Source organism: Microbispora sp. H10949 (assembly GCF_014161435.1).
Lineage (GTDB): Bacteria > Actinomycetota > Actinomycetes > Streptosporangiales > Streptosporangiaceae > Microbispora > Microbispora triticiradicis.
In genome coordinates, this window is the sequence record NZ_JABBWZ010000017.1 from 57,672 (window position 1) to 112,644 (window position 54,973).

Here is a 54,973-nt window from a genome sequence, read left to right on the forward strand (position 1 = left end):
AGGCGTTCCTCCAGCGCCACGGCTTCCTGAGCGCCGACTTCGACCTCGACTCCTGGATCGACCCCGACCCGCTGCGGCTCGCGTACGAGCGCGTCTCCCGGCGGGACTGACCCGAAAGGCCATGCAGTGATCAGCACACCCACGCCCGGCGGCCCCGGCTCCGCGGCCCGCCCCGCCGGACGTGCATCCGTCCGCCGCCTCCTGTTCCCGGTGGCGGTCGCCGCCCTCGGCGCGCTGCTGGCCGCCTGCGGCGGTCCCGCGGCGTCGTCCGAGACCGGGCAGGGCTCCGGACAGGGAGTCGACACCGTCCGCGTCGGCGTCATCGCCGGATCGCCCCCCGGCGTGTACTCCGCGATCGAGAACGGGTTCTTCGCCAAGGAGCGCATCAAGGTCGAGCTCGTGACCCTCAGCGGCGGTCCCGCTCTGGTGGCGGCCACCGAGGGCGGGTCCATCGACATCGCCTGGGCCGACATCTTCGCCTGGACCTCCGCCATCCAGCAGGGGTTCAAGCTGACGATCATTAATCCGGCCAACGCACTGAAGCCCGGTCAGCCGGTCAACGTCATCGTGGCCAAGCCGGGCAGCGGCATCACCTCCGCGAAGGACCTGGCCGGCCGGAAGCTCGGCGTCCCGGCGCAGGCGCTGACCACCGTACAGATCAAGAAGTGGCTGGAGGACCAGGGGCTCGACCCGAACGGGCCGAAGTACACGACGGTGCAGGACCGCACCACCTCCGGCGGGCTGGTCGCCCAGGGCACGCTCGACGCGGCGGCCACCAGCGGGGCGTACGTCACCGCCTGGCAGGCGCAGTACGGCCTGACGGTGGCCGGCGCGTTCGACTCCGGCGTCCCGGACGGCGCGGCGACCTCCGGCTACGGCGCCAAGCGCGCGTACGCCGAGGCCCACCCCGACCTGATCAAGCGTTTCGTGCGGGCCGTCCGGCAGGGGGTGACCGCGTTCCAGTCGGTCGCCCCGCTGGAGCAGAACACCCTGCTGGTGAAGTACGGCGGCGCCGACGTCGGCAAGCTGGAGTCCAAGTATCCGGGCGCCCTGCAGAAGGCCTCGGCGGCGACCAGCGGCGAGTTGCGCGGCCCGTTTGACGTGGCGGCGGAGAACAAGTGGATCGAGATCGGCGCGCGGTACGGCGCGCTGAAGCAGGCGATCGACCTCACGCCCTACCTGTGGCCCACCGCCACGGCCGCCAATCCCTGACCTCACGACGAACGCTGGGAGCTCTTCGGATGGCGATTTCGACGACATCGGTGACATCGGCGGCATCGGCGGCATCGGTCGCGTCCCCGGCCGGCGGCGCCGGACGTCCCGCGCCCCTGCTGGAGGCCGAGGACGTCCGGATGACCTACCGCAGCCGGCGGCGCGAGGTCACCGCACTGCGCGACCTGTCCCTGCGCGTCGGCACGGGGGAGTTCGTCGCCGTGGTCGGCCGTTCCGGCTGCGGCAAGTCCACGCTGCTGCGGCTCCTCAGCGGACTGCTCCCCGCCTCGGCGGGGGAGATCCGGGTGGCGGGGCAGCCGATCGACGGGCCGCCGCGGCAGGCCCGCTGCGTCTTCCAGGACTACGCGCAGTCCCTGCTGCCGTGGAAGACCGTGGCGGGCAACGTCCGGTTCGGCCTGCGGCACGCGTACGCGGCCCCGGCGGGGGACCACGACGCGCTGGTGGCGCACTACCTCGACCTGGTCGGCCTCGGTCACGCGGCCGACCGCTACCCCTGGGAGCTGTCCGGCGGGATGCAGCAGCGGGCGGCCATCGCCCGGGCACTGGCCGCCGGGCCCCGGCTGCTGCTGATGGACGAGGCGTTCAGCGGCGTGGACGCGCTGAGCCGGGCCACGCTGCAGGACGTGATCCTGCGTGCCTGGGCCGAGGCCGGGGTGACCGTGCTGTTCGTCACCCACGACATCGACGAGGCCGTCTACCTCGCCGACCGGGTCGTGGTGCTGCACCCGGAGGGCCACGGCGTGCTCGCGGACGTGCGCACGGACCTGCCCCGCCCGCGCGAGCAGGTGACCACCCGGGAGCTGCCGGACTTCCTCCGGCACCGGCGCGACCTGCTGAACCTGGTGCTGGACTGAAAGGACGCGGCCGATGGCCACAGACTCCACCGTGACGACGCCCCGGCGGGCGGGCCGCCTGCCGCGCGCGCTGCGCAGCAGGTTCTTCGGCTGGCTCGTCTTCGCCGGCGTCCTGCTCGCCTGGCAGCGCTACGCCTCCACCCATCCGTCGCCCAGGTACGCCACCGTGACCGACGTCGCCGCCAAATGGTGGAGCGAGATCCTCGGCGGGCCGCTGCCGGCCGCGATCCTGCAGACGCTGCGCACGATGCTGATCGGGTACGCCGTCGCCGCCGTCCTGGCGGTGGCCGTCGGCGTGCTCATGGCCCGCGTGCGGTTCGTCTACGTGCTGGTCGAACCCCCGCTCGAACTGCTGCGGCCGATGCCGATCTCGGCGGTGATCCCGCTGCTCATCCTCTATCTCGGCATCGACGACGCGATGAAGATCAGCGTGGTCGCACTGGCCGCGTTCTTCCACATCCTGCTGAACGCGTACTCGGGGGCGGGCTCCACCCCGCGCACGATGATGGACACCGCCCGCACCTTCGGGCTGACCTGGCGGCAGACCATGGCCGAGGTCGTGATCCCGGCCGCCGCGCCGGCCATCTTCGTCGGCCTCCGTTCGGCTCTCGCCGCGTCGCTGGTCATCTCGGTGGTGGTCGGGATGATCGCCGGAAACGACGGGCTCGGCCACCTTCTGATGATCCAGCAGCAGAGCTTCCTGGTGACCGACCTGATCGTCGGCGCGGTGACGATCGCGATGCTCGGCTACCTCCTCAACTTCGCGTTCCTGTTCGTCGAGAGACGGATCCTGCACTGGCACTTCGGCGCCACCCGCGCCCAGGACTGAGATCCACGAGAAAGAAAGAAGACCAATGACGTCGACACTGACGAGCCCCGTCCGGGAGGACGGCTGGCTCACCGCCGGAGAGGTCGTGCTGACCGGCGCCGACGCGGCCGTGCGCGCCGACCTCATCAAGGCCGTGCACCTGCTGCACCAGCTGGGCGCGCTGCGGAACCCCTACTCGGCCAACGCCAGCGTCCGGCTCCCGGGCTCCCCGGGGCATGTGCTGATCAACGCCAAGGGGCTGCCCGCCGACATCTCCGAGCGGGATTTCGGCGTGGTGACGCTGGACGGCGACCTGGTCGCCGGGAGGCTCGGCCCCGGCGTGCGGCAGGTCCTCCAGATGCACACCCTGGCCTACGCCCGCCCCGGCGTGCACGCGGTCATCCACACGCACTCCCTCCACGCCACCGCGTTCGCCCTGGCGCACCGGCCCATCCCGCCGAACTACGAGCCGCTGGTCAACCGCGGGCAGACGGTGGAGATCCCCTGCGCGCCGTACCGCGCGCGCAACAACGGAGATCTCGGCGCCTCGATCACCGCGCTCCTGGAACAACACCCGGACACCAGGGCCGTGCTGCTGGCCAACCACGGGCTGCTCGCCTTCGACGACGGCCCGCTGAGCACGGCGCGGCTGGTCGCCACGATCGAGGAGGCGGCGGCCCTGGAGATCCTCGCCGCACCCCTGGGCGGCTCGAAGCCGATCGTCCGATGAGCCGGAGCAGGACAGCAGGAGCGAACTCATGACCGACCCCGGCTCCCTCCCGCCGCTCCCCGAGCGCCGCCTGGAGATCCTCTGGTACCTGATCGCGGGCGACGGCCGCTATCCCTGGGACCCGGCCTGGAGGCGCAGAGTCGACTTCGAGTACGTCCAGGCGTGGGCGAAGTCGATCGACGTCAACGGCTTCTACGGGGCGCTGCTGGCCACCCAGCCGACGAGCGGCATGGACCCCTGGATCACGGCGGCCTCGCTGGTCCCGACCACCCGGCGGATGAAGTTCGTCATCGCCGTACACCCCTCGGTCTACACGCCGACGTCGCTGGTCAAGCTCGCGACGACACTCGACCAGAACTCCGGCGGCCGGGTCGTCCTCAACGTCGTCAGCGGCCACACCGGGCTGGAGGCCGCCGGCGTGCACCTCAAGCACGAGGAGCGGTACGAGCACACCGACGAGTTCCTCACCGTCTACCGGGCGCTCATGCGCGGGGAACGGGTCGACTTCGACGGTAAGCACCTCAAGATCCGCGGAGCCGAGGCGGCGTTCCTGTCCCTCCAGCAGCCGTACCCGCCGCTGTGGTTCGGCGGCGCCTCGCCGATCGCCCGCGACGTCGCCGCCAAGCACATCGACAACTACCTGACCTGGGGCGAGCCGCCCGCCGAGACCGCCGAACTGATCGCGGACGTCCGCGCCCGCGCGGCGCGGCACGGCCGGAGCCTCCGCTTCGGCATCCGCCTCAACCTCATCGTCCGGGACACCGACGAGGAGGCGTGGGCCGCCGCGCAGGACATGCTCGACCACCTGGACGACGACGTCGTCGCGCGGGTGCAGGCGGAGTCCGGGCGGCAGGAGTCGGTCGGGCAGGCGCGGCAACTGTCGTTCCACAAGGGCGTCAAACCCCGCTTCGCGAGGGACCTGGAGGTCTACCCGAACGTCTGGTCCGGCTTCGGCCTGATCCGGGGAGGTCCCGGGCTGGCGCTGGTCGGCAGCCCCGAGTCGGTCGCCGCCCGGATCCGCGAGTACCACGCCCTGGGGATCGACTCGTTCATCGTCTCGGGCAACCCGCTGCTGGAGGAGACCTACCGGTTCGGCACCCAGGTGATGCCGTTGCTGCCGGTGACGCACGACGACCCCGGAGCGCTGCGGCCCGCGGGGTACACGAGGCCCAAGCCTGCCGGGCCGTCGCCGTCAGGTGCGTCACAGCCGGGTTCGCCGCTGGTCGCCGCCGGCTGAACCCCGGAACTTCCCGGAACCGTCCGTACGCGGCACCGCCCTCCTCGTCGCGAAGAACGAGGAGGGCGGGCTTCATGCGGTTTTTCGCCATCACAACACCGGGCGGCTTTGTTGGCGATGGGCCGCGGGGTCGCGCCCGGCGAGGCGGGCGCTTGTGAGAAAGCCTCTCACGGCGGAATTCAACCCTCAGCGGCATCGAGGGCAAGAATTCGCCGCGTTTCGCCCAAAATGCGGCGCGCCGTCATTCGAGATGTCCGGGAATCCCGCCGCGGCCGCGAAATTCTTCTGGGCAAAATTTCCTTGATGCCGTACGTGAAACCGAATGACCTCGCCTGCCGCGCGCCTACCGTTGGGGCATGCAGCGACAGCCATACGTGAAAAGGCCGCGGTCACGTCTCAGCTACCAGGTGGCCTACGCTCTGCGTCACCCCGGAAAGGTCTGGCCGCATCTGCGGCGGGTGACCCGCGACACGCGGCTGCGGCTCACGACCGCCGACCACGTCTCGTACTACCGGGAGGTGATGCGGGCCGACATCGCGGAGATGAACGCGGACGCCGCGATCGGCAGTCACGGCAGGGAGAGCTGGCTGCGGATCGGAAAGCTGCAGTTCGACTACCTGGTCCGGCACGGGCTGACGCCGCGCGACCGCGTGCTCGACATCGGCTGCGGCAACCTGCGCCTGGGGTGGCGGCTGATCGACCACCTGGAGCCGGGCCACTACCACGGCATCGACATCTCGCCGGAGATCCTGCTGGCCGCCGCGGACACGGTCGCGCAGCGCGGGCTGCAGTCGCGGCTGCCGCACCTGACCCTGGTGAACGACCTGACCTTCGGCTTCCTCCCCGACGCGCACTTCACCGTGGTCCACGCGCACAGCGTCTTCTCCCACAGTCCGATCGAGGTGATCGACGAGTGCCTGCGGCACGTCGGGCGCGTCCTGCACCCCGACGGCTTCTTCGACTTCACCTTCGACCGTACGGAGAAGGCCGAGCACCACGTGCTGCGCGAGGACTTCTACTACCGCACCGAGACGCTGGTGCGGCTCGCCGAGCGGTACGGCCTGAAGGCCAGGTTCATGGACGACTGGGAGCGGTCCCGGCACAAGCAGTCCAAGCTGCGCGTGACCCACTGAGGGCGTCCCCCTGACGAGTCCAGTGGGGACGCCCTCAGCGGGACGCCAACAGTGGGGACGACTACAGCGTCGTGCAGACGGCGCCGTTCAGGCGGAAGACCGTGGGGGACGGATACGCCCCCTCGTTCGCGCCGACGAAGCCGACGGAGACCGAGCCGCCCGCGGGGATCGTCCCGTTCTGTTCACCGGGGACGACCCGCACGTCCTGACCCTCCGACGTCCACGTGCCGCCCGACCCGCTGCTGACGCGTTCCCCGGCCACCGGGAAGCGGAACGCCAGCGTCCAGCCGGACACGTCGGCCGCGCCGCGGTTGGTGACGGTGACCGTGGCGACGAAGCCGCGGCCCCAGCCCTGGGTCACCCGGTAACGGACCGCGCAGGCGCTGTCCGGAGGCGTGGGAGCGGTGAAGGTCACCGGGGCGGAGGGCCGCGACAGCCGTCCGGCCCGGTCCCGGGCCAGCACGTTGACCGTGTAGGCGGCGCCGGGCTCAAGACCGCGCAGCGTCAGCGAGGTGTCCCGGGTCGTGCCCAGCAGCGTGGTCTCCGTGCCCACCTGGCGGTACACCTCGTACCGGTCCGCCCGCGGTCCCCCGGCGGCGGGCCAGCTCACGGTGACGCCGTCCGCGGTGCCGCGCGCCGCAGGCGTTCCCGGGGCCGGCGCGGGCTTCGGGCCCTTCGCCGCGCTCAGCGTCATCGTCGTCACCGAGTACGGCGGCAGCGTCGTCGTGTACGGGCCGCCCTGCTCCGCCCGGACGATCGAGTCGGCCCCGCGAGTGAAGGCGTACGTCACGGGGGTCCGCCCCGAGGGGGTGAACCCGTCGTACCGGAACCGCACGGGATAGGCGGTGGCCGGATCCTTGTTGATCAGCACGACGGACAGGTCGCCGCCGGCCCGCCGTACGGCGTGCACGGCCACCTTCGGCTGGTCGGAGGCCGCCCTGATCAGGTCGTCGCCGGGGCGGGCGGCGGTGCCGAGGATCTCGATGCCGTGGTAGGAGGGGAACGGCGTGTTGACGGGGGGCTCGCAGACGCCGTCGGCGCACTGGCCGAGCGACAGGAAGCCGATGTCCTGGAAGTCGGTCTCGCCGTCGATCGTGCTGACCTTCTCGACCGTGTTGTGGGTGTCGAACCAGTCCACGGTGAAAACGCCGTTCTCCAGCGCGGTCAGGTAGGCGTCGGCGGCGAACAGTCCGGCCGCGTGCACGTTGCGCCCGATGTTGGAGGCGACCTCGGTCAGCGCGAGCGGCACGTCGCGGCCGCCCAGGGCGGCGACGTCGGCCCGCACCTGGGCCAGCATCTCGGCGAGCCTCGGCGGGGAGGCCAGCAACGCGGTGACGTCGCCGGTCGTGTCCGGGATGCTCGTGCCCGGGTACCAGTGCACGGTGAAGAAGTCGACCTCGGAGGCCAGCGCCGGGATGACGGTGTGGTTCCAGTTCGCCGAGTCGCCCGCGGCCACCACGCCGTCCGGCCAGCTTCCGGGGATGGTGAGCACCGCCCCGACCTTTATGGCGGGATCGACGGCCTTCATCGCGCGGACGTAGTCGAGCGCGTTGCGGGCGTACGCCGCGGGGCTCTTGTCCGGGTGGTCGTCGGACTCCCAGGTGGCGCCGTAGTGGCCGTTGCCGTAGAGCTCGTTGCCGATCTCCCAGTACTTCACGCCGTACTTCTTGGTGACGTTGGCGTACCGGACCCAGCCGGCCGCCTCCTCCGGGGTCCCGGTCCCGTAGTTGGCGATCACCACCGGCTGGGCGCCGGCCGCCCTGACCGTGCGCATGAACGCGTCGAAGTCCGTGCCGGGCGCCACGGTCCCGCCCGGCGCCGTGTGGGTCTTCCAGTGATAGAGGTCGCCGTACGAGCCGCCCGGGTAGCGCACCACGGCGATGCCCGCCCGCCGGTACAGCCGCGCCACCTCCGGGTCGTTCATGTGCGCGTCCCAGATGGCGGCGTTGGCGCCGTACGCCGCCTCGTGGACGGCGCCGAGCCCGGCGTTCGCGTTGACCGTGACCGTGACGGCGTCGCCCCGCACCGGTGGGGCGGGCGGCGGCGGAGAACTCTGGGCGGGGGCCGCGGCGGCGAGCAGGGGCGCGGCCACGAGCGCGGCGAGCGGAACGGCCAGGGCTCTTCGCATGTAGTACTCCGGGTTGCGGGGAGGGGTGCTTCCAGTGCCACGAGGCTCCGACGATCGACCGCTGTGATCGTTTAGTCAAGCCCGGCGGCCGCCCGTCCGGCGCCGTCCCGGGGCCGGCGCCGATCAGCGCCGATCAGCGGTGTCCAGCGCCGGTCACGGCCATGATTCGTTCAGCCCCGCTCGGCCGCGGGTTCGGCGTCCCGCGGGCCGGTCACCCCGAGCCCTCCCTCGCCGTGCCCTCCCTCTCGGCGGGCCCGCAGGACGGTCGCCGCGGCGGCCACGGCCGGCAGCATGATGACCGCGGCGGCGATGTTGACCGCCTGGAACCCACCGGCGGCGAGGATCGGGCCCGCCAGCGCGGCCGCCACCGCCCCCGCGTAGCTCATGCCGGCGTCGGTGGCGCCCTGCAACGGGATCCGCAACCGGTCCGGTGCGGCGTTCGCCAGCAGGACCGACGCGGAGAGCATCGACGCCGACCAGCCCAGGCCGAGCACGGTGAGCGCGGTCGCGGTGAGCACGCTCCCGGCCTGCAGGGCGGCGGCGGAGAAACCGAGGACCACGGACACCGCCAGCGTCGCCAGACCGGCGAGGGCGACGCGGACCGGGCCGAACCGGTCGGCCAGCCACCCGAAGAGCGGGCTGAGCGCGTACATCCCCAGCACGTGCAGGGAGATCACCACGCCCACCAGCCGCAGCGACATGCCGTGGTGCTGCATGTGCAGCGGGGTCATGACCATGACCATGACCATCACCGCGTGCGCCACCGCGATCAGCACCACGCCGAGCCGGGCCGCCGGATGCCGCAGGGCCCAGCCCAGCGCGGCGCGCGCCCCGCCCGGGGACTCGCCCGGAGGAGCGCCGGGAGACGTGCCCGGGGATCCGCCGGGAGACGCGCCGGGGGATGCACCGTCCGCGTCCGTGGGATCACCCGCTCCGGCCGGCGCTGTGCTGGCCGCTGTGCCGGTCGCTGTGCCGGTCGCTGTGCCGGCCGCTGTGCCGGCCGCCGGGACGGGGGCGCGGGCCGCGCGCGGCAGGAACAGCGCGGCCACGGCCGCCAGCGCGAAGGACAGGACCGCGAACAGGTACGGTCCGGTCAGGGCGGGCAGGCCCAGCAGGCGGCCGGTGCGCTCGCCCGGCTCGCTCAGGTTGGGCCCCGCCACCGAGCCGATCGTGGTCGCCCAGATCACCAGCGACATCAGCCGGGCCCGGGTGGCGGCGGGCGCGCCGTCCGCCGCGGCGTACCGGGTCTGCAGGTTCACCGCCTGGGCGACGCCGAAGAGGGCGAGCCCGGCCAGCAGGACGACGACCTGTGCGACCACCGCCGCGGTGATGATCAGCACGGCGCCGGCCATCGCCAGCGCGTATCCCACCGCGAGTGACCTGCGCCGTCCGTACCGGGCCGCCAGAGCGGCCAGCGGGACCGCCGCGACCGCCGAGCCGAGCACGCTCGCGCCCTGGCCGAGCCCCGCGAACGAGGTGCCGCCCAGCCGTTCGACCAGCAGTCCGCCGACCGCGAATCCACCCGCGACCCCGATGCCGCCGAGCAGGTTGCCGGTGACGAGGAGCCCGATCCTGCGCGTCTGGAACCCCGCCCCGCTCACCGGCGGCCCCCTTCTGTCGGTGCGGCCCACCGTCCGGCGGACCGGCACCGATCGTACGCACTCGAACCGACACAACCCGGGCGCGGGCGGCGGCCCTCGGTCGCTGCTCCGGGCGGCGGGCCGCCCTATCGGGAAATCGTCCCATGACGAATTCGCGGCGCCGGTTCCCGGCAATTGCGGCGAGTGCGTTAAAAGGTGATGCCGAATCGGTCGCGGCCCTGACAGGGGGCCATTCGGGTTCTATCCTTGACGGCGTCCTTGACAGAACTTCTCGCGGATTGCGGGAGAAAACGTGCCCAAGACCACGTGTACGCCGCGAAGGGAGAAAGCGCGAAGCGAGATTTCGTGGGGAGAGGGGCTTCGTGATCGGGATGTCGAGTCTTTCATGGAGGTGATGCGGGCGCGCATCCGCGCCGACGCCGAGACGACAGGGGTGGATCTCCGGGCCCTGGAGATCCAGGTGAGGTTGCACCTGCCGCGGCTGAGCAGAACGGCGATCGTCGGATGGTCGCCTGACAAGGTCTACGAGGAGATCCGGCTGCCGGCCGTCGTACGGGCGGCGCAGGTGGAGCAGTCGGCGCAGGACGCGGCGCACCAGGCGCACGCCTCCGTCCTGCTGAACGTCGAGAAGGTGCGCCGCGACCTGAGTCTCTCGTTCACCGACGGGTACCGGACCCGGCTGCGCTTCGGGAAGGTCAGGCCCAGCGTCGGTCATCTCGTCCAGTCCCGCCTGCACTACCTGCACAGCGAGCGGGCCGACACCCTCCTCCAGTTCGGGCTGTTCCTGCCGGGCGCCACGATGCCGCTCACGTACGTGGCCTTCTCGCGGTGCGACCGGCAGTACGTCATGGAGGCGCTGGCGGGGCACGGGCTGCGGGTGGAGCCCGGCCGGGTGCTGGTCCTGACGAGGATGCACGGACTGGCCGGGATCCCGGCCAACCTCATGAGCCTGACCGTCGCCCGCGCCGTCAGGGAGATCAGGCTCGCGGACGCCGGCGACTACGTCGTCACCGCCTGCAACCCGATGCTCGGCTTCGACGGCGCCGCGTTCCTGGCGTCGGGGTTCGTCCCCGTCGCGCTGTCTCCCGTGGCGTACCGGTACGACGAGACGGGGCTCTTCCAGACGCGGCGGATGCCGGGGAGGTCGGTGCCGCAGCTTCTGGACACGCCGCGCAACGTCCTCATGATCCTCGGCGTCACCACGGCGGCGAAGCGGACCGTCCGGGCATTCGACGGCCTGATCACGGTGCCGCGGCGCACGCACTCGGGCGGTGAGCACGTGAGACCCCGGCAGGCGGACCTCGCCTCGCCCGAGTGGCGGGCCCGGCTCCTCGGCTACCGGCGGATGCTGGAGGCCTGCTGGTCGGACCGGACGGTCCACCCGCGCTACCAGGAGGAGCGGGTGGGCGACGGAGACCCGCGCGGGCAGTGCGGCGTGACGTCGGTCTGGCTCGCCCGCGAGTTGCGGGCCGGCCTGCTGCTCGAACCCGCGTACTGCTACGGCCGCCTGCGGGTCGGCCGCCGCGACGACGAGGACGTGAGCCACCACTGCTGGGTCGAGATCGGCCCGTCCCACGACCCCCGGCGGCTCGTCGTCGACCTCACCGGAGACCAGTCGAGGAGCGTGCCGGAGCCGATCGTCCTCGGCGAGCACCGGGCGCTGGCCGACCGGGGCCTGCGGTACGAGCCCACGACGAGGCTCGGCCTCGACGAACTGCCGAAGGACCGGGTGTGGCCCCGGTTCCTCGCGCTCGACGACCACCTGCTCGACGGCCATCCGCTCGACGGGCGATCGGAGGCCCGGCGATGAGGGCCCCGGGTCTCCTCCGGACGAGGGCGGCGGGCCCGGCGGACGCCCGGCCCTCGGTGCTCCTGCTCTCGTCCGACCTGCGGCGGAGATACGCCGAGGACGTCCTGACGGCGCTGGCCCTGCCCCGAGGGGCGGTCATCCAGTTCCGGTACAAGGCCGGTTACGTCGCGCGGGCCCTCCAGCGAGCGGTCGCGGACCGCTCGGTCGTCGGGCGGCGCTGCCTGCTCGGTTTCGTGGCCGACGCCCAGGCCCCGGCGCCCCTGTTCCCGACGGCGCAGTCCCCGACGGCGCAGGGTCCGGTGTCGCAGCCCCCGGTGTCGCAGGGTCCGGTGTCCCAGGGTCCGGTGTCGCGGTCCCCGGCGCCGCCGCCGTTCGTGGTGCCGGTGCGCCTCGCCGTGATCGTCGCCGCCGTCCGGGTCGCCGACATGTTCGTGTTCCGCCTGCGGGTTGACGACTACGCGAACCTGGACGACTTCCCCCTCACCGAGGCGGAGATCAGGGAAAGGGGCGCGTCGTTCGTCGCCGGGCTCGAAGCGGTCAACGGCGCCCGCTTCTACCCGGCCACCGCCCGGTTCCCCGACCCGCTCCCGCCACCGCGGACCCGTGCCGACGACCCGCACCTGTGGCTCGGCGTGGCCCGGCGGCTGGCGCAGCATCCCACCTTCAGGTCCTCCTACTTCGTACGGGTGGAGGAACCCGTGCTGGGCGACGACAGGAGGGCCGGGCTCGACGCGGCGGGCCGGCTGAGCCTCAGCGACAGCGACTCGGTGAAGGTGCGGGTCACGTTCTACGCGGACGGCTACTGCGAGCCGATGCGGCAGCTCGCCTGCGCGACCGACGGCACCTATCTCAAGATCTCCTCCGACTGGTCGTACGACCTGTCGCTCCGCTACGACACGGTGGAGTTCTGGCTCCAGCCCGAGGCGCTCGCCTTCGACGCGCTCGCGCGGGTGACGATCAGGCTGGCGGCGGACGGGCAGGCGGAGCAGGCGCCGGGCTCACTGACGACGAAGGTGGGCTTTCCCGTGGTCGTGCACCGGTCGCGGTCGCGGCTCTTCCTCCGGGTGTCCGCGAACGCGGCCGGCGCCTTCCTCGTCGCCCTGCCCGCCGTGCTCGGGCCGTCGTTCCCGTTGCACCTGCGGATGCTGTCCGCCGTCACCGGGGCGGTCCTGCTCGCCCTGGCGACCATCGTCATCTCCCGCGGCGGGAGGTGACGACCCCTGAAGTGGCGCCCCGCCGGAGAAGAGGTGGGGCCGCCGGGCGAACTCCCGGCACAGCTCCTCGAAGAGAGGCAGCAGTGCCGGGCAGCTCGCCGCGATCTTCCGTCTGGCCGTGATCTCGGTGCGCCGGTACGCCGCCCAGGTCGGCCGCAGCGGGTGATGGTCGGCGAGGAGCACGTTGACGTGGGGGAGCAGCTTGTCCAGCGCGTAGACGAACCTGCTCTCCGCGTCGCGCTGCGCCCGGTAGCCGTCGAGGTCCTCGACGAGCCAGGGGAACGTCCCGCCGAAGTCGCGGGCGATGATCTCCCGCGCCTCCTCCTCGCGTACGGCCTTCTTCTCCCGTTCGGCCGGGCCGGCGTAGACGGAGACGTCCCCCGCGTGGACCTCCGGCAGGTCGTGGACCAGCGCGTACCTGGCGATCCTGCCGAGGTCCAGCGCCGGGTCGACCAGCGGGGCGAGGCAGACGGCGGCCAGGCCCAGGGCGAAGGAGTGCTCCGCGTCGTTCTCCCGCCGCGTCACGTGCTGCGGCACGACGGAGGACCGTTCGATCAGGTACGGCGGGAAGACCAGCTCACGCATGACGGCCAGCAGAGCCGGCGCGTCGGCGGCGCCGGCATGGCCCGGCGGCAGCGGGGTGCCCGTGCCGTTCGCGTCGTCCCTCGCCATCGGGCCGCCCTCGCGTCGTCCGCCCGTACCGGGCCGCCGCGCCACGCGCGGGCCGTACGGGGTCGCCCCTGGGGACGTCCCCACCCACGTCCTCGCGCCTGGCCTTCGGGATCAGGGTAACCGACCGTGCGGACGTCCTCACATATTGATCATGTGGCCGGCCAGTCCGTGGATCGCCTCCTTCACCGCCTCGCCGAGGGTGGGATGGGCGTGGACGTTGCGCGCCACCTCGTGCACGGTCAGGTCCCACTGCTGGGCCAGCGTCAGCTCCGGCAGCAGCTCGGTGACGTCGGGCCCGATGAGGTGGGCGCCGAGGAGCTCGCCGTACTTCGCGTCGCTGAGCACCTTGACGAACCCGGCGGGGTCGGCGAGGCCGTGGGCCTTGCCGTTCGCCGTGAACGGGAACTTGACCACCTTCACGTCGAAGCCCTGCTCACGCGCCTGGGCCTCGGTGTAGCCGAAGCTCGCGATCTGCGGCTGGGAGTAGGTCGCGCGGGGGATCATCACGTAGTCGAGTTCCATGGTCTCGGCGCCGGCGATCGTCTCGGCGGCCACGATCCCCATCGACTCGGCGGCGTGCGCCAGCATGAGCTTGGCCGTGACGTCGCCGATGGCGAAGATGTGCGGGACGCTGGTGCGGCACCTGCCGTCCACGGCGATCGCGCCGCGCTCGGTCAGCCGTACGCCCGTCTTCTCCAGGCCGTATCCCTCGACGCGCGGCTGGAAGCCGATGGCCTGCAGGACCTTGCCGGCCTCCAGCACGGACGTCTCGCCGTTCCGGGAGACCGTGACCTTCACCTTCTCGCCGGTGTCGTCGATCGACTCGACCCGGGTGGAGGTCAGCACCTCGATGCCGAGCCGCCGGTAGCGCCGCGCGAGCTCGGCGGACACCTCCTGGTCCTCCAGCGGGACCATCCGGTCGAGGAACTCGACGATCGTCACCTTCACGCCGTAGTTGTGCAGCACGTACGCGAACTCGACGCCGATCGCCCCGGCGCCCGCGATGACGACGCTCTCCGGCAGCGTCTCGCTGAGGATCTGCTCCTCGTACGTCACCACGCGCTCGGACAGGGACGTCCCGGGCAGCAGGCGGGTCGTCGCCCCGGCCGCGACGATGCAGTGGTCGAAGGTGATCGTCCGCACCGAGCCGTCCGCGCCGCGCACCTCCATCGCGTCGGGGCCGGTGAAGGCGCCCCGGCCGTCGTACTCGGTGATGCCGTTCTTCTTCATCAGGTAGTGGACGCCCTTGACCCGCCCGTCCGCGACCTGCCGGCTGCGGCGGAAGGCCGCGCCGTAGTCGAGCGTGATCGGGCCGTCCGCCTGGATGCCGAACGTCTTGGTCTCGTTCGTGAGGATGTGGGCGAGCTCGGCGTTGCGCAGCAGCGCCTTGGAAGGGATGCATCCGACGTTGAGGCAGACACCACCCCAGTAGCGCTCCTCGACGACCGCCGTGCTGAGCCCGAGCTGGGCCGAGCGGACCGCGGCGGTGTAGCCGCCGGGTCCCGCGCCGAGGACCACGACATCGTAATGATCGGTCATGCACCGGACCCTACGCCGCCGCCTTCTCCCGCGTTCCCCGGGGCCGGATGGACGGGCCCGCCCGGGGTAGGGGCCGGTTACGCGCTAGACAGGGAGGAATGACCGACCATGAGCGAATTCGAGCGTTCCCGCAGGATGCCCGCCCCGGCCGACCAGGTCTTCCGGCAGGCGAGCGACGTCGGCGGTCTCGATCTGTGGATGCCGCGCGACCTGCACGTGCGCGAGGAGGAGCCGCCCGCGGTCACCGTCCACGAGGACCAGACGGGGGAGGACGAGCGCGCGCTGCTGCGGGCCGAGCAGGACCAGCTGCGCATGGAGTGGGGCACCCGGGACGTCGACCGGTACGCCGGCTGGCTGCAGGTGGCCGGCATCGACGACGACAGCAGCGACGTCACGGTGCACCTGTCCTTCTTCGACGAGGGGCACACGCCGCCCGCCGAGGCGATCGAGCGGGCACTCGACGAGAGCCTCGAACGCCTCGCCGAGCAGGTGCGCCACCAGGCCGCCTGACCCGCCGGACCCGTTCCCCGGAGGACGGTTCGCGGAGCCGCGCGCAGGCGCACGGCACGGCTCGCCGGGACCCCCGTGCCGCAGGGACCGCCGCGCCGCCGTGTCCATGCGCCGCCGTGTCCATGCGCCGCCGTGTCCATGCGCCGCCGTGTCCATGCGCCGCCGTGGCCGCCGTGTCCATGCGCCGCCGGGTCTACCCGCCGGTGCCGTCCGCGTCCGGCCCGGCGGCCGGGTTCCCGGCCCTGGCGGTGTCGGCATGAGCGGTGCCGGCAGGCGCGGTGCCGGGCTGAGCGCCTTCGGCCGGGGCTGTGTCGGCCGGGGCGGCGTCGGCGGGGGCGGTGGGCCGGGGCAGCGGAAGGGTGAAGGCCGAGGCCCGGGCCCCGGCCAGGCCGAGGACCTGCCTTATCCACGCCTCCAGACCCGTGGGGTCCGGCGAGATCATCCCGTTGGGTTCCGGCGAGGTCGGCGCCGTGGGGTCCGGTGAGACCAGGCCCGCCGGGTCCGGAGAGGACGGCCACGCTCCCGCACGGCCGATCGGGCGTCCGACCTCGGACGGCTCGACGGCGGGCGGTCGCGTGTCCTCGGTCATGCGGATACTCCTTGTCTTCAGCGGCATCGGCTACAGGGTGTCCCCGGCGGGGGGCGTCATCGGCATTCCCCCGTCGCCGGCCTGCCGGCCGTGCCCACGGGCCGCCGCGGGTTCAGCTTCGCACCGCCCGGGGCGGACGCCCGCGTACCTCCTCGTGATCGTTCCGCGTGTCGGCGCGCCCTCCGCCGGCCCTCCCAGGGCCTCCCGTGGACGCGGCGCGGCTGTACGGCTTCGGGTCGTCTTCCCGGGACGCGGCGGTTCATCCGCGGACGTCCGTCCTCCGCCCCGAAGGGGCGGGAGATCGGTGAGGAGGAACCCACGGAACGGCAAAGCCCTGTCCCCGATCTTGGCGTCCGACGGCGGGCGCCCCGGCGCCGCGTGTGTCCTTGGAGCCGACTCGCCCACTTCCGAGGAGGCCGAACATGAGGAAACTGCTGTATGCCGGCGCGGTCGCGCTCAGCCTGCTGGCCGCCGGATGCGGCGGTGCCGGTGACAACGAGGCGAACCGTGTCGCCAACGACCGGGTCGAAGAGCCGACCCCGGCGGAGCCCTCCGAGTATCCCTCGGGGACGGTCGCGCCGAGCACCGGAGTCCCGGCGACGCCGACCTCTCCCGTCCAGGCCACCCCGACCGGTCCCGCGCGTCTCGACGCGGCGTCCACCTCGCTCGGCACCGTGCTGGCCGGCGTGGACGGCCGGACGGTCTACCTGTTCACCAAGGACAAGGGCGGCGTCTCCGCCTGCACGCAGGCCTGCGCCGCGGCCTGGCCGCCGGTGCTCACCGCGGGCACGCCCCAGCCGGGCTCGGGAGTGCGCGCCGACCTGCTGGGGACGATCAGACGGCCGGACGGCGGCACCCAGGTGACCTACAACAAGCACCCGCTGTACTACTACGCCAAGGACCGGAAGGCCGGGGACGTGACCGGCCAGAACGTCCGCGACTTCGGCGGCGAGTGGTACGCCGTCACCCCCGAGGGGAAGAGGGCCAAGCACTGACGCCCGGGCCGTTCGAGGCCCGCCATCCGCCCTCCCGTACGGCCCCCGCCGGGCCGTACGGGAGGGCGGTTTTCCGTGTCCCTCACCACAGCCGGGGCGGCCTGTCGGCCAACCCTGAGGATCACCTGGCTTCAACTGCTCAGAGCCCACTAGGCTTAGGGGCAATCCGCCCTGTGTCCGCGGCCGCTTGATCGTTTGAGAGTGGGCTCGCGATGGCATCGGACGCGTCGTCTGTATTGGAGAACGTCCTCACCGGCATGGCCGGTCTGTTCGGCGTCGACGGCGCCGCGTTGATGCTCCTCGACGCGCAGGACCGCCTTCGCGCGATCGGTGCGACGGACGACGACGGGGTCCTGCTGGAGTCCGCCCAGGAATACGTGGGCGACGGCCCGGCCATCGCGAGCGCCGCGAGCGGCGGTCTCGTCGCGATCCACGATCTGCACGCCGATCGCCCCCTGGGGTTCCCGCACGTGGCCGTCCACGCACTCCCGGTCCGGGCCGTCCTCTCCGTACCTCTCGTCGAGGGCGGGGAGCTCATCGGCGTCCTGGACTTCTACGCCCGAGCGGGGCACGTCTGGGACCGCACAGAGGTGGAAGCCGGTTACCGCCTCGGTGAGCTGATGGTCATCGTTCTGCAGGTCCTGGCAGAGAACAGGACTGATCGCGCCCCTCTGGGGCAGTTGTGATGGCCGAATCGCCACCTCTCCCACGGCCACGGCGGTGCGAGGTGAGGTTCACGAGAGGATACGGAATGACCCATATCGATCCTGAGGCTCTTGTCGCCAGCCTGCGACGTCTGCAGAAGGACAGGTCGGCGACCGGGATCGTGCACCACCTCGAGCGCATCGTCCAGGTGGTCGATCGGCTTTTCGGCTACTCCGGCGCCGGCCTGATGTTCGCCGAGGAGGATCGCACCCTGCGCTACCTTTTCGCGACGGACGAGCGCGGCCGCAGCCTCGAACGGGCCCAGGCGGTGACGAGCCAGGGCCCGTGCGTTGCGGCGTACGTGGGGGACACCGCGGTGACGACGGTCGACGTGCGGGCCGACCGGCGGTGGCCGGCTCTGCGTGACCTGTTGCACCCCGAAGTACGCGGGGTGGCGGGGGTGCCGATCCGGCTCGGCGGTGTGCCCGTGGGCACCCTGAACGTCTACCAGGACGCGCCGCACGAGTGGCAGGAGACCGACACCCAGGCCCTCCACGCGTACGCGCACGTGATCGAGCAGGTCCTGCTCGCGTCCATGGAGGCGGACGAGAAGGCGGTGCTCGCCGACCAGCTCCAGTACGCCCTGGACTACCGGGTCGTGATCGAGCGGGCCATCGGCTATCTCATGGGCAAGCACGATCTGACCGCGTCACAGGCGTTCACGGGACTGCGCAAGCAGGCCAGGGACAGCAGACGGAAGGTATCCGAGCTCGCGGCGGAGCTGCTGGGCGAGCAGGGTCCGCGGAATGTTGCGAATCCAGACCACGTCGTCTGAGGCCGGCGTCGGGCTCGTCCTGAGCGGCGACCTGGACCTGTCGGGGGCGCCGGAGTTCCGCGCGTGCCTGGGGCAGGTCCTGGAGACCTGCCGGCCCGGGCACGTCGAGGTCGACCTGTCCGGGGTCGGCTTCCTGGACTGCGCGGGCGCCCGGAGCCTGCTGTGGGCCGACGAGCGCATCCGGAGCTGGGGCGGCAGCGTGACCTTCCACCACCCCGGCAGAAGCCCGTTGCGCCTGCTGCGGCTGCTGGGCTTCGACGCCGCGCTGTCCATCCGGGTGGCGAAGCGGGTGCCGCTCGTCCAGCCCACCGCCCAGGCCCGTCCTCGGCTCAACTGACCCGCGCCCGGACGATAGTCTGGCCGTGATGTATCGACTCGTGTTCACGCAGGTCCTGAGCCGCCTCGACGCCGAGGCCGCCCACCATCTCACGATCAGACTGCTCCGCCTGCTCGCGATGTTCCCGCCCCTCACGCGGCTGCTGCACCGGCTGCTCGCGCCGCGGGCGGAGTCGCTGCGCGTCCAGGCGTTCGGCGTCCACTTCCCCTCGCCGTTCGGGCTCGCCGCCGGGTTCGACAAGGACGCCCGGTGTGTCGAGCCGCTCTCGGCGATCGGCTTCGGGCACGTCGAGGTCGGCACGATCACCGCGCACGCCCAGCCGGGGAACCCGCGCCCGCGGCTGTTCCGGCTGCCCGAGAGCCGCGCGGTCATCAACCGGATGGGCTTCAACAACGCGGGAGCGGCCGCCGCCGCCACCCGGCTGCGCCGGGTGCGGCATCTCCCGGCGGTGGTCGGCGTCAACATCGGCAAGACCAAGGTGGTGCCCGAGTCCGAGGCCGTACGGGACTACGTGGACAGCGCCCGCAGGCTGGCGCCGCTCGCCGACTACCTGGTCGTCAACGTCAGCTCGCCCAACACCCCGGGCCTGCGCGACCTCCAGGCGGTCGACCGCCTGAGGCCGCTGCTCTCGGCGGTGAAGGAGGCGGCCGGGCGCACCCCGCTGCTCGTGAAGATCGCGCCGGACCTGGCGGACGAGGACGTGGACGCGGTGGCCGAGCTCGCCGCCGACCTGGACCTCGCCGGGATCATCGCGACCAACACCACGATCAGCCGTACGGGCGTCTCCAGCACCGAGACCGGAGGGCTGTCCGGACGGCCCCTCAAGAGCCGCTCGCTCGAAGTGCTGCGCCGCCTGCACCAGAAGGCCGGTGACCGGCTCACGATCGTCTCCGTCGGAGGCGTGGAGGACGTCGACGACGTGTGGGAACGGCTGCTCGCCGGGGCCACCCTCGTCCAGGGATACACCGGCCTGATCTACGAGGGCCCGCTGTGGCCGTCCCGCATCAACCGGCGGCTCGCCCGCCGGCTGCGGCGGCACGGATACGGCTCGGTCCGCGAAGTGATCGGCCGGACCGCCTGAACCCCGTTCTCTCGGATAGGAAGACCGTCATGAGCGTGAAGACCTACACCGTCGAAGGCATGACCTGCGGCCACTGCGTCAGCTCCGTGAAGGAGGAGGTCGGGGAGATCCCCGGCGTCACCGGCGTCGAGGTCGATCTCGGCAGCGGCCGCCTGGAGGTCTCCGGCGACGTCACCGACGACGCCGTGCGCGAGGCCGTGAAGGAGGCCGGTTACACCCTGGTGTGACCCGGCCGGCCTCTGTGGCGGAAGGGCCGAACGCGATCTTTTCGGGGGGAAAGTGCGAGATCATGCATGGGCGACGTCTCGCAGCCCGCCCCGACGAGAACTGGTAAGCGTGACACCCCCATGAGCGCCATCTACGACCAGGCCGACGGCGAGAGGATCGCCGTGGCCGACAGCGGTGATCTCGTGAGCATCGTCAACCGCTCCGGGAGGATCGTCGTCGCGAAGAAGGACGTCCGCAGGCTCGCGGAGCGGATCCTCGCCGCGGCGGGCCGGATGGCCGTCGTCCTGTTCCCGCCCGCCCTGCGGAAGGACACCCTGTCGGTCGCCGCACGGTCCGGCGGCTGGACGGTCCGCGTCTCGCCGAAGAACGGCGCACGCGTGCTCGCGGAGATCGACCCGCAGGGGCTCGGGCCGGACGACGCCTACGAGTTCGCCGCCGCCGTCGCGGTGGCCGCCCACCACATCGGCGACGCCGCCCACGCCGACCTGAGCCTGACCACGAGGATCCGGGAGGTCATCGAGGCCCACCGGGACCTCGACACCGAGAAGATCGCCGCCGCCATCGTGGCCGAGGTCCTCGACGGCGCCTGACCGTCACATGCTGGGGCGGGTGGAGTCGGCGGAGAGGCTCAGCTCGTGCAGGTGACGCATGACCTCCTGGACGGTGACGATCCCCGGGCGGTGCCGGCGCCGGCCGGTGCCGCCGCGCTGCCAGGGCCGGGGCCCCGAGAGCGGGCGATACTCGACGCCGATCGCGTCCAGCCGCCCGAGATGCCTGCCGAGACGGCGGGCGAAGTCCTCGGACGCGGGCGGGCCGCCGGTCCAGGCGACCTCCGCCGCCGCGCAGCCCCGGGGCCAGGCGCGGTAGTCGAGCGAACGGCCGTCCGGGATGCGCTCGCTCCACAGCTGGAACTGCGTCCCGACGACCCGGGCCCGCTCCTCGGGCGACCACGACGCGGGCGCCGGCTCGAACGCCGCCACGTCGGCCACCGTGATCGCGTCACCCAGGCCGGCCGGCTCCTCGGGTGAGGCGGCCTCGGCGTAGTCGAAGTACATCGGGAAGACCGGCGTCGCCACCACGTCGTGCCCCGCCGCGGCGGCCCGCCGGGCGACGTGCTCGCCGCGCCACGGCATCACGATCGTGTCCGGCCTGAGCCCGCCGCTGACGAACGCCTCGTCCCACACCACCGCCCGGCTGCCGCGCTCGGCCAGCGCGTCGGCCAGCCGCCGCAGGAACCACGCGTGCAGGTCGCCCGTGCTCTCCAGCCCCAGCGACGCGCGGTACGCCGAGATCTCGGCCGAGGCGGCCCAGTCGTCCAGCACGCACTCGTCCCCGCCGATGTGGAAGTACGGCACCTCGCCCAGGGCGTCGGCGATCTCACCGAAGACGGTGAGCAGGAAGTCGACGGTCGCCGGAAGCGGGGAGAGGATCGCCGGCGAGATGCCCCACCGGTCGAGCACCCGGTAGCGCTCGCCCGGTCGCGACGCGAGCGCCGGATAGGCGGCCAGCACGGCCGAGGCGTGTCCCGGCACGTCGATCTCCGGCACGACGACGACCGCCCGCGCCCGGGCGTAGGCCGCGATCTCGGCCAGGTCGGCGAGCGTGTAGTGACCGCCGTGCGGGACGTCATCGAAGGCGAGGTCCTCCCCGTGATGGCTGACGACCGTGCGAGGGCGGTGCGAGCCCACCTCGTGCAGCAGCGGGAACGCCCTGCTCTCCACCCGCCAGCCCTGGTCGTCGGCCAGGTGCAGGTGGAGCCGGTTCAGCTTGTGCGACGCCATCAGGTCGATCATGCGCAGCACCTCCCGCTTGGGCAGGAAGCTGCGGGACACGTCGAGATGCGTGCCGCGCCAGGCGAAGGCCGGTGCGTCCGCCACCCGCCCGCAGGGGAGGGTCCAGCGTGTCCCGGGCGGAAGGGCCGACCGGAAGGCCTCGTCCGGCAGCGCCTGCCGCAGCGTCTGCGCCGCGTAGAAGGCGCCCGCCCGGTCCCCGGCCGCGATGCGCACGCCGTCCGGGGCGATCGTGAGCACGTACGCCTCCGGTCCGAGCCGGGGGTCCTCCTCCACCCGCAGGGCCGCCGTGGCGGCGTCGCCGGGCCGCGGGTCGAGCACGCCGAGCGCGAGCCGTACGGCGTCGCAGAGGGCGGCCGGGCCCGACACGACGGCCCCGGGTGCGATCTCGGCCGTCCCGGCGCCCGTCTCGATCGACCTCGGCAGGGGAAGCAGGTCATCCATCCCGCGATGATGCCAAACCCCACCGACAGGCACGACACGGCGTCCACAGGCCGGCCGGAGTCCCCGGCGGCCGCCTCTACTGAGTGGTGAGGTAGGCCTTGAGGCCCTTCGCCAGCGACTCGGCGATGGTCTGCCGGAAGCTCGCGTCCCTGAACCTGCGGGCCTCGCCGGCGTTGCGCATGTTGCCGCACTCGATGAAGATCTTCGGCACGGTCGACAGGTTGAGCCCGCCGAGGTCGCTGCGGTAGTTCAGCGCCTGCCTGCCGATGTAGGTCGAGTACGGCAGCCCGGTGCCGTTGTGGAAGGCGTCGCGGACCTTCCGGCCCAGCCGCTGGGAGTCGCCGACGACCGGGTCGACCGGCCCGCCGATCTTCTTCGGCATGATGACGTGGAACCCGTGCGCGCCGGGCGCCGCTCCGTCGCCGTGGATGGAGATCGCGGCGTCCGCGTGCGCCTTGTTGCCGATCGCGGCCCGCTGGTTGATGCACGGGCCCCAGCCGGTGTTGTCCGCCCGCGTGAGCCTGACCGTCGCGCCCTGGTCCCGCAGCAGCCGGGCGAGCCGGTTGGACACGTCCCAGGTGAAGGCCGCCTCGGTGTAGCCGTCGTTCGTCGACGTCCCGGTGGTGTCGCAGGCCTTCCTCTGGGTGAGGATGTTCACCTGCCTGTTGATCTCCCGGGTGTGCCGGAAGTTGCCCCCGTTGTGGCCCGGGTCGATCACCACGATCTTGCCGCTCAGCGGCCGGGCGGCGGACTCGGACGCCGTACGGGTGACCGGGCTGGCCGTTCCGGTGTCCGGGGCGGCCGGCGTGCCGTCAGCGGAGCCCGCAGCGGTGCCGCCGGCCGTGCCCGAGGCGGTGTCCGGGGCCGCGGCCGGCGGAGAGGCGGCCGGGGCCGCGGCCCCCGTGCCGGTGGCCTCACCGCCGCCGCAGGCGGCGGCGCCGAACCCGCACAGGGCCAGGGCTGCGGCGGCGAGCGGGCGTCTGATCACGCTGGAAGTCCCTTCCCGGAGGTGTGGTCTCACCAACCTAACCGGAAGGGGCTCGTGATCAGACCGTTATGCCGGGAACCTGGCTATCCAGGCCGGCTCGGGGATCTCCTGCCGGTGCAGGAGGGCGGCCAGCTCACGGGCGTCCTCGGCGTCGAGGCCCAGCACCACACGGGGCCGTCCCCACGGATGGTCGATCGAGTGGGCGACGTAGCTCGCCACCGACTCCGCGACGTCCTCGCCGTCCAGCCCCCGGCTCTCCCGCCAGTGCGCCCAGGCCCGCTCCAGCTCGACCGCGGCCCGCTGGGCGCAGGAGACCAACTCAGGATCACGCATGAATCCCCCCGATTCTCGGTCACCGGCCCGCGGGAAGCCACTCGGCGACCCGCCGGGGGGCCGGCGTCACGGCCGCAGTCAACACCGGCCGCGAGGGGACACGTCGCCGGTTGACCTAGCTTTTGGCGTCGCTTGGCGCGGGGCCGGTGCTGCGCCGTACGACGAGCTGGGGGGTCACCTGCCGCAGCCGCGCGGTCTGGCCCGGCTCGGTGATGCGGTCGCTCAGCAGCGCCGCCGCCGAGCGGCCCATGGCCCGCCGGGGCTGGTCCACGCTGGTCAGCGAGATGTGGGTGACGGACGCCAGGTGCGTGTTGTCGTACCCGACGACCGACAGGTCCTCGGGCACCCGCAGGCCCAGCTCGCTCGCCGCGGACAGCACGCCCATGGCCACGATGTCGTTCGCCGCGAAGATCGCCGTCGGACGGGGTTCGCGCCGCAGCAGCGCCAGCGCCGCGCGCCGGCCGCCCTCCTCGCTGAAGTCGCCGTGCTCGACCATGATGTACGGCGCCAGGGCGTGGCGGCGCATGGCCACCAGGTATCCCTCGCAGCGGCAGCGGGCCGCCGACGACGGAGCGCCCTCGATGTGGGCGATGCGCCGGTGCCCCTGCTCCACGAGGTGGTCGACGGCGAGGCGGGCGCCGTACTGGTCGTCGTCGACGACGATGTCCACGCCCTCGAGTTCGACGTCGCGCTCGCCCACCACCACGGTCGGGGTGTACGCCGCGGCCTCGGCCAGCGTGTCGCTGGAGGGCGCGACGCCGAGCAGGACGAGGCCGTCCACGCGCAGTTCCAGGAAGGCCTCCACGGCCTCGTCCTCGAACGCCGGGTCCCAGCGGCCGCTGCCGATCAGCAGCCGCAGCCCGTCGCCGTGCAGGCTCTCCTGCAGGCCGTCGAGGAACTCGGCGTAGAACGGGTTGTGCAGGTCGGCCACGAGAGCGCCCACCAGGTGGGTCCGCCCCTCGACGAGGCTGCGCGCCACCGCGTTCGGCCGGTAGCCGAGCTCGCGGGCGGCCTGCAGCACCGCTTCCCTGCGGTGCTCGCTGACGTGCGGGGAACCCCGCAGTACGAGTGACACCAGCGACTTGGAGACGCCGGCGCGTTCGGCCACGTTGCGGATCGTGGGACGTGGCCGAGGGCTGAACCCGTCGGACAGTCCGCAGTCGGGTATCCCGACCCCGGCGTCTTTCCGGGCAGTGGTCTGCATGGACGGTCCTGACATGGTTCTCCCCACGATGCGTGGACGTGCACCTGACACACCAAACGATCGAGTTGCCCTGAGGGTACGGGTTGACCGCCTTAAGAGCGCCTTAAAGCGGGATCATTCCTTCCCAGCGGGTGTGGGAAGGGTAGCCGGAACGCGGGTACGGCGCCCGCCGCGGATGCGGTTCCGGGGTCGACCCTTGATCTGCCCGATCCCCCCATAACGAGGACGATTCGCTAGGGTGCGGGATGTGGGTGCCACACGCCAAGCGGAGGAGGGCGCACGGCCGGCGCGGCGCAGGCTGAGCGTCGACAGGCGGCGGGAAGAGCTCATCGCCGCGGCGCTGGAGCTGTTCAGCAGGCATGACGCCGAGGACGTCTCGATCGACGACGTGGCGGTCACCGCGGGCGCTTCCCGGGCGCTCGTCTACCACTACTTCGGGGGCAAGCAGGAGCTCTACGTGGCCGCCCTGCGCAGCGCCGCCGCCGAGTTACAGGCGCGGTTGCAGCCGCAGAGCGAAGGCGGGCCCCTGGAGCGGCTCGCGCTGGGCCTGACGCGCTACTTCGACTTCGTGGAGGAGCGCGCGGCCGGGTTCGCCGCGCTGCTCAGGGGTGGCCCGGCCAACCGCGCGGGCGAGATCGGCGAGATCGTGGACGGCGTGCGGCAGCGCATGCTCCGCATGATCACCTATGAGCTGGGCGTCGAGACGCCCGGCCCGGCGCTGCGCGTCACGCTGAGGTCGTGGATCGCGTCGGTGGAGACGGCCGGGCTCGACTGGCTGGAGCACCGCGACATGGCGCGGGACGACCTGGAGCGGCTGCTGGTGGGCCAGGTGGTCGCGCTCCTGGAGGTGGCCGGTGGGCACGACCCCGAAGTCGGGACGCTGCTGGGCTCTCCGGCGCTCGTGCCGGGTGGCGAGCCGGTCCCCTGAACCGGATCAGGTCAATCGCCGAACGGGCCGGTCTGATCGCCGAACGGTCGGGTGCGCTCCCCGTACGGGGACGGCGAGGGCGCCTGCTCCGGGCGTTCCGGTAAGGATCGGATCGCCGTGGAGGCAGGGAAGAAAGGCGCACGGGACAGCGTGCGCGGGGAGGCGCCGGGCGGGCGGCGCCGGCCCCAGATCCCTCCCGTGACCGGTGATCGGTCACGGGAGCATGGTGGGCGCGCTCACATCCCCGACGCGAGCGCGCCGTCGTTCCCCCGTGACGCGGCGGCCACGTCCTACTCGGACCGCTGCTGCGGAATCCCCGCGAGCAGTGCGCGGACCTCGGTCTCCCGGTACCGCCGGTGACCGCCGAGGGTGCGGATCGACGTCAACTTGCCCGCCTTCGCCCACCGCGTGACGGTCTTCGGGTCGACGCGGAACATCGTGGCGACCTCCGCCGGGGTGAGCAGTGGCTCGGCCTCGGGTGTACGAGCTGACATTTGTGCGGCCTCTCCTCCGTGTGGACCGTCGGCAGCGATCCTCCGACTTGTCTGACGCTCGTGCCGCTCCGTACAGCACAATGCTGTCGGCGCGGCACTGTCACGGATGTCCGTCAATGATCCAAAAACGTGCGGTTTCTAGGATCATTTACGGCATCACCCGATGTGACCATACAGCCACGTAGCGCGATTGGCGAGCCCTCCGGGCACAACGTCTCGACCACGGGTTGATGTCACGCTGGGTGATTCTAGCGACACGTTTCGTGGTATCGCAGTGAAAACGGCAAACTACTCAGTTCGTAGATGTGTGATCGACTATCCCATGACCAGAATCTGCAGGTCGGGGCGTGTTGATGACCCTCAGTTTGCCGATTCGAGGGCGCGGATCGACCTCCAGCGGACAATCACCCGCTGATACATCGCGAAGGCAAGTTCTTCCTGACCCGTATCCAGGCCCGCCAGGGCCGCGGCGACCTCCGCGACGGACTGGTCGCCCTGGAGCGTCCGGTCGTCCATCAGGTGGACGAGGCCGCCGTAGTCGAGCTCGACGAGCGAGTGGGGATGGAACTCCTCCAGCCAGCGGCCGATGTCCTCCACCTCGGTCAGCGCGGCGACCTGCCCGACATGGCGGCGGATGACCACCAGGGCCCGGGCCACCCGGCGGCGGGCCTGCGCCATCGAGGTGACGTACAGCATGTTCCTGGGCGGCGCGGCGGTGGTCTGCGAGACGGGCTCGGCCGGCTGCTCCGAGCCCAGCACGAGCCAGCGCTCGGCCGAGTCGAACGGCACGAACCACGCGGTCGGGACGTGCCAGGTGCTCGTGCGGATGTAGGTGCGCAGGGACTCCTCCCCGCGCTTGAACCGGTCGAAGTCGTCGGCGGTCTGCTCGGCGATGGCCTGGGGGACGAACCGGGAGGCCAGCCTGACCGGCGTGCTGCCGCGGAAGGAGGCGAACGCCAGCCACGACCGGAGCCTGCTCTGCCAGGGGCAGACGTAGAGCGTCTCCTCCACCCGCCGCAGGTAGGCGTTGGGGCTCTCGCGCTCGGGCGCGGGCAGGGGCGGGACGCTCAGCAGCCGGCGGACCGCCTCGCCGTGCTCGACCTCGAGCGCGCCGGCCCGGCGCGGCCGGTCGCGCGACCCGGCGTACCGGGCCCACCGCGCCCGATCCTGAGGGGTGAAAGCGGTCAGCGGCTCGTACACACGGAGATAGGCGGCGTAGGGGAGCACACCAGAATCGTGCCATGTCGGGGGAGGAACGCGCAGCACTGTCCCGGTTTTTCATGATCGTTTCATGGCCGGGTCGGCTAAGCTGGAGGCGAATCGCCGCGACGAGGCGGCGTACACGATCAGGAGTCACTACCGTGACCGACGTTTTCGGGCTGTCCCACAAGGAATCCGGCTCGGGTGACGGCGTCAACCCCGTTCAGCCGATACGGCACGAGCAGGTCGTCTTCTGCACCGACGAGCGCAGCGGCCTCTACGCGATCATCGCGATCTACAGCACCGCCCTCGGACCGGGGCTCGGCGGCACCCGGTTCTATCCCTACGAGAGCGAGCAGGCCGCCCTTGCCGACGTCCTCAACCTCTCCCGGGCCATGGCGTACAAGAACGCGCTGGCCGGGCTCGACCACGGCGGCGGCAAGGCCGTGATCATCGGTGATCCCTCGGCCGACAAGAGCGAGGCGCTCCTGCGCGCGTACGGCAGGTTCGTCCAGTCGCTGGGCGGCCGCTACTACACCGCCTGTGACGTGGGCACCTACAGCGAGGACATGGACGTCGTGGCGCGGGAGTGCTCCTACGTCACCGGCCGGACCCCGGCGCACGGCGGCGCCGGAGACTCCTCCATCCTCACCGCCTTCGGGGTCTTCCAGGGCATGCGGGCCGCCGCCGACCACATGTACGGCACCTCGTCCCTGAGGGGCCGGCGGGTCGGGGTCGAGGGGGTCGGCAAGGTCGGCCGCCGGCTCGTCGACCACCTGATCGAGGACGACGCCGAGGTCGTCGTCTGCGACGTCGACGAGCGGGCCGTCGAGTGGGTGCGGCAGCGCCATCCGGCCGTCGAGGTCGTGCCCGACGCCGCCACGCTGGCCGCGTCCGACATCGACGTGTACGCCCCCTGCGCGCTCGGCGGGGCGCTGGACGACGAGACCGTCCCCCGGCTCAAGGCGAAGATCGTCTGTGGCGGGGCGAACAACCAGCTCGCGCATCCGGGCGTCGAGAAGCAGCTCGCCGAGCGGGGCGTCCTGTACGCCCCCGACTACGTCGTCAACTCGGGCGGGGTCATCCAGGTGGCCGATGAAATCGGGGGATTCGACATGGAACGCGCCCGCGCGCGGGCCGCGATGATCTTCGACACCACCCGCAGGATCTTCCGGTCGGCCGAGGAGGAAGGGGTTCCTCCCGCGGTCGCCGCGGATAGGCTGGCGGAGCGCAGAATGTCGGAAATAGGTCGGCTTAGGGGGATTTGGCTCCGGCGCTGACCGCCGCCGCTCTTACGACGTACCGAGCGGCGCACAAACCAGGTACGGTAATAGGCGAACGAGAGACTGACGCCTGAAGTCAGGTGGCGTCGGTGCGCGGTGCGTTAGTGACGAGGGGTCGGGCACGACCCCGCATGAGGGGGTCGAGCCAATGGGGCGCGGCCGAGCCAAGGCCAAGCAGGTCAAGGTCGCCCGTCAGCTGAAGTACAACAGCGGCGGGACGGATCTTGAGCGCCTGCGCGCGGAGCTCGGAGTCGTGGACGCCGACGATTCCGGCCACAGTGACGAGCATGACCCTTACGACGAGTTGGCTGATCGCTACAGCGATTACGCGGCCGTCGACGACGATGACGGCGACGACGGCAGCCCCGGGCGGCGCTGAGCCGTTACCGATCGCCAGTTGAGTGACCCGGCGGGGACCGTTCCCCCGCCGGGTTGCTGACTCATATGCGGTGATCAGCGTGTCCGCGACCTGCGACGCGCCTTCACGCGAGGTGGTACGCCCGGTTGTGTGCGTGCCCGCCTCGCGCACTCGCCACGTCGGCCTGTTCGGGGAGCGCCCGGGGACGCCCGCGTTCTTCCGCTGACGGGCACCCTGCGACGGGAGCCGAGGCGAGCCCTCGCCGCCGGTCGGGGTGAACGGCGGGCACGCCGTGAGACGTGTCACACACCGGCCGCCGGACGACGCGGGCTCACCGACGGAAACGCGCCCGCCCCTCTCCGGCGACGATCTCGCCCAGCACCCAGGCGGGCAGGCCGCGGCCGGTCAGCAGCGCCAGCGCCCTGTCGGCCTCCGCCGCCGGGACGATCGCGCACATTCCCACGCCGAGGTTGAACGTCCTGTCCATCTCCTCCTGTGGCACGCCGCCGTGGCCGGCCAGCACCTCGAAGATCGCGGGAGGCGTCCAGGAGCTCCGGTCGAGCACGGCGTCGGCCGTCGCGGGCAGGGACCTGGCCAGGTTCGCCGCGAGCCCGCCGCCGGTGATGTGGGCGAGCGCGTGCACCTCGGTCTCCCGGATGAGCGCCAGGCAGTCGAGCGAGTAGACGCGGGTCGGCGTGAGCAGTTCCTCGCCGAGCGTGCGGCCCAGCTCGGGCAACTCCCGCTCCAGGTCCAGCCCGGCCTTCGCGATCACATGCCGGACCAGCGAGTAGCCGTTGGAGTGGACGCCGCTGGAGGCCAGCCCGAGCACCACGTCCCCCGGCACCACCCGGTCGGGCCCGAGCATCTCGTCGGCCTCGACGACCCCGGTGCCGGCGCCCGCGAGGTCGTACTCGTCGGGGCCCATCGCGCCGGGATGCTCGGCGGTCTCGCCGCCGACCAGCGCGCAGCCCGCGAGGCGGCAGCCTTCGGCGACGCCGCCGACGATGTCGGCGATGCGCTCCGGCACCACCTTCCCGCAGGCGATGTAGTCGGTCATGAACAGCGGCTCGGCCCCGCACACGACGAGGTCGTCCACCACCATGCCGACGAGGTCGATGCCGATCGTGTCGTGCTTGCCGAGCCGCTGCGCCAGCATGACCTTGGTGCCCACGCCGTCGGTGGACGTGGCGAGCAGCGGCCGGCGGTAACGCAGGAAGGCCGAGGCGTCGAAGAGCCCGGCGAAGCCGCTGGCGTCGTCGACGACCTCGGGCCGCCGGGACCGCGCCACCCGCGACTTCATCAACTCGACCGCGCGGTCGCCCGCCTCGATGTCGACGCCGGCGTCGGCGTAGCTGGTCATCGCTGGGCCTCCAGCACGAACTTGCCCACCCGGTCGTCCTCGATCGGGATGGGGTACTCACCGGTGAAGCAGGCGCGGCAGAGCCGGTCGGCGGGCAGCGTCGTCGCCCGGGTCAGCCCGTCGAGCGAGATGTAGCCGAGGGAGTCGGCGCCGAGCGAGGAGCGGATCTCCTCCACCGACAGCGACCCGGCGATCAGCTCCGCCCGGGTGGCGAAGTCGATGCCGTAGAAACAGGGCCAGGCGACCGGGGGCGAGGAGATCCGGACGTGCACCTCGGTGGCGCCCGCCTCGCGCAGCATCTTCACGATCGCCCGCTGGGTGTTGCCGCGGACGATCGAGTCGTCCACGACCACCAGGCGCTTGCCCTCGATGACCTCGCGCAGCGGGTTGAGCTTGAGCCGGATGCCGAGCTGGCGGATGGTCTGCGACGGCTGGATGAAGGTGCGGCCGACGTAGGAGTTCTTCACCAGGCCCTGGCCGTACGGGATGCCGCTCTGCTCGGCGTATCCGATGGCGGCCGGGGTGCCGGACTCGGGCGTCGGGATGACGAGGTCGGCGTCCACGGGGTGCTCACGGGCGAGCACGCGCCCGACCTCGACCCGGGTGGACTGCACGCCGCGCCCGGCGATCGTCGTGTCGGGCCGGGCGAGGTAGACGTACTCGAACAGGCAGCCCTTCGGCTCGGCCACCGCGAAGCGGCGCGAGCGCACGCCGCGCTCGTCGATCGTCAGCAGCTCGCCGGGCTCGATCTCCCGGATGAACGACGCGCCGACGATGTCGAGCGCCGCGGTCTCGGAGGCGACCACCCAGCCGCGCTCCAGCCTGCCCAGCACGAGCGGCCGGATGCCCTGCGGGTCGCGGGCGGCGAACAGCGTGGTCTCGTTCATCCAGACGAGCGAGTAGGCGCCCTTGACCTCCGGCAGCAGTTCGGCCGCGACGTCGTCCACGGGGCGCGAGGCGTCCTGCGCGAGCAGCGCGGTGAGCACCTCGGTGTCGGTGGTGGCCCGCATCGCACCGGACGTGAGCCGCTCGGCGAGCTGCGCGGTGTTGATCAGATTGCCGTTGTGGGCGAGCGCCAGCCCGCCGCCGTCGGTGGAGCTCAGCGTCGGCTGCGCGTTCTCCCAGACGCTCGATCCCGTCGTGGAGTAACGGCAGTGCCCGATGGACAGGTGCCCGCGCAGGGTGCCGAGGATCGACTCGTCGAAGACCTGGGCCACCAGGCCCATGTCCTTGTAGACGAGGATTCGGCTGCCCTCGCTGACCGCGATGCCCGCGGACTCCTGTCCACGGTGCTGCAGCGCGTAGAGGCCGTAGTAGGTGAGTTTGGAGACGTCCTCCCCAGGCGCCCATACGCCGAAGACGCCACAGGCGTCCTTCGGAGCGCGGTCCTGGGGGTCGAGGTCATGGCCCAGCCGGCCGTCGCCCTTCAACACACAGTCGAGTCTATTCAGGCATTGACGCTGCTCAAACCGGCGCATGCCCTTCGGCCGCCGTAACCCTCAACCGCTCTTTGCCGTGTCGTCCCTGCTCACACCGTGATTCCGGGAGAGCCTGAGGGCCGCGGCAGAGGCCAGAATCACGTACGGGAGGGATCATCGTGGCGAGACCCGGCGACCCCGGGCCCCCGTGCGGGCCGTACGGCGGGCCCCCGTACGGGGGACCTCCTGGCGGGCCTCCTCACGGCGGGCCGCCCTATGGCGAGCCCCCTTCCGGTGAGCCTACGGGCAGGCCACCGTACGGCGGGCCGTTGCCGCCGCCCTGGGGGCCGGACGGTCCCGGCGGGCCCTGGGGACCCGGAGGGCCGGGCGGCGGGCCCGGTGGTGGGCCCGGTGGGCCCGGTGGACCCGGTGGCGGCCTCGGCACGGCGGCGCTGGTGCTCGGGATCTGTTCGCTCGTCCTGCTGCTGTTCTGCGGCGTCGGGACGGTCCTGGCCGTCGTCGGGCTGGTCCTCGGCATCGTGGCGATCGCCAGGAACTCCAACAGGCGCAGAGCCACCGCCGGGGTCGTGCTGAACGCGCTGACCCTGGTCCTCGCCCTGATCCTCGGCGTGGTGCTCTACAACTGGTTCCAGAGCCGGCGCCTCGGCGAGTGCTTCGACTCCCGGCTCTACCCCACCCAGGAGGACGCGCGGCGCTGCGTGGACGACAGGCTCGGCCGGCCGCGGTGACCCCGGCGAGCCCGTCACCGCGCGCCTCGGGGTCGCCGCATGACAGGCCGGTGGCGGCGGAGCGTCCTGGCGTAAGGCCATGCCAGGGCGCCGGAGCGCGAGGTCACGCCAGCGGCAGGAGCCAGGACAGGTCGGCTCTGGCGCCGCTGGCCGCGATCTTCCCGGCGTCCGTCGCGTCGGCCCAGGACAGGCGGCCGGTGGCCAGTTCGAGCCAGGTGCGCGGATCGGTCTCGATCACGTTGGGCGGAGTGCCCCGGGTGTGCCGGGGCCCCTCCACGCACTGCACGGCCGCGTACGGCGGGACCCGCACCTCCACCGACCGCCCCGGCGCCCGCGCGGCCAGTTCCTCCAGCAGGTGCCGTACGGCGGCGCGGGCGGCTGTCCTGACCGGTGCCCGCCCGGCCTCGAAGGCGTCCAGCACGGCCCCCACACACACGCCGGCCGCCCTGGTCGCGGGGCCGTCGTACGGCGGCCGTCCGAGATCGGCGAGCTGGGCGTCGAGCGCCTCTCTGATCTTCTCGGGGTCGAGTCTGCGTGCCGGCACCGGCCCATTGTCCCGGATCCCGGCCCGCGGCCCGGCTCCCCGTCGGGTCGCGTACGCGCCGCGGTCCGGGCCGCGCGGCTCGCCCTGCCCGGCGCCCGGCCGTCCGGCCGGGGCTATGAACTTCGGGGGACGGTGCGTCGATCCTCCTGGCGGTCCGGGAGCGGGTCCTGACCGAGGATCCGAGTGCCGTTGGCGGCGGAGGCGCGTACCGCGGCGAAGCCCGAGTCGATCATCTCGCTCTCGTAGGAACGCAGCCCCGGCGGGCCGCCGCAGGCGAGAGCGGCGGTGAGCCGCGCAGCGTCCTGGAGGGCGAGGTTGGCCCCGGCCCCCGCCGCCGGGCTCATCGCGTGGGCCGCGTCGCCGAGCAGCGTGACGCGGGTGGTGCGCCAGGGGTCGACGGGGATGCTGGTGCGCAGCGCCAGCGGGACGATCTCCCGCCAGTCTTCGAGCATCTGCCGGACGCGGGGGTGCCAGCCGTGTGTCATCTCCATGACCAGGGATTTGAGCTGCTGCTGGGTCATGCGGTGGAGATCGGGCGGGAGTTCGTCGATCCGGGCGCTGAAGGAGCAGGTGGCGTAATCGCGGGTGCGGGCGACCCCCACCACGCGGTGGCCGGGTCCGGTGACCGCGCTGAACACGTTGTCCAGGTCCTCGGTCAGGCTGCGGGAGATCTTGCCGTAGAGCTGTGCGAGGCCGGTGCCGACGACGCGGGCGTGCGGCAGGTACTGCCTGCGGACCGTGGAGTTGACGCCGTCGGCGCCCACCAGCACCTCGCCGTCGGCCGTGGTGCCGTCGTCGAAGTACGCGGTCACCCGTCCGGCCTCGTCCCGGAAGGCGGTGAGGCGCCTGCCATAGCTGATCATCTCGTTCACGTCCGCCAGCAGGACGTCGCGTAACTCCTGCCGGTCGACCGACAGGTGCCGGCCGCCGAAATCATGCTCTTCCACAACGTGGAGTGCCGTATCGAAACGCACGAACCGGGCCTTGGGCGCGTGAGCGCCGGCCAGGAACGCGGATGCCCGCGTGGGCGCGAGCACCGATGTCAGCGCGTCGATGCCCAGGTCGCCCAGATGCAGACGGTAGCCCTGGCCGCGGACCACGGGCGAGGGATCACGCTCGTAGACGGCCACGTCGATGCCGTGCGCACGCAGTCCGTTGGCCAGGGCCAGGCCGCCCAGGCCCGCTCCGACGACGATCACTCTCATCGCGGCCCACCGCCGAAGCCGGCCGCGTGCTCAGCGGCCCATCGCGACAGCGGCATGGCCGGAGCAAGGCGTTCCATGGCGGAGTCCGCCCGGACGAGCCGCTCCACGAATCGCCTTCCGGCGTTCCCTGTGGCGCCGGAAACCAGATGGGTGCTCATGCGTTCACGATCGCCTCGGCACGGCCGGGCCCGCAGTTCAACGGCCTGTACGTGGAGGCAAATCGCAGGAAAGCATACAATATGGCGAAAATTAGCGTGCTGGACGGCATTGACCGTGCTCTCGTGCACGCGCTCCAGCTCGACGGCCGGGTGCCCTTCCGCCGGGTCGCCGAGGTCATCGGCACCTCCGAGCACACCATCGGGCGCCGCTACCGCAGGCTGCGCTCTCAGGGACTCCTGCGGGTGGTCGGCATGCTGGACGGCACTCGCTTCGGGCGGGTCTCCTGGGCGGTGCGTCTGGTGTGCACGCCGGACGCCGCCAGGCCGGTGGCCGAGGCGCTGGCCCGGCGCGAGGACACCGTCTGGGTACGGCTGCTGTCCGGCGGCACCGAGATCGCCTGCGGGGTCCAGGCCGGTGAGGAGGGGGACGACCTGCTGCTGAAGAGGCTTCCCAGGACTCCGCGCATCGCCTCGATGTCGGCTCACGCCACGCTGCACATGTTCGCCGGGTGGCGCAGCCGGACGGCCGCGCTCTCCGAGGAGCAGGCCGCCCGCCTGAGCCCGGATCCCCTGGACGACGAGCACGAGATCACCCTGAGCGGCGAGGACCACGCCCTGCTGCGGGTGCTGGCCCAGGACGGCCGGGCCGGCCTCGGCGAACTGGCTGCGGCCGCAGGATGCTCGCAGACCACCGCCCGCCGGCGACTCGAACAACTGCGCGCCGCCGGGGCCCTGCGTCTCGACGTGGAGATCCCCGCACAGGTGCTCGGCTACCACGCCGAGGCATGGTTGTGGATGAAGGTCGAGCCACGGGCCCTGACCGCCGTCGGCGCGGCCATGGCCGGTCACGCCGAGGCCGACGTGGTGGCGGCCACCACCGGCCCGGCCAACCTCATGGCCGGGGTGACCTGCCGCGACACTCGGGCCCTCTACCGCTACCTGACCGAACGGGTGGCGCCTTTGAGCGGGGTGATCGAGGTGGAGACCGCTCCGGTGATCCGCACGATCAAGCGGGCCGGCGCCCTACTGCCCGCCACCCCGCTCCCCGGCGTCGCCCTCTCGTCCTGAACCGTCGCCGCCCTTCCCGGCCCTTCCCGGCCGTCCGGAGAGTCAGGCGACGGGCTCGGGCACGGCCGATTCGGCGGGCACGGACGCGGCGGTGCGGGTGCGGCGCAGCGAGTAGAGGCTGACCGGCACGCCGACCAGCACGATCGCCCCCGCGATGAGCAGTGTGAACCGGTACGCCTCCAGGAAGGTGTGCAGCGGAGGGCCGGTGAGCGCGCTCTGCCTGGCGCTCAGGACGGCGCCCAGGATCGTGACCCCGAGCAGGCCGAAGACCTCGCGGGAGACGTTGAGCACACCCGAGGCCACCCCCGCACGGGCGGGGGGCATGGCGTTCAGCACGACGTTCGTCAGCGGGACGAGCAGGCCGCCGCCCAGGCCGTACACGAGGAACCAGGGGAGCAGATCGCCGTAGTGGGAGCCCTCGCCCGCGCTCGACAGCCCGGCGACGGCCACCGCCATCAGGCCGAGACCGGCCGCGACGGTCGGCCCGCTGCCGAAACGCTCGGCGAGCCGGGGCGCGACGGTCGCCGACACCGCCATGAGCAGCGCCATCGGCACGAAGCCCGCACCGGCCTCGATCGGGGAGAACCCGAGCGCGCTCTGCAGATAGATCGCCGTGAAGAAGTAGATGCCGAACACCCCGAACGCCCACAGCCCCATCGCCAGCAGCCCGCCGCTGAAGACCCGCTCCCTGAACAGCGTCAGGTCGATCATCGGCTGCGCCGTACGGGACTCGACCACGAGGAAGGCGACGGCGGCCACCGCGGCGACGGCGAACGCGCCGAGGATCGGGCCGGAGGTCCACCCGCGGGACGCGCCCTCGATCAGCGCGTAGGTGAGGGCGAACAGCGAGACGGCGGAGGTGGCCAGGCCCGGCAGGTCGAGGGAGAGCCGCCCGGTCGCGCCCCGCCCGGAAGCGACCGTGACCTGCCCGGTGGTGACCTGCCCGGTGGCGACCTGCTCAGGCGTGACCCGCTCCACCCGGATCGCCCGCGCGCCGATCACGGCCGCCACCACGCCGATCGGCGCGTTGATCAGGAAGATCCAGCCCCAGTGGGCGTTCTCGCTGAGGAAACCGCCGGTGAGCGGGCCGATCGCGAGGGCCAGGGCGCCGACGGCGCTCCAGACGCCGACGGCCGTCGCCCGCTCACGCGGGTCGGGGAAGATCCGCGGCAGCAAGGCCAGCGTGGCCGGAGTCACCAGCGCCGCGCCGAGCCCCTGCAGGGCCCGCGCGCCGATCAGCGTCTCCTGGTTCCAGGCCAGGCCCGCCGCCACCGAGGCGAGCGTGAAGACCGTCAAGCCGGTGAAGAACGCGGCCCGGGGACCGAAGACGTCAGCGAGGCGTCCCCCGGCGAGCAGCAGTCCCGCGAAAACCAGGATGTACGCACTCACGATCCACTCCAGGCCGGAGATCGTCAGCGCCAGGTCGCGCTGGATCGTGGGCAACGCCACGTTGACGACGTTGTTGTCCAAATACGTCATGAATGTCGCAAGCGCCACCGCGACGAGCGCCCACCACCGTCCAGACATGAGTCCTCCTCTTGTACGGAGTACATGTACGGCGTACATGTACAGTGCATAGGAGAACTTGTACGTCGTATAGTTGTCAAGTGCGGAGGTAGCGAGGGAGCGGACCATGGCTGACACGGAGCGGTTGAGCCGCCGGGCGCTGGTGGAGAAGGCCGTCGAGGTGGCCGACTCCGAGAGCCTCGACGCCGTCACGGTGCGGCGGCTGGCCCAGGAGCTGGGCGTCACGCCGATGGCGCTGTACTGGCACGTCAAGAACAAGGACCAGTTGCTCGCCTGCCTCTCCGATCACCTCCTGGCCGAGGTCACGCCCGAGTTCGACCCCGCCGCGCCGTGGAACCTCCGGCTGCGCGCGATGGTCGAGGCGCTGGTGGGGGTGATGCGGCGGCACCGGTTCATGCCGCAGCTGTTCGCGCTGGTCAAGGAGGAGGAGGTGCCCAGCTTCACCCGGGCGACCGAGGCCGCGCTCGACCTGCTGTCGCTGGCGGGTTTCACGCTCTCGGAGGGCTGGGCCGTGTCCCACTACCTCCTGCAGGGCGCGATCGCCCTCGTCGGCGGCGAGCCGGGGTGCCCCCAGAGGCTCACGGCCGCGCAGGCGGCCGAGTGGCGGCGGCAGAAGCGGCTCGCCCTGGAACGGCTGCCGGCCGACCAGTTCCCCCGCATGGTGGAGTTCGCGAAGCTGATGGAGAACGAGACGGACGTGGAGGCCTACTACACGTTCGGCCTGGACCTCCTGATGGGTGGCGTCGAGACCATGGCCGCGAGGAAGTCGCGGGGCGGTGCGACGGGCGACGCCGCGTCATAGCCCTGTGGTCGAAGTTGCACATCCGTGATGTTTCGGACGTCAACCAAAGCACCTTCCGGCACGTGTGATACGCGCGTACAACTTTGATCTTCACGCTCCGCGTGCCGCAGAAAGGGAAGTCCCGTGGCTATCAAGTTGCCGGGCGGTCGGACCATCGGCCTTGTGACGGCTGGTGCTCTGGTGGGGTCGGTTCTGGTTCTGGGTGGGGCGGCGACGGCCTCGTCGGCGAGTGGTGGCGCGTACTACGCGTGTGTGAACAAGTCGACGCGGTACATGCGTCTGGTCGGGGTGACGACCACCTGTAAGGCGACCGAGTACAAGGTGTCGTGGAACCAGGCGGGTCCGCAGGGGCCGCAGGGTCCGGCGGGGATCGGCGGCACGGGTGCGCAGGGTCCCCAGGGCCCGCGTGGTCTGCAGGGCCCGAGGGGTCTGCAGGGCCCGCGCGGCCTTCAGGGCCCCAAGGGCGACACGGGCGCCCAGGGCCCGAAGGGCGAGACCGGCGCGCAGGGGCCGAAGGGCGAGACCGGCGCGCAGGGTCCCAAGGGCGACGACGGCAAGGCCGGTCCGGCAGGTCCGCAGGGCCCGAAGGGCGACGACGGCAAGCAGGGGCCGCAGGGCGAGCGCGGTCCGGCCGGTCCGCAGGGCCCGAAGGGCGATGACGGCAGGAACGGCGTCACCGGGCCGCAGGGCCCCAAGGGGGACACCGGTCCGAAGGGCGAGAAGGGCGACACGGGCGCGCGTGGTCCCGCGGGCCCGGCAGGCCCCGCGGGCGAGGGGGGTTCCGCCACCGTCGTCACCAAGGCCGACTCCCTCTACCTGCCGGCCGCCGGTGGCAGCGACTCCGTCATGTGCCCGAGCGGAACCGTCGCCACGGGAGGCGGCTTCGTCGCCGGTGGCTCGGGCCAGCCCTTCATCACCACCAACGCGCCGTACCTGAACGACGACGACAAGGCGGTCGGCTGGAAGCTCTACGGCAAGAACGTCAGCGGCACCATCTACGTGCTGTGCCTCAAGAGCTAGTGCTGTAGCCGGAAGCGATCACCGGGCCCGCGCGTGGCTCCCCGTGCCGATCGGATGGGGTCGATCACATCCGATCGGCACGCCGGGAACGCGCCCGCGTACGCAGCGAGAAAGGCACGCCTCGATCCGGGCTCAGGCCGGCCGGGTGGGGGGCCGGAGGCCGTCCATCAGGAGGTCCAGCAGGCGACCGGCCTTGGCTTCGTGATCGCGCCGGGGGGCCACGGTGAAGATGCCGATGAGGGAGGCGGCGATGTCTTCGGCGGTGACGTCGGAGCGGAGGTCGCCCGCCGCGCGACCGGCGTCGAGAATCGTGGTGATGGCCGCCAGCAACTCGCTCCGGGTCTGCGCATGGGCGATCTCGCCCGACTCGATCATCGCGAGCAGCGTGTCGAGCATGCCGTTCTTGGTCGCGATCCAGTCCCCGAACAAGTCCATCCAGCGCCGCATCGCCGCAGCCGGGGGCAGCCGGCCGAGCAGCTCGCGGGCGCCGGTCGTCAGCCGCACGACCTGGTCCCGGTAGACCGCGTCGACCAGCGACTCGCGGGTCGGGAAGTGCCGATAGAGCGTGGCGATGCCGACTCCGGCCTCGCGGGCGATCGCACGCATCGACGGCTCGGCGTCAGCCGACACGAACACGCGGGTCGCCACCGCGAGCAACTGGTCGCGGTTGCGGGTCGCGTCCGCCCGTGGCGCGCGCAGCTCCGCCTCAGTAAAAACGGATCGTGCTCCGGTTGTGTTAGGGTCGCCCATGGAAACGGAGCATATTCCGTTTCGGCGCGTTCCCTCGTCCCCAAGGAGCCAGGCGTACATGCAGGAACAGAGCGATCAACCGCCGGCGGGCAGGAGCAGGGCGGTCCGGCTCGATTCGTTCGGCGGCCCCGAAGTCCTGGACATCCGTGAGGTTCCCGCTCCGCAGGCCGGCCCGGGACAGATCCGCGTGCGGGTCACCGCGGCCGGTCTGAACCCGATGGACTGGATCATGACCGCCGACGCGGACACCGCCGCCCGGTTCGGCCTGAGCCTCCCGGCCGGATTCGGGACCGACTACGCGGGACTGGTCGACCAGGTCGGTGACGGGGTGACCGGCTTCGCGCCCGGCGACCGGGTGTTCGGGGGCGCCCTGTCCCGCGCGGTCGCCGACTTCGTGGTGATCGACACGGCCGGGGGGAGCGCGGCGAACGAGGCCCATCACACTCCGGACGGCGTCGACGACCGCACCGCCGCCACCCTCACGATCGCCGGCCGCACGGCATCCGCCGCCCTCGCCGTGGTCGGCCCCGGCCCGGACGACACGGTGCTGATCGGCGGCGCGGCGGGCGGGGTCGGGGTGTTCGCCGTCCAGCTGGCCCGGATCGCGGGAGCGCGCGTGATCGGGACGGGATCGGCGACATCATCCGATTTCCTGCGCGATCTCGGAGCCGAGCCGGTCGCGTACGGCGACGGCCTGGCCGACCGGGTTCGCGCCCTCGCTCCCGGCGGTGTCACCGCCGCCGTCGATCTGTACGGGACGGAGACGGCGCACGCGGCGAGGGAACTCGGCGTCCCGGACGGCCGCATCTGCACCATCGCCGCGCAGGTCGACGGCGTGCCGACGGCCAACGGCGCGAACGCCGCCCCCGGCGCCCTGGAAGAGGTCGCCGCCCTGGTCGCGGCGGGCCGGCTGCGGGTGCCTGTCGCGGCGAGCTTCCCGGTCGAGCAGATCCGCCGCGCGGCCGAGCTCCAGGCGGGCCGGCACGTGCACGGCAAGATCGTCATCGACATCTAGATCAAGGCCGTCGCGACGATGGACGCGGTGTCGTCGTCACCGATCAGGAGGGAACGGCCTCCCGCCTACTGAGAGCCGCGGACAAATCTGACTGTGCGGCCTGACTCGCGGCCTTGATGCGCATACGTGATGTTTGTGCCGTCAACCATCCCTTTCTTTCGCACGTGTATCACTCGTACCTCTTGTGATCCAAGCACCTCGTGTGCCGCAGAAAGGGAAGTCCCGTGGCTATCAAGTTGCCGGGCGGTCGGACCATCGGCCTTGTGACGGCTGGTGCTCTGGTGGGGTCGGTTCTGGTTCTGGGTGGGGCGGCGACGGCCTCGTCGGCGAGTGGTGGCGCGTACTACGCGTGTGTGAACAAGTCGACGCGGTACATGCGTCTGGTCGGGGTGACGACCAAGTGCAAGGCGACCGAGTACAAGGTGTCGTGGAACCAGGCGGGTCCGCAGGGGCCGCAGGGTCCGGCGGGGATCGGCGGCACGGGTGCGCAGGGTCCCCAGGGCCCGCGTGGTCTGCAGGGTCCGAGGGGTCTGCAGGGCCCGCGTGGCCTTCAGGGCCCCAAGGGTGACACGGGCGCGCAGGGCCCGAAGGGCGAGACCGGCGCGCAGGGCCCCAAGGGCGACGACGGCAAGGCCGGCGAGCAGGGCCCGCGTGGTCTGCAGGGCCCCAAGGGTGACGACGGCAAGGACGGCAAGGACGGCAAGGACGGCGTCGCCGGCGTCTCGTACAAGTCGGCCGAGTTCAGCTTCGGCCTCGGCGGCGGCTCCAAGAGCCTGAGCTGCGACAGCGGGACCTATGCGACCGGCGGCGGCTACCGCGGCACCAACATCGTCGGTGAGGTCACCACCAACGGCCCGATCATCACCGGAGGCAAGCCGACCGGCTGGGAGGTCAAGGGGTCCGTCGGCACCAAGGGCACCATGTACGTCATCTGCGTCGGCGTCTGAGTCAGCCACGCCGCCGGAAGGGTGGAGTCCGTGGGGGCTCCACCGTACGGCGCTCCACATATGCCTGCCGTACGCGACGAGGCGTTGGCGTACGGCACCGCGAAGGCCCTTCCGGAGGGGTTACCGGAGGGGTCTTCGCGCGTTTCCGGCCTGCTTTCGACTCCGCCGCTCCCGGAGGCCGCGCGACAGGCACACGCGCGGCCCTCGTAGCCCCGGAAGGCGGTCGCCGACTCCGGGTACTAGGGTGGCCGGTCATGATCGAGCCCTCCTACGTCCGGGTCGCCCGGGCGGCGTACGACGCGATGGCCGGAGACTACGTCGACTTCGCCCGGCACTCGCTGGCCGGCAAGCCCTTCGAACGCGCGATGCTCGCCACGTACGCCGAGCTCGTGCGGACGTCGGACCTCCCGGGCCCGGTGGTCGAGGCCGGGTGCGGAACGGGCCGGATCACGGCGCACCTGCACGCGCTCGGCCTCGACGTCTCCGGCGTCGACCTGTCACCGGGCATGATCGCGGTAGCCCGTCAGGAGCACCCGCACATCCGGTTCGAGGAAGGCCGCCTCGCGGCCCTGGACATCGCCGACGAGTCCCTGAGCGGCGTGGTCGCCTGGTATTCGATCATCCACACGCCGCCGGAGGATCATCCGGCGGTGCTGGCCGAGTTCCACCGGGTGCTGGCGCCCGGCGGTCATCTCCTGCTCGCCTTCCAGGTCGGCCAGGTCGGCGACGAGCCGTTCCACCTCGCGGAGGCGTTCGGGCACCAGGTCGGGCTCGACTTCCACCGCGTCTCGCCGGATCACCTGACCCGGCTGCTGGCCGACGCGGGAATCCCCGTGATCGCCCGCCTGCTCTGCGAACGCGGCGAGTCCGAACGGACCCCCCAGGCCTACCTCGTCGCCCGCAAGCCGGTGGCCGCCGCCGGCCCGCCGTCCGGGTCGTGACGAAGGGTCAGGTCCACTCCACGTGGGCCCGTACGGCCCCGGCGTCGTCGACCCAGCCCTTGGAGGCGGCGTACTCCAGCATCCGGTCGAGCCTGTCCCGCCACTCCGGGTCCCGGCCCTGGTCACCGGCCAGGCGGATGATGTCCTCCCGGGTGAGCCAGACATGGTCCTCGCGCCGGGCCGTCACCTTGAGAGCGGTGAAGTCCTCCGGGTCGTGAAGAGACCGGGGACTCAGTTCCGCGTCAAGCCACACTGTCTTCTCCTCTGCCGGAGGCGACGATCACCGGAGTGACTTTACGCGCTCCCGCCCCGGATAGGCCGTCTGATCACGATGGTCCCGGGACACCGACTATGGAACGGTGTAGCTTTGCACCACCTCGCACCCTTTGTGGTCGACTGCGCAATCGGACGGAAAGACGTCTCATGAGAAACGCCACGCTCGTCGGCGCCTTCGTCGTACCCCTGGTCGTCCCCGCCGTGGCGTGGCCGGCGGCCGCGGCCACCGCCGCACCCGCGATGTCCGTGCCGACCGGGACGGGCGCGATCCGCTGCCCGAAGCCGACCAGGACCGTCGGCAGCGCCGGTGAGCTGCACGAGGCGCTCAGGTCGGCACGTGCGGGCGACGTCATCCGGCTGCGGCCCGGCACCTACCGGGGCAGGTTCGTCGCCCGGCACTCCGGCACGCCGAAGAAGCCGATCTACCTGTGCGGCCCCGCCGCGGCGGTGCTGGACGGCGGCGGCGTCGGCAAGGGGTACGGCTTCCACCTCGACCGGGCCGGTTACTGGCGCCTGGTGGGCTTCACCGTCAGGAACAGCCAGAAGGGCGTCATGGCGGACGGAACCCGGGGCTCGGTCATCCAGGGCCTCACCGTCCGCGACATCGGCGACGAGGCCGTCCATCTGCGTGCCTTCAGCAGCGGCAACATCGTCCAGTACAACCGGATCGACAACACCGGCCTGCGTCGCGCGGAGTTCGGCGAGGGCGTCTACCTCGGCTCGGCGAAGTCCAACTGGGATCGGTACTCCGGCGGGCGGATGGACCGGAGCGACCGGAACCTGGTCCGCGGGAACGTCATCCGGTCCAGGGCCGAGGCGGTGGACGTCAAGGAGGGCACCCGCGGGGGCCGCATCGTCGGCAACGTCTTCGACGGGTCGGCGCTCGTCGCCGCGACCGCCGACTCGTGGGTCGACGTCAAGGGCAACGGCTACCTGATCGAGGGCAACGTCGGCAGGAACACCCCCGCCGACGGCTTCCAGACCCACGAGATCGTCGACGGCTGGGGCACCGGCAACGTCTTCCGCAGGAACACCCTCTATCTCGACGGCGCCGCCGGTGTCGGCATCAACGACACCGTAGGCGGAAACAGAATCACCTGCGACAACAAGGCGGTCGGCGGCCGTCTGCTCAAGAACGGCAGGTGTTCCTGACGCCCCCGGGCGATGTGCCTCACTGGCCCACGCGGCCGTCGACGCACTCCCGCAGCAGGTCCGCGTGGCCGCAGTGCCGGGCGTACTCCTCGATCCGGTGCACCAGCAGGTCGCGGACGGCGATGGCGTCCTTCCCCAGACGCACGCTCAGATCCTGGTGCTCGGCCAGCGCGGCGTCGGTGGCCTCCTGCTCACGGGCGAGGTCGGCGTACGCGGCGTCGACCACCGCCTGGTCGGCGAGCGCTCCGTCGAAGTCGCCACCCGGGCCGTACAGCTTCGGCGGCGGGCCACCGGGAAGGATCCAGCCGCGCCAGTCCCGCTCCGCCTCGGCGAGGTGCCGGAGCAGGCCGAGCAGCGACATGGTCGACGGCGGCACCGACCGGCGGGCCAGCTGCTCCGCGCTGAGCCCCTCGCACTTCATCAGCAGGGTCAGCCGGTAGTTCCTCAGGTACTCCCGCAGCGTCGCCAGTTCGCCTTCCGGGCTGACTTCGTTGTTCTCGCGGGGATCGTCAGCCGGATCCACCCACATGTCTCGATATACGGTCGCCTGAGTCCATCGTTGGGGCTGGTCGTTCACCGTGCCCATGGTGGCCCCCGAGCACTCCGCTCGCCAGCCGTTTTCCCCGCCGCGACGCAAGGACCCTGACGTGGTGAGTTCACGGCCGGATCGAGGCGCAGGGCTGGATAACCGCGCACCAGTTCGGCCATGCGATTCAAATCCCCGGGAGTGAGAGAGACAAGGCTGAAGCCGCCGGTGCTCGTGGTGGTGTGAAGGTGGTCGAGGAAAGCCGCGTGAGTCGTGGGCCCCCCGTACTTGTTGATCAGCCGCGCCATCGCGATCCGGAGGACTCGAAGACGGCGATACGTCCCGAGTCCGACTCCCCACCACGGAAGGCCGAGGGCCCTTCCGGACGGGGTCGTCCGGAAGGGCCCTCGGACAGACGATCAGCCGAAGACGCGGGGCAGGGCCGAGGTGTGGGCCTCGCGAAGCTCGGCGACCGGGACGTCGAGCACGCCCTCGACCACGAGCGCGTCGCCGCCGGTGAGGCCGAGCCCGGAGCAGGGCACCTCGTGCCGGGCGCACAGCTCGGCGAACGCGTCGAACGCGTCCGGGCGGACGCACACCAGCGCACGCGCGGCCGACTCGCTGAACAGGTCGGTGAACGCGTCCTCGCCCGGCAGCGTCACCGTGCAGCCGACGCCACGGGAGAGGCACGCCTCGGCCAGGGCGATCGCGAGACCGCCGTCGGAGAGGTCGTGCGAGCCCTCCAGCAGCCCGCGGGCCGCCGCCTCGGCCAGCACCGCGGCCAGGGCGCGCTCGGCCTCCAGGTTCACCTGGGGCGGCAGCCCGCCCAGGTGGCCGTGGACCACGTGCGCCCACTCCGAGCCGCCGAACTCCTCGCGGGTCTCGCCCAGCAGCAGCACGCGCAGGCCGGCCTCCGGGAAGCCGGACCTGACCCGCCGCGCCACGTCGTCGATCACGCCCAGCACGCCGATCACGGGTGTCGGGTTGATCGCGGTCGAGCCGGTCTGGTTGTAGAACGACACGTTCCCGCCGGTGACCGGCACGCCGAGGGTGCGGCAGGCGTCGGCGAGCCCGCGTACGGCCTCCGAGAACTGCCACATGACCTCGGGGTCCTCCGGAGAGCCGAAGTTGAGGCAGTTGGTGACCGCGAGCGGCTTCGCGCCGGTGACGGCGACGTTCCGGTACGCCTCCGACAGCGCGAGCTGCGCCCCGCTGTACGGATCGAGCCTGGCGTAGCGGCCGTTGCCGTCGGTCGCCAGCGCGATGCCCCGGGTGGTCTCCTCCGCCCCCGGCATCGTCTCCGAGATCCGCAGCATGCCGGCGTCGGCGGGCTGGGCCAGGACGGTGTTGCCTCGTACGTACCGGTCGTACTGGGAGGTCACCCACTCCTTCGACCCGAGGTTGGGCGAGCCGAGCAGGGTGAGCAGGGTCTCGCGCAGGTCCGCGGGCCGGGGCAGGCGCTCGGGGCCGTCGGCGTTGAGCGCCGCCTGCCCGGCGGGCTCGTGGAACGGGCGCTCGTAGACCGGGCCCTCGTCGGCGGCCGTGCCCGGCGGGATGTCGACGATGACCTCGCCGTCCCACGTCATGACGAGCCTGCCGGAGTCGGTGACCTCGCCGATCACGGTCGCCGGGACGTCCCACTTGTCGCAGATCGCCATGAAGGCCGGGATGTCGTCGGGCGTGACGACCGCCATCATGCGTTCCTGCGACTCGCTCATCAGGATCTCCTCGGGCCGCAGCGAGGGATCGCGCAGCGGGACGAGGTTCAGGTCCACCCGCATGCCGCCGGTGCCCTTGGCGGCCAGCTCGGTGGTCGCGCAGGACACCCCGGCCGCGCCGAGGTCCTGGATGCCGACGACCACGTCCGCCTGGTAGAGCTCCAGGCAGCACTCGATCAGCAGCTTCTCCATGAACGGGTCGCCGACCTGTACGGCGGGCCGCTTGGCCTGCGACTCGTCCTCGAAGGTGGCCGACGCGAGCACCGACGCGCCGCCGATGCCGTCCGCGCCGGTACGCGCGCCGAACAGCACGACCTTGTTGCCGGGGCCGGGGGCGGTGGCCAGCTTGATCTGGTCCTTGCGCAGCAGGCCGACGCACAGGGCGTTGACGAGCGGGTTGCCGATGTAGCAGGGGTCGAAGACGACCTCTCCGCCGATGTTGGGCAGGCCGAGGCAGTTGCCGTAGTGGCTGATGCCCTCCACCACCCCGGGCAGCACCCGGCGGGTGTCGGGCTGGTCGGCTCCGCCGAAGCGCAGCGAGTCCATGACCGCGACCGGCCGGGCGCCCATCGACATGATGTCGCGCACGATGCCGCCGACGCCCGTCGCGGCGCCCTGGTGCGGCTCGACGTACGACGGGTGGTTGTGCGACTCGATCTTGAAGGTGGCGGCCCAGCCGTCGCCGACGTCGACCACGCCGGCGTTCTCGCCCATGCCGACGAGCAGGGCCTCCGACTCGGGCGCCTTGGTCCCGAACTGCCGCAGGTGGACCTTCGACGACTTGTAGGAGCAGTGCTCGCTCCACATCACCGAGTAGATCGCCAGCTCGGAGCCGGTCGGCCGCCGTCCGAGGATCTCCCGTACGCGCTGGTACTCGTCGTCCTTCATGCCCAGCTCGGCGTACGGCTGACGCTCTTCGGGCGTCTCCTGCGCGCGCTTCACGCTGTCGAGGGCCATCACGCGTTCACCAGCCTCTTCAGGATCGAGGTGAAGAAGCCGCGGCCGTCCACGCTCGGCGCGCCGGTCAGGTCCTCGACCGCGTGCTCGGGGTGGGGCATGAGGCCGACGACGTTCCCGGCCTCGTTGGCGATCCCCGCGATGTCGTTGAGCGAGCCGTTGGGGTTGCCGCCGGCGTAGCGGAAGACCACCCGGCCCTCGCCCTCCAGCGCCGCCAGCGTGGCGGCGTCGGCGACGTAGCGGCCCTCGCCGTGCTTGATCGGCAGCACGATCTCCTGGCCGTCCGCGAAGTCCGCGGTCCAGGCCGTACGCGTGCTCTCCACGCGGATGCGCTGGTCGCGGCAGATGTAGTGCAGGCCCTCGTTGCGGGTCAGCGCGCCCGGCAGCAGGTGCGCCTCACAGAGGATCTGGAAGCCGTTGCAGGTGCCGAGCACGGGCAGCCCGGCCTGCGCGGCCGGGATCAGCTCGGTCATGAGGGGGGAGAACCGGGAGATCGCCCCGCAGCGAAGGTAGTCGCCGTAGGAGAACCCGCCGGGCAGGAAGACGGCGTCGACGCCCTTGAGGTCGTGGTCGGCGTGCCACAGCGGCACCGCCTCCGCTCCGGCCAGCCGTACGGCTCGCGCGGCATCCTGGTCGTCGAGTGTTCCGGGGAAGGTGACGACGCCCACCCGGGCAGCGCTCATGACTGTGTTCCCTCCAAGGATCGCCGCCAGGCCGGACGCCACCGTCTCATGTGCCGGACGGCGGTCAGTGGCGGTACACCTCAGAGTATCGGAGCCGCCAAATCGGCCGCTCTCGCGGAGCCCCGAACCGATCGGGGCGCGTCATGAGCCACCCGTGCCGCGCTCTGGGCCGGCGCGGCCGGTGGCCGGGGTCCTCAGACCCCGGCCAGGTGGCGGTCGAGAGTGAGATGGTGGGCGATGGCGTCCTCGGCCCAGTCGAGCTCCTTGCACAGCCGCACGGTCGTGCCGCGGCCGGGCGTGATGTCGAAGGACAGGTCGTCCACGACGGCCCGCATGATCAGGATTCCACGGCCGTGCTCGGTCTCGGCCGGCGGGTGCTGCCGGGGAATCATGTGCAGCCCCTCGCCGCCGTCGGCGACGCGCAGCTCACATCGGCCGTTGCCGATGGTGGCCATGACCTCGTAACGGTTGGCTGGTCCACCGTGCCTTACAGCGTTGGCGCATGCCTCGGACGTGGCCAGGAGTATGTCGGACACGCACTCCTCGGTCACCCCGAGGGACCTGAGCGCGTTCCCCACCACGCGGCGGACCATCGGGATGCCGATCGCATCCCTCGGCATGGCCAGCGAGAACTCAATATCCACCGGACCCCTCCCCGGTGTCGAAGGTCACCACGGTAGGCTTCCCCACTGAATCAGGGCTAACCGCAAAATCACGGTCCTGTTATTCGGGGCGTGCCTCATGGGTGGGTTTAAGACGACCTATGTCCCATTTACGAGGGAGAAGTTAGGGGCACGGCGGTGTGAAATGCACCACTTCACTCCGCGACGTGGATTGCGAAGTCCTCGATCACCGTGTTGGCCAGCAGGGTTTCGGCCATCTTTCGGACTTCCGAAAGGGCGGCCTCGTCCGCGGGCCCGTCCAGCTCCAGCTCGAACCGCTTGCCCTGCCGCACCTCGGAGACCCCGGAGAAGCCGAGCCGCGGCAGCGCCCGGGCGATCGCCTGCCCCTGCGGGTCGAGGATCTCCGGCTTGAGCATGACGTCGACGATGACGCGCGCCACGATGTGCCTCCAATTTCGAGTGGTCCGCCAGTTTCGGGGGGTCCGCCGGTTTCGGTGGGTCCGTTTCGCGGTCAAGCCTAGTGGCGGCCCGGCGACGCGCTCGCGACGGGCCACGCGGCGGGCGGAGCCGCGGCGGAGGAGTGTGGCGCCTCACGCCCCGGGAATCGGAGAAGTGTGGACAGGAGGCGGGGTCTTGCGCGAAGGGGTGTGACTTCTGCCACGATGTCCGCATATGCGACCGGTCGCCCACCCCCAGCGGCCGACCGCCGACCCTACCCGGCCCTCCGGCGGTGGCGACCCCACCAGTGGCGGGCACGAGACGCACAGGAGTGGCATGTGACAGCCCACGCCCCTCGCGGTGCCGACGCACCCCCGGATCTCGTCCAACTGCTCACCCCCGAGGGAGAGCGGGTCGAGCATCCCGACTACGACATCGAGCTGACCGCCGAAGAGGTCCGCTCCCTCTACCGCGACCTGGTCCTCGTCCGCCGCATCGACCTGGAGGCCGTCGCGCTCCAGCGACAGGGCGAGCTCGGCCTCTGGGCGTCCCTGCTCGGGCAGGAGGCCGCGCAGGTCGGGTCGGGCCGGGCGCTCACCGGCGCCGACATGGCCTTCCCCACCTACCGCGAGCACGGCGTGGCCTGGTGCCGCGACGTCGACCCGGTCAACCTGCTCGCGCTGTTCCGCGGCGTGAACAACGGCGGATGGAACCCGGCCGAGCACAACTTCCACCTCTACACGATCGTCATCGGCTCCCAGACCCTGCACGCGGTCGGGTACGCCATGGGCGTCCAGCGCGACGGCGGGGAGTCCGCGGCGATCGTCTACTTCGGCGACGGCGCGACCTCCCAGGGCGACGTGAACGAGTCCTTCATCTGGGCCTCGGTGTTCAACGCCCCGGTCGTGTTCTTCTGCCAGAACAACCAGTGGGCGATCTCCGAGCCGCTGGAGAAGCAGTCGAAGATCCCCCTCTACAAGAGGGCCTCGGGCTTCGGCTTCCCCGGCATCCGGGTCGACGGCAACGACGTGTTCGCCTGCCTGGCCGTGACCCGCCGCGCGCTGCGGAACGCCCGCGAGGGGCAGGGCCCGACCCTGATCGAGGCGTTCACCTACCGGATGGGCGCGCACACCACGTCCGACGACCCCACCCGCTACCGCCTCGCGAACGAGCTGGAGGCCTGGAAGCTGAAGGACCCCATCGAGCGGGTCAAGGCGTACCTGTTCAAGAACCAGCTCGCCGACCAGGAGTTCTTCGAGAAGGTCGACGCGGAGGCCGACGCCCTCGGCAAGGACGTGCGCGACCGGTGCCTCGCGCTGCCCGACCCGCCGCCCGGGGCTATCTTTGATCACGTGTACGCGGGCGCCCACGCACTCCTCGACGAGGAGCGCGAGCAGTATCTGACCTACCTGGCGGGATTCGAGCGATGACCACACTGACTCTCGCCAAGGCGTTGAACGAGGGACTGCGCCGCTCGATGGAGGACGACCCCAAGGTCCTCCTCATGGGAGAGGACGTCGGCAAGCTCGGCGGCGTCTTCCGGGTCACCGACGGCCTGCAGAAGGACTTCGGCGAGGACCGCGTCATCGACACTCCGCTCGCCGAGTCGGGGATCATCGGCACGGCGATCGGCCTGGCCCTGCGCGGCTACCGGCCCATCTGCGAGATCCAGTTCGACGGGTTCGTGTTCCCGGCCGCCGACCAGATCATCACGCAGCTTGCCAAGATGCCGCTGCGGTCGCTCGGCACGCTGAAGCTGCCGGTCGTCGTGCGCATTCCCTGCGGCGGCGGCATCGGGGCGGTCGAGCACCACTCCGAATCGCCGGAGGTGTACTTCACCCACACCGCCGGCCTGCGAGTGGTCGCGTGCTCCAACCCCGCCGACGCGTACACCATGATCCAGGACGCGGTCCGCTGCGACGACCCGATCATCTTCTTCGAGCCCAAGCGCCGTTACTGGGACAAGGCCGAGGTGGACCTCGCCGCCCCCGGCCTGCCGCTCGACCGCGCCCGCGTCGTACGGCCCGGCCGGGACGTCACGCTCGTGGCGTATGGGCCGATGGTGAAGACCTGCCTGGAGGCCGCGTCGGCGGCCGAGGAGGACGGACGGGACATCGAGGTGATCGACCTGCGCTCGCTCAACCCGCTGGACGCCGAGGTGCTGACCGAGTCGGTGACGCGGACCGGCCGCTGCGTGGTCGTCCACGAGGCTCCGGTCTTCACCGGGTTCGGGGCCGAGATCGCGGCGCGGGTCACCGAGCGCTGCTTCTACCACCTGGAATCCCCGGTGCTGCGGGTGGGCGGGTTCTCCACGCCGTACCCGCCGTCCCGGCTGGAGGAGCACTACCTGCCCGACCTCGACCGGGTGCTCGACGCCGTCGACCGCTCGTTCGCTTACTAGAGGGGAGAGATCTGATGCTCCGTGAGTTCAGGCTCCCCGACGTGGGCGAGGGGCTGACCGAGGCCGAGATCGTCAGGTGGCACGTCACCCCGGGCGACTCCGTGAAGATCAACCAGACGATCGTGGAGATCGAGACGGCCAAGGCCGTGGTGGAGCTGCCCTGCCCGTACGAGGGCACGGTGTCGGCCCTGATGGCCGACGAGGGCCAGACGGTCGACGTCGGCGCCCCGATCATCTCGGTCCGTACGGGCGAAGGCGAGGGCCCGGCCGACGCCGGCCGGGAGGCGCTGGCCGACGACCTGGTGCCGGGCGCGGGAGACGGCGCCGAGCCGAAGAAGGAGAAGCGCCAGCCGGTGCTCGTGGGGTACGGCGTGAAGACGTCCGCGACCCGCCGCCGGCCCCGCAAACCGGCCTCGTCCGCGCCTGTTTCGGCCCCTCCTGTTTCGGTCACGCCTGCTCCGGCCACCCGCGCCGCGGCCACCCCGCCCGCTGCGTCCTCCGCGCCCGCTGTGCCCGGGAACGGGCATCCGGCCTCCGCCGGGGCCCGCGTGCTGGCGAAGCCGCCGGTGCGCAAGCTCGCCAGGGACCTCGGCGTCGACCTGACGGCTCTCACCGGCACCGGCCCGCAGGGGTCGATCACCCGGGCCGACGTGGAGGCGGCGGTGGCGGCGCCCGTCCCGGCGGCCTCGGGAACCTCCGCGGCCTCGGGGACCGCGCGGGAGGAGTACATCCCGGTCAGAGGGGTCAGGAAGGCGACCGCGCAGGCCATGGTGGCCAGCGCGTTCTCGGCTCCGCACGTGACGGAGTGGCTCCAGGTCGACGTGACCGGGACGATGGAGGCCGTGCGGCGGCTGCGGACGCTGCCCGAGTTCGCCGAGGTCAAGGTGTCGCCGCTGCTCCTGGTGGCGAAGGCGCTGATCACGGCGGTGAAGCGGCACCCGATGGCGAACGCCTCGTGGACCGGCGAGGAGATCGTGGTCAAGCACTACGTGAACCTCGGGATCGCCGCCGCCACCGACCGCGGGCTGATCGTGCCGAACGTCAAGGACGCCGACGCGATGTCGCTGCCCGACCTCGCGCGGGCGCTCGGCGAGCTCACCGAGCGGGCGCGGGCGGGCAGGTGCCAGCCGGCCGAGCTGAGCGGCGGCACGATCACGATCACCAACGTGGGGGTCTTCGGCGTCGACGCCGGGACGCCGATCCTGAACCCGGGAGAGGTGGCGATTCTCGCCGTCGGCCAGATCAGGGACATGCCCTGGGTGGTCGACGGGCAGCTCGCCGTCCGGAAGGTGACCACGCTGGCGCTGTCGTTCGACCACCGTGTGGTCGACGGCGAACTCGGCTCCCATGTCCTGCGCGACGTCGGCGCCATGCTGGAGGACCCTCTGCGCATGCTCGCCTGGAGCTGACGCACACGATTCCCCGGAGGGCCGGAGACCGATGGCGGTCTCCGGCCCTTCCGCCGCCGGTCGCCTTCCGGAGGACGCCGGGGCGCGAGCTCCGCGCACCCGCCGCTCGTGACTGCGTCGCTCGTGACCGCGTCGCTTGTGACTGCGCCGCTCGTGGACCCCGGAGGAGCACGTCACGCCTGCCGGCTCGGGGCGTACAAGCCGTCTGCAAGATCGGAACCAGTGACACTCAAGCACGGGTTCCTAGCCTCCCTACCGTGATTCGTGGAGACCACGGCCCGCTCGTGACGCGAGACGGGGGAGCGGCGGCGATCGCCGGGTTCGCCGTCGTACTCGCCGAGGGCGCGGAGATCCTGCGCGCCCTGAGCCGTCGGGCCACGCCTCTCGCCGAGGCGGGCAAGGTGATCGAGGAGTGGGCCGGCCGCCATCCCGGTGCCTGCCCCCGCCTCGTGCCGGGCGACCGCGACGGGTACGGCCTGCGGCTGCGCCATCCCGAGGGCGGGGTGGTGACGCTGTCGGTGCCGCGAGGCGAGCGACATCGGCCGGACGGCCCGGACGAGGTCGCCGAGCGGTGCCTCCCGCCGCGTGAGCTCGTGGAGGACGACGAGCCGCTGGAGGACGGCGATCTGCGGGAGGCCGTGGCGGAGCTCCGCGCCCGGCGCGGCCTGCACGACCGGGCCGCCACGCTGGCCTGGCTGGCGGAGACGCCGTGGTCGGGGGAGCAGTTCGAGGCGCTCGTCGCCGGGATCGCCCGGCGGCGCCGCTTCCGGCGGCGCAAACAGGCCGAGCTCGGGCCGGGCCACCTCGCCTCCCACCGCTCCGACTTCGACCGCGTACGCGCCTTGTGGGTGACGGGCTCCCAGCCGGTGGACGGCGAACTGCTCCACTGCGTCTCCGTCCTGACCGGCTACGAGCAGGCCGTGGTGACGGTGGGCGAGCGGTGGGCCGGGGAGCTGCCCCTGCCGCTGCGCCACGCGGGCCTCGACGCGCTGGTCGGCCCGGTCCCGTACGGCGACGGTTATCTGACCGGCGTAGTGCTGGACCGCCGGGCGGCGCGGGACGATCCGGAGACGCTCGCCGCCGCGGGCGAGGCCGCCTTCGGCGAGTGGCTCGTGGCACGGCGCAGGAGGGCCTCCGTCGAGTGCCACTGGATCTGACACCCGCGCCGTGGAGAAGCCGGAGAAGCCGGGACGCCGGAGACGGCAGGGGCGCTGGAGATCGCCGGGGACGGGGGATGAGAGGATGAGCGCCGTGAAGAGCGCGGCCACCGGGCCGCGTGCGTCCCGTCCCAGGGAGAGTGCATGTTCCGCCACATCGTGCTGCTGAAGTGGACCGACGACGCCACCGAGGAGCAGCGCGCCGAGGTGGCCAGGCGGCTGAACGAGCTGCCGGGCATCATCCCCGAGATCCGGACCTACCAGATCGGCCTGGACGCGGGCGTCAACCAGGGCAACTTCTCCTTCGCCGTGACGGCCGAGTTCGACTCCCCGGAGGACTACATCGTCTATCGGGACCACCCGGCTCACCTGGCGGTGATCGAGGAGTGCATCGCGCAGATTCTCGCCGCCCGCGCGGCCGTGCAGTACGCACTCTGACCCCGGTTCACGCTTCCCGGGCATGAACGGCCGAGGGCGAGCGGGCGTCGCCGCTCGTCCCGCCGTTCGCGCACGTGCCCTGCCGGACGATCACCGATGCCAGGCGGTGACAGACAGCGACTCCTACGCGCGGCTGGGAGACCCGGGCCGGCCTGGTCGCGTTCTGGCTCACCAACTACGGCGTGAGCGGCGTCTCGACCGCCGTGGCGACGGCCGCGCCGGTGGCCACCTCGCTGGTGCTGTTCACGGTCATCGGCTTCGTCCGCCCGGAGAACACCCCCGAGCGGGAGGAACTGCTCACCACCGTCAACACCGACGCGACCGCCTCCTCCTAGAAGGAGCTCTCGGGCAGGTCCATGAGGTCCTGCCCGGTGGCGGCGAGCACGCGGCGCTCGGCGGCCAGGCGGGGCAGGATCGTCTGGGCGAAGAACGAGGCCGCCCCGATCTTGCCCGTGTAGAAGTCCTTGTCGTGCTCCGAGACGGACAGCGC

57 protein-coding genes (2 of these 57 only partly in view) are annotated in these 54,973 nt (G+C 71.9%); 33 read left to right on the plus strand and 24 right to left on the minus strand.

All coding sequences use genetic code 11. From position 1 onward, the window contains the following. From HHX40_RS32990 to HHX40_RS33020, 7 genes are all read left to right on the plus strand, one after another. On the plus strand, positions 1-110 hold the end of the coding sequence (locus HHX40_RS32990) for an ABC transporter substrate-binding protein (protein ID WP_182883714.1). The gene continues 949 nt to the left of window position 1, outside the view; 110 of the gene's 1,059 nt are visible here — the last part of the coding sequence; its start codon lies beyond the left edge, outside the window; its stop codon occupies positions 108-110. A gap of 16 nt (positions 111-126) precedes the next feature. Further along, positions 127-1,212 (plus strand): ABC transporter substrate-binding protein, encoded by a 1,086-nt coding sequence (locus tag HHX40_RS32995; RefSeq protein WP_182883715.1) that lies wholly within the window; start codon positions 127-129, stop codon positions 1,210-1,212. 50 nt (positions 1,213-1,262) lie between these two features. Next, a complete protein-coding gene (locus HHX40_RS33000; RefSeq protein ID WP_310738385.1) occupies positions 1,263-2,087 on the plus strand; it encodes an ABC transporter ATP-binding protein in 825 nt (274 codons plus the stop codon). A gap of 13 nt (positions 2,088-2,100) precedes the next feature. Further along, positions 2,101-2,916 (plus strand): ABC transporter permease, encoded by an 816-nt coding sequence (locus HHX40_RS33005; RefSeq protein WP_182883716.1) that lies wholly within the window; start codon positions 2,101-2,103, stop codon positions 2,914-2,916. A 25-nt stretch (positions 2,917-2,941) separates the two neighbouring features. Continuing rightward, positions 2,942-3,625, plus strand: a complete 684-nt coding sequence (locus tag HHX40_RS33010; protein ID WP_182883717.1) for a class II aldolase/adducin family protein — start codon at positions 2,942-2,944, stop codon at positions 3,623-3,625. A 28-nt stretch (positions 3,626-3,653) separates the two neighbouring features. Beyond that, positions 3,654-4,862, plus strand: coding sequence for an LLM class flavin-dependent oxidoreductase (locus HHX40_RS33015; RefSeq protein WP_182883718.1), 1,209 nt, complete (start codon positions 3,654-3,656; stop codon positions 4,860-4,862). Between the two features lie 356 nt (positions 4,863-5,218). Beyond that, the gene (locus HHX40_RS33020) at positions 5,219-5,995 is read left to right on the plus strand and encodes a class I SAM-dependent methyltransferase (RefSeq protein WP_182883719.1); all 777 of its coding nucleotides are present in this window, start codon (positions 5,219-5,221) and stop codon (positions 5,993-5,995) included. Positions 5,996-6,056: 61 nt separating this feature from the next. Here the strand turns inward: HHX40_RS33020 and HHX40_RS38025 are convergent, their stop codons facing one another. Then, a complete protein-coding gene (locus HHX40_RS38025; RefSeq protein WP_182883720.1) occupies positions 6,057-8,123 on the minus strand; it encodes a cellulose binding domain-containing protein in 2,067 nt (688 codons plus the stop codon). Positions 8,124-8,293: 170 nt separating this feature from the next. Continuing rightward, positions 8,294-9,724: an MFS transporter gene (locus tag HHX40_RS33030; protein WP_182883721.1), complete on the minus strand. Its 1,431-nt coding sequence runs from the start codon at positions 9,722-9,724 to the stop codon at positions 8,294-8,296. 394 nt (positions 9,725-10,118) lie between these two features. On the opposite strand from HHX40_RS33030, the gene HHX40_RS33035 reads away from it, so the two are divergent. Further along, positions 10,119-11,534, plus strand: coding sequence for a hypothetical protein (locus HHX40_RS33035; protein ID WP_182883722.1), 1,416 nt, complete (start codon positions 10,119-10,121; stop codon positions 11,532-11,534). A gap of 998 nt (positions 11,535-12,532) precedes the next feature. Here the strand turns inward: HHX40_RS33035 and HHX40_RS38030 are convergent. Together HHX40_RS38030 and lpdA are read right to left on the minus strand one after the other, a co-directional pair. After that, positions 12,533-13,504, minus strand: coding sequence for an HD domain-containing protein (locus HHX40_RS38030; RefSeq protein WP_182883723.1), 972 nt, complete (start codon positions 13,502-13,504; stop codon positions 12,533-12,535). Positions 13,505-13,558: 54 nt separating this feature from the next. Continuing rightward, complete coding sequence (lpdA, locus tag HHX40_RS33045; protein WP_182883724.1) at positions 13,559-14,959, minus strand: dihydrolipoyl dehydrogenase; 1,401 nt, start codon at positions 14,957-14,959, stop codon at positions 13,559-13,561. Positions 14,960-15,067: 108 nt separating this feature from the next. On the opposite strand from lpdA, the gene HHX40_RS33050 reads away from it, so the two are divergent. Further along, positions 15,068-15,469: an SRPBCC family protein gene (locus HHX40_RS33050; protein WP_117408520.1), complete on the plus strand. Its 402-nt coding sequence runs from the start codon at positions 15,068-15,070 to the stop codon at positions 15,467-15,469. A gap of 193 nt (positions 15,470-15,662) precedes the next feature. On the opposite strand, the gene HHX40_RS33055 is transcribed toward HHX40_RS33050, so the two are convergent. Further along, complete coding sequence (locus tag HHX40_RS33055; protein WP_182883725.1) at positions 15,663-16,058, minus strand: hypothetical protein; 396 nt, start codon at positions 16,056-16,058, stop codon at positions 15,663-15,665. A gap of 422 nt (positions 16,059-16,480) precedes the next feature. Between HHX40_RS33055 and HHX40_RS33060 the strand changes: the two genes are divergently transcribed. The 7 genes from HHX40_RS33060 to HHX40_RS33090 all read left to right on the plus strand — a co-directional run bounded on the left by HHX40_RS33060 (position 16,481) and on the right by HHX40_RS33090 (position 20,769). Further along, positions 16,481-17,053, plus strand: a complete 573-nt coding sequence (locus HHX40_RS33060) for a hypothetical protein (RefSeq protein ID WP_182874939.1) — start codon at positions 16,481-16,483, stop codon at positions 17,051-17,053. A 212-nt stretch (positions 17,054-17,265) separates the two neighbouring features. Then, the gene (locus HHX40_RS33065; RefSeq protein ID WP_182883726.1) at positions 17,266-17,739 is read left to right on the plus strand and encodes a GAF domain-containing protein; all 474 of its coding nucleotides are present in this window, start codon (positions 17,266-17,268) and stop codon (positions 17,737-17,739) included. 65 nt (positions 17,740-17,804) lie between these two features. Further along, positions 17,805-18,533, plus strand: coding sequence for a GAF and ANTAR domain-containing protein (locus HHX40_RS33070; RefSeq protein WP_165900800.1), 729 nt, complete (start codon positions 17,805-17,807; stop codon positions 18,531-18,533). Next, complete coding sequence (locus HHX40_RS33075) at positions 18,505-18,870, plus strand: STAS domain-containing protein (RefSeq protein ID WP_182874937.1); 366 nt, start codon at positions 18,505-18,507, stop codon at positions 18,868-18,870. The genes HHX40_RS33070 and HHX40_RS33075 overlap by 29 nt, the downstream gene beginning before the upstream one ends. Positions 18,871-18,898: 28 nt before the next feature. Beyond that, entirely contained in the window at positions 18,899-19,951 is a 1,053-nt protein-coding gene (locus tag HHX40_RS33080; RefSeq protein WP_182883727.1) for a quinone-dependent dihydroorotate dehydrogenase, read from the plus strand. A 29-nt stretch (positions 19,952-19,980) separates the two neighbouring features. Beyond that, the gene (locus HHX40_RS33085; protein WP_117408511.1) at positions 19,981-20,178 is read left to right on the plus strand and encodes a heavy-metal-associated domain-containing protein; all 198 of its coding nucleotides are present in this window, start codon (positions 19,981-19,983) and stop codon (positions 20,176-20,178) included. Positions 20,179-20,298: 120 nt separating this feature from the next. Next, positions 20,299-20,769, plus strand: a complete 471-nt coding sequence (locus HHX40_RS33090) for a hypothetical protein (protein ID WP_117408510.1) — start codon at positions 20,299-20,301, stop codon at positions 20,767-20,769. A 3-nt stretch (positions 20,770-20,772) separates the two neighbouring features. On the opposite strand, the gene HHX40_RS33095 is transcribed toward HHX40_RS33090, so the two are convergent. From HHX40_RS33095 to HHX40_RS33110, 4 genes are all read right to left on the minus strand, one after another. After that, on the minus strand, positions 20,773-22,413 hold the full coding sequence (locus HHX40_RS33095) for a beta-N-acetylhexosaminidase (protein ID WP_182883728.1): 1,641 nt from the start codon (positions 22,411-22,413) through the stop codon (positions 20,773-20,775). 76 nt (positions 22,414-22,489) lie between these two features. Beyond that, positions 22,490-23,401, minus strand: a complete 912-nt coding sequence (locus HHX40_RS33100) for an N-acetylmuramoyl-L-alanine amidase (RefSeq protein ID WP_182883729.1) — start codon at positions 23,399-23,401, stop codon at positions 22,490-22,492. Positions 23,402-23,467: 66 nt separating this feature from the next. Continuing rightward, positions 23,468-23,734 (minus strand): hypothetical protein, encoded by a 267-nt coding sequence (locus tag HHX40_RS33105; RefSeq protein ID WP_138461723.1) that lies wholly within the window; start codon positions 23,732-23,734, stop codon positions 23,468-23,470. A gap of 115 nt (positions 23,735-23,849) precedes the next feature. Beyond that, positions 23,850-24,953 carry a LacI family DNA-binding transcriptional regulator gene (locus HHX40_RS33110; RefSeq protein WP_117410313.1) on the minus strand — a complete coding sequence of 368 codons (1,104 nt, stop codon included), beginning with the start codon at positions 24,951-24,953 and terminating at the stop codon, positions 23,850-23,852. 232 nt (positions 24,954-25,185) lie between these two features. Between HHX40_RS33110 and HHX40_RS33115 the strand changes: the two genes are divergently transcribed. Beyond that, positions 25,186-25,866 carry a TetR/AcrR family transcriptional regulator gene (locus tag HHX40_RS33115; protein ID WP_310738386.1) on the plus strand — a complete coding sequence of 227 codons (681 nt, stop codon included), beginning with the start codon at positions 25,186-25,188 and terminating at the stop codon, positions 25,864-25,866. Positions 25,867-26,156: 290 nt separating this feature from the next. Here the strand turns inward: HHX40_RS33115 and bldC are convergent, their stop codons facing one another. After that, complete coding sequence (bldC, locus tag HHX40_RS33120) at positions 26,157-26,360, minus strand: developmental transcriptional regulator BldC (RefSeq protein ID WP_013133571.1); 204 nt, start codon at positions 26,358-26,360, stop codon at positions 26,157-26,159. Positions 26,361-26,720: 360 nt separating this feature from the next. Next, positions 26,721-27,587: a hypothetical protein gene (locus HHX40_RS33125; protein ID WP_117410312.1), complete on the minus strand. Its 867-nt coding sequence runs from the start codon at positions 27,585-27,587 to the stop codon at positions 26,721-26,723. Between the two features lie 134 nt (positions 27,588-27,721). Here HHX40_RS33125 and HHX40_RS33130 point away from each other — a divergent pair, with 134 nt between their 5' ends. Both HHX40_RS33130 and HHX40_RS33135 read left to right on the plus strand, forming a co-directional pair. Next, on the plus strand, positions 27,722-28,840 hold the full coding sequence (locus HHX40_RS33130; protein ID WP_310738387.1) for a Leu/Phe/Val dehydrogenase: 1,119 nt from the start codon (positions 27,722-27,724) through the stop codon (positions 28,838-28,840). A 151-nt stretch (positions 28,841-28,991) separates the two neighbouring features. Further along, complete coding sequence (locus HHX40_RS33135) at positions 28,992-29,222, plus strand: DUF3073 domain-containing protein (RefSeq protein WP_117410310.1); 231 nt, start codon at positions 28,992-28,994, stop codon at positions 29,220-29,222. A 310-nt stretch (positions 29,223-29,532) separates the two neighbouring features. Here the strand turns inward: HHX40_RS33135 and purM are convergent, their stop codons facing one another. Together purM and purF are read right to left on the minus strand one after the other, a co-directional pair. After that, a complete protein-coding gene (gene purM, locus HHX40_RS33140; RefSeq protein ID WP_138461725.1) occupies positions 29,533-30,561 on the minus strand; it encodes a phosphoribosylformylglycinamidine cyclo-ligase in 1,029 nt (342 codons plus the stop codon). After that, complete coding sequence (gene purF / locus HHX40_RS33145) at positions 30,558-31,994, minus strand: amidophosphoribosyltransferase (RefSeq protein WP_117410308.1); 1,437 nt, start codon at positions 31,992-31,994, stop codon at positions 30,558-30,560. The genes purM and purF overlap by 4 nt, the downstream gene beginning before the upstream one ends. Positions 31,995-32,434: 440 nt before the next feature. Here purF and HHX40_RS33150 point away from each other — a divergent pair, with 440 nt between their 5' ends. Then, positions 32,435-32,728, plus strand: coding sequence for a DUF4190 domain-containing protein (locus HHX40_RS33150; RefSeq protein ID WP_117410244.1), 294 nt, complete (start codon positions 32,435-32,437; stop codon positions 32,726-32,728). 103 nt (positions 32,729-32,831) lie between these two features. On the opposite strand, the gene HHX40_RS37390 is transcribed toward HHX40_RS33150, so the two are convergent. Both HHX40_RS37390 and HHX40_RS37395 read right to left on the minus strand, forming a co-directional pair. Next, positions 32,832-33,272: a sterol carrier family protein gene (locus HHX40_RS37390; protein WP_182883731.1), complete on the minus strand. Its 441-nt coding sequence runs from the start codon at positions 33,270-33,272 to the stop codon at positions 32,832-32,834. Between the two features lie 113 nt (positions 33,273-33,385). Further along, on the minus strand, positions 33,386-34,477 hold the full coding sequence (locus HHX40_RS37395; protein ID WP_182883732.1) for an FAD-dependent oxidoreductase: 1,092 nt from the start codon (positions 34,475-34,477) through the stop codon (positions 33,386-33,388). Positions 34,478-34,716: 239 nt separating this feature from the next. Between HHX40_RS37395 and HHX40_RS33165 the strand changes: the two genes are divergently transcribed. Then, positions 34,717-35,703 (plus strand): Lrp/AsnC family transcriptional regulator, encoded by a 987-nt coding sequence (locus HHX40_RS33165; RefSeq protein ID WP_182883733.1) that lies wholly within the window; start codon positions 34,717-34,719, stop codon positions 35,701-35,703. Between the two features lie 42 nt (positions 35,704-35,745). On the opposite strand, the gene HHX40_RS33170 is transcribed toward HHX40_RS33165, so the two are convergent. Further along, positions 35,746-37,230 carry an MFS transporter gene (locus tag HHX40_RS33170; protein WP_182883734.1) on the minus strand — a complete coding sequence of 495 codons (1,485 nt, stop codon included), beginning with the start codon at positions 37,228-37,230 and terminating at the stop codon, positions 35,746-35,748. 106 nt (positions 37,231-37,336) lie between these two features. Between HHX40_RS33170 and HHX40_RS33175 the strand changes: the two genes are divergently transcribed. After that, positions 37,337-38,032 (plus strand): TetR family transcriptional regulator, encoded by a 696-nt coding sequence (locus tag HHX40_RS33175; RefSeq protein ID WP_182883735.1) that lies wholly within the window; start codon positions 37,337-37,339, stop codon positions 38,030-38,032. 252 nt (positions 38,033-38,284) lie between these two features. Continuing rightward, positions 38,285-39,052, plus strand: coding sequence for a collagen-like protein (locus HHX40_RS33180; RefSeq protein ID WP_220499880.1), 768 nt, complete (start codon positions 38,285-38,287; stop codon positions 39,050-39,052). A 132-nt stretch (positions 39,053-39,184) separates the two neighbouring features. Here the strand turns inward: HHX40_RS33180 and HHX40_RS33185 are convergent, their stop codons facing one another. Then, complete coding sequence (locus tag HHX40_RS33185) at positions 39,185-39,802, minus strand: TetR/AcrR family transcriptional regulator (protein WP_182878235.1); 618 nt, start codon at positions 39,800-39,802, stop codon at positions 39,185-39,187. 58 nt (positions 39,803-39,860) lie between these two features. Here HHX40_RS33185 and HHX40_RS33190 point away from each other — a divergent pair, with 58 nt between their 5' ends. The 3 genes from HHX40_RS33190 (at position 39,861) to HHX40_RS33200 (ending at position 42,705) form a co-directional block, all read left to right on the plus strand. After that, a complete protein-coding gene (locus tag HHX40_RS33190) occupies positions 39,861-40,817 on the plus strand; it encodes an NADP-dependent oxidoreductase (protein ID WP_182883736.1) in 957 nt (318 codons plus the stop codon). A 353-nt stretch (positions 40,818-41,170) separates the two neighbouring features. After that, entirely contained in the window at positions 41,171-41,764 is a 594-nt protein-coding gene (locus HHX40_RS33195) for a collagen-like protein (protein WP_220499881.1), read from the plus strand. A gap of 254 nt (positions 41,765-42,018) precedes the next feature. Further along, the gene (locus tag HHX40_RS33200; RefSeq protein WP_182883737.1) at positions 42,019-42,705 is read left to right on the plus strand and encodes a class I SAM-dependent methyltransferase; all 687 of its coding nucleotides are present in this window, start codon (positions 42,019-42,021) and stop codon (positions 42,703-42,705) included. Between the two features lie 7 nt (positions 42,706-42,712). Here HHX40_RS33200 and HHX40_RS33205 read toward each other — a convergent pair whose 3' ends face one another. Further along, complete coding sequence (locus HHX40_RS33205) at positions 42,713-42,958, minus strand: hypothetical protein (RefSeq protein ID WP_117409633.1); 246 nt, start codon at positions 42,956-42,958, stop codon at positions 42,713-42,715. A 170-nt stretch (positions 42,959-43,128) separates the two neighbouring features. On the opposite strand from HHX40_RS33205, the gene HHX40_RS33210 reads away from it, so the two are divergent. Next, a complete protein-coding gene (locus HHX40_RS33210; protein WP_220499882.1) occupies positions 43,129-44,133 on the plus strand; it encodes a right-handed parallel beta-helix repeat-containing protein in 1,005 nt (334 codons plus the stop codon). Between the two features lie 19 nt (positions 44,134-44,152). On the opposite strand, the gene HHX40_RS33215 is transcribed toward HHX40_RS33210, so the two are convergent. From HHX40_RS33215 to purS, 5 genes are all read right to left on the minus strand, one after another. Beyond that, positions 44,153-44,662 carry a DinB family protein gene (locus HHX40_RS33215; protein WP_259404142.1) on the minus strand — a complete coding sequence of 170 codons (510 nt, stop codon included), beginning with the start codon at positions 44,660-44,662 and terminating at the stop codon, positions 44,153-44,155. Between the two features lie 416 nt (positions 44,663-45,078). After that, positions 45,079-47,334: a phosphoribosylformylglycinamidine synthase subunit PurL gene (gene purL / locus HHX40_RS33220; protein ID WP_182883740.1), complete on the minus strand. Its 2,256-nt coding sequence runs from the start codon at positions 47,332-47,334 to the stop codon at positions 45,079-45,081. Continuing rightward, positions 47,334-48,017, minus strand: a complete 684-nt coding sequence (gene purQ / locus HHX40_RS33225) for a phosphoribosylformylglycinamidine synthase subunit PurQ (protein ID WP_138461732.1) — start codon at positions 48,015-48,017, stop codon at positions 47,334-47,336. Before purQ ends, purL begins: the two co-directional genes overlap by 1 nt. Positions 48,018-48,211: 194 nt before the next feature. Further along, complete coding sequence (locus HHX40_RS33230) at positions 48,212-48,661, minus strand: ATP-binding protein (protein WP_117409638.1); 450 nt, start codon at positions 48,659-48,661, stop codon at positions 48,212-48,214. A gap of 173 nt (positions 48,662-48,834) precedes the next feature. Further along, on the minus strand, positions 48,835-49,080 hold the full coding sequence (purS, locus tag HHX40_RS33235) for a phosphoribosylformylglycinamidine synthase subunit PurS (protein WP_138461733.1): 246 nt from the start codon (positions 49,078-49,080) through the stop codon (positions 48,835-48,837). Between the two features lie 336 nt (positions 49,081-49,416). Between purS and pdhA the strand changes: the two genes are divergently transcribed. The 6 genes from pdhA to HHX40_RS33265 all read left to right on the plus strand — a co-directional run bounded on the left by pdhA (position 49,417) and on the right by HHX40_RS33265 (position 54,818). Then, positions 49,417-50,508, plus strand: coding sequence for a pyruvate dehydrogenase (acetyl-transferring) E1 component subunit alpha (gene pdhA, locus HHX40_RS33240; protein WP_310738388.1), 1,092 nt, complete (start codon positions 49,417-49,419; stop codon positions 50,506-50,508). Next, the gene (locus tag HHX40_RS33245) at positions 50,505-51,479 is read left to right on the plus strand and encodes an alpha-ketoacid dehydrogenase subunit beta (protein WP_182883742.1); all 975 of its coding nucleotides are present in this window, start codon (positions 50,505-50,507) and stop codon (positions 51,477-51,479) included. Before pdhA ends, HHX40_RS33245 begins: the two co-directional genes overlap by 4 nt. A 14-nt stretch (positions 51,480-51,493) precedes the next feature. Further along, a complete protein-coding gene (locus HHX40_RS33250; RefSeq protein ID WP_182883743.1) occupies positions 51,494-52,888 on the plus strand; it encodes a dihydrolipoamide acetyltransferase family protein in 1,395 nt (464 codons plus the stop codon). Positions 52,889-53,145: 257 nt separating this feature from the next. Further along, entirely contained in the window at positions 53,146-54,045 is a 900-nt protein-coding gene (locus HHX40_RS33255; RefSeq protein ID WP_182883744.1) for a hypothetical protein, read from the plus strand. A 144-nt stretch (positions 54,046-54,189) separates the two neighbouring features. Then, positions 54,190-54,483, plus strand: coding sequence for a Dabb family protein (locus HHX40_RS33260; RefSeq protein WP_182883745.1), 294 nt, complete (start codon positions 54,190-54,192; stop codon positions 54,481-54,483). A 182-nt stretch (positions 54,484-54,665) separates the two neighbouring features. Beyond that, on the plus strand, positions 54,666-54,818 hold the full coding sequence (locus HHX40_RS33265; protein ID WP_182883746.1) for a hypothetical protein: 153 nt from the start codon (positions 54,666-54,668) through the stop codon (positions 54,816-54,818). Here the strand turns inward: HHX40_RS33265 and HHX40_RS33270 are convergent. Then, on the minus strand, positions 54,815-54,973 hold the 3' portion of the coding sequence (locus tag HHX40_RS33270; protein ID WP_117409646.1) for an acyl-CoA dehydrogenase. Its footprint extends 1,665 nt past the window's final position; only the last 159 of its 1,824 coding nucleotides appear in the window; its start codon lies off the right edge, out of view; the stop codon is at positions 54,815-54,817. The genes HHX40_RS33265 and HHX40_RS33270 overlap by 4 nt on opposite strands.

What these genes read in the sequence shown, in the direction of transcription:
- HHX40_RS33170 (WP_182883734.1), bottom strand. Translation starts at nt 37,230, where the DNA reads ATGTCTGGACGGTGGTGGGCGCTCGTCGCGGTGGCGCTTGCGACATTC.
- HHX40_RS33260 (WP_182883745.1), top strand. Translation starts at nt 54,190, where the DNA reads ATGTTCCGCCACATCGTGCTGCTGAAGTGGACCGACGACGCCACCGAG.
- HHX40_RS33005 (WP_182883716.1), top strand. Translation starts at nt 2,101, where the DNA reads ATGGCCACAGACTCCACCGTGACGACGCCCCGGCGGGCGGGCCGCCTG.
- HHX40_RS38025 (WP_182883720.1), bottom strand. Translation starts at nt 8,123, where the DNA reads ATGCGAAGAGCCCTGGCCGTTCCGCTCGCCGCGCTCGTGGCCGCGCCC.
- HHX40_RS33110 (WP_117410313.1), bottom strand. Translation starts at nt 24,953, where the DNA reads ATGTCAGGACCGTCCATGCAGACCACTGCCCGGAAAGACGCCGGGGTC.
- purQ (WP_138461732.1), bottom strand. Translation starts at nt 48,017, where the DNA reads ATGAGCGCTGCCCGGGTGGGCGTCGTCACCTTCCCCGGAACACTCGAC.
- HHX40_RS33200 (WP_182883737.1), top strand. Translation starts at nt 42,019, where the DNA reads ATGATCGAGCCCTCCTACGTCCGGGTCGCCCGGGCGGCGTACGACGCG.
- HHX40_RS33215 (WP_259404142.1), bottom strand. Translation starts at nt 44,662, where the DNA reads ATGTGGGTGGATCCGGCTGACGATCCCCGCGAGAACAACGAAGTCAGC.
- HHX40_RS33135 (WP_117410310.1), top strand. Translation starts at nt 28,992, where the DNA reads ATGGGGCGCGGCCGAGCCAAGGCCAAGCAGGTCAAGGTCGCCCGTCAG.
- HHX40_RS33070 (WP_165900800.1), top strand. Translation starts at nt 17,805, where the DNA reads ATGACCCATATCGATCCTGAGGCTCTTGTCGCCAGCCTGCGACGTCTG.
- purL (WP_182883740.1), bottom strand. Translation starts at nt 47,334, where the DNA reads ATGGCCCTCGACAGCGTGAAGCGCGCGCAGGAGACGCCCGAAGAGCGT.
- HHX40_RS33175 (WP_182883735.1), top strand. Translation starts at nt 37,337, where the DNA reads ATGGCTGACACGGAGCGGTTGAGCCGCCGGGCGCTGGTGGAGAAGGCC.
- HHX40_RS33165 (WP_182883733.1), top strand. Translation starts at nt 34,717, where the DNA reads ATGGCGAAAATTAGCGTGCTGGACGGCATTGACCGTGCTCTCGTGCAC.
- HHX40_RS33075 (WP_182874937.1), top strand. Translation starts at nt 18,505, where the DNA reads ATGTTGCGAATCCAGACCACGTCGTCTGAGGCCGGCGTCGGGCTCGTC.
- HHX40_RS33015 (WP_182883718.1), top strand. Translation starts at nt 3,654, where the DNA reads ATGACCGACCCCGGCTCCCTCCCGCCGCTCCCCGAGCGCCGCCTGGAG.
- HHX40_RS33090 (WP_117408510.1), top strand. Translation starts at nt 20,299, where the DNA reads ATGAGCGCCATCTACGACCAGGCCGACGGCGAGAGGATCGCCGTGGCC.
- HHX40_RS33185 (WP_182878235.1), bottom strand. Translation starts at nt 39,802, where the DNA reads ATGGGCGACCCTAACACAACCGGAGCACGATCCGTTTTTACTGAGGCG.
- purM (WP_138461725.1), bottom strand. Translation starts at nt 30,561, where the DNA reads ATGACCAGCTACGCCGACGCCGGCGTCGACATCGAGGCGGGCGACCGC.
- HHX40_RS33190 (WP_182883736.1), top strand. Translation starts at nt 39,861, where the DNA reads ATGCAGGAACAGAGCGATCAACCGCCGGCGGGCAGGAGCAGGGCGGTC.
- HHX40_RS37395 (WP_182883732.1), bottom strand. Translation starts at nt 34,477, where the DNA reads ATGAGAGTGATCGTCGTCGGAGCGGGCCTGGGCGGCCTGGCCCTGGCC.
- lpdA (WP_182883724.1), bottom strand. Translation starts at nt 14,959, where the DNA reads ATGACCGATCATTACGATGTCGTGGTCCTCGGCGCGGGACCCGGCGGC.
- HHX40_RS33105 (WP_138461723.1), bottom strand. Translation starts at nt 23,734, where the DNA reads ATGCGTGATCCTGAGTTGGTCTCCTGCGCCCAGCGGGCCGCGGTCGAG.
- HHX40_RS33060 (WP_182874939.1), top strand. Translation starts at nt 16,481, where the DNA reads ATGAGGAAACTGCTGTATGCCGGCGCGGTCGCGCTCAGCCTGCTGGCC.
- HHX40_RS33250 (WP_182883743.1), top strand. Translation starts at nt 51,494, where the DNA reads ATGCTCCGTGAGTTCAGGCTCCCCGACGTGGGCGAGGGGCTGACCGAG.
- HHX40_RS33020 (WP_182883719.1), top strand. Translation starts at nt 5,219, where the DNA reads ATGCAGCGACAGCCATACGTGAAAAGGCCGCGGTCACGTCTCAGCTAC.
- HHX40_RS33095 (WP_182883728.1), bottom strand. Translation starts at nt 22,413, where the DNA reads ATGGATGACCTGCTTCCCCTGCCGAGGTCGATCGAGACGGGCGCCGGG.
- HHX40_RS33035 (WP_182883722.1), top strand. Translation starts at nt 10,119, where the DNA reads ATGCGGGCGCGCATCCGCGCCGACGCCGAGACGACAGGGGTGGATCTC.
- HHX40_RS33080 (WP_182883727.1), top strand. Translation starts at nt 18,899, where the DNA reads ATGTATCGACTCGTGTTCACGCAGGTCCTGAGCCGCCTCGACGCCGAG.
- HHX40_RS33055 (WP_182883725.1), bottom strand. Translation starts at nt 16,058, where the DNA reads ATGACCGAGGACACGCGACCGCCCGCCGTCGAGCCGTCCGAGGTCGGA.
- HHX40_RS33210 (WP_220499882.1), top strand. Translation starts at nt 43,129, where the DNA reads ATGAGAAACGCCACGCTCGTCGGCGCCTTCGTCGTACCCCTGGTCGTC.
- HHX40_RS33050 (WP_117408520.1), top strand. Translation starts at nt 15,068, where the DNA reads ATGAGCGAATTCGAGCGTTCCCGCAGGATGCCCGCCCCGGCCGACCAG.
- bldC (WP_013133571.1), bottom strand. Translation starts at nt 26,360, where the DNA reads ATGTCAGCTCGTACACCCGAGGCCGAGCCACTGCTCACCCCGGCGGAG.
- HHX40_RS33010 (WP_182883717.1), top strand. Translation starts at nt 2,942, where the DNA reads ATGACGTCGACACTGACGAGCCCCGTCCGGGAGGACGGCTGGCTCACC.
- HHX40_RS33245 (WP_182883742.1), top strand. Translation starts at nt 50,505, where the DNA reads ATGACCACACTGACTCTCGCCAAGGCGTTGAACGAGGGACTGCGCCGC.
- HHX40_RS33065 (WP_182883726.1), top strand. Translation starts at nt 17,266, where the DNA reads ATGGCATCGGACGCGTCGTCTGTATTGGAGAACGTCCTCACCGGCATG.
- HHX40_RS33085 (WP_117408511.1), top strand. Translation starts at nt 19,981, where the DNA reads ATGAGCGTGAAGACCTACACCGTCGAAGGCATGACCTGCGGCCACTGC.